Below are 57,671 nucleotides of genomic sequence, written 5' to 3' on the forward strand. Positions count from 1 at the left end.
AAAAGTAAAACGTGCAGCTCCAGGTGGTGAAGGGTATACACTAGACCATTTCTCACCTGATGCAACGAAAGATTATCTTAAAACTTTCGATAAAGCTTTTGGAAACTCAAACTATGGAATCCGTTCTTTTTTTAATGACAGTTATGAGGTTTATAATGCCGACTGGACTCCTGATTTTAAAAATGAATTTAAGAAAAGGAGAGGATATGACCTGAGTCCATACATTAAATATCTTGTCAGTAACGAAGAAAACGAGAGAACAGGTAGAATTAAGTCAGATTACAGAGAAACCCTAAGCGAATTGATTTTGAGCAATTTTACTAAGGATTTTACAAACTGGGTTCATTCCAAAAACTCAAAAAACACCAATCAGGCGCATGGATCACCCGGAAATTTACTTGATTTATATGCCGCAGTCGATATTCCGGAGTCTGAAACTTTCGGAAGTACAGTTTTCGATATTCCGGGGCTGAGAAGAGACAGTGCAGATGTGCAAAAATCTGATAAACCGGATATTAATATGCTGAAATTTGCTTCATCGGCTGCCAATGTTACGGGTAAACAATTAATTTCAAATGAAACTTTTACCTGGCTTACAGAGCATTTTAAAACTTCCTGGTCGCAGGCAAAACCCGAAGTGGAGCAGGTTTTTCTATCGGGAATCAATCACATTTTTTATCACGGTACAACGTATACACCGGCAGATGTTCCTTTTCCGGGATGGTTGTTTTATGCTTCGGTTAATTTTGTTCCGGAAAACAGTTTGTGGCCACACTTAACAGGATTAAATTCTTATATTGCCCGTACTCAAAGTGTTTTGCAGAGCGGGAAATCTGATAATGAACTGTTGATATACTGGCCAATTTATGACCAATGGGCTAATCCGAATGGAAAAGATATCGCATTTAAAGTTCATAACGTGGAAAAATGGCTGCAGCCAACTCCAATGTATAAGAATCTAACGAATTTAAGCAAAATGGGTTATTCTCTTGATATGATTTCTGACAAGATGATTGGCGAATCCCAATCGGAAAGCGGGAAAATTCAGATCACAAAAGAAGGATCTTCCTACCAGGTTTTAATTATTCCTGAATTAACTTATTTGCCGGAAACTACGTTACATCATATTCTCAAATTAGCTCAAAATGGCGCTTCGGTTATTTTTCAAAATGAGCCAAAAGATATTTCCGGAAATTTTGAAGTTGAAAAAAGAAGAGCAGAACTGAAATCATTGTGGGCTCAGATCAAGTTTCAGGATCAGGGAGAAAATATAAAAACTGCAAGCTTCGGAAAAGGAAAAATTGTTTTAAGTTCTGATATTGAAAAAAGCTTGGAATATTTAAAAATACAAAAAGAACAATTAACGGAAACCGGATTGAAGTTTGTGAGGAGACAGTTTGACGGTGGGAAATACTATTTCATTGTTAATCATACTGCAAAGGATATTGATCAGTTGATTCCTTTAAACTATACAGGAAAACAAGCCGTGATCATGAATCCGGAAAACGGAGATTTCGGAGTTGCGGAAATACAAAACAATTCTGTAAGAATTCAACTGAAATCCGGACAATCTTTACTTTTAAAAAATACTGAAACTGTTGATCATTCCATTGCAAAATGGAATTATATTGAAAAAACAGATTCCCCTATTAGTTTAAATCAAGCATGGCAGCTGACTTTCAAAGAAGGCGGTCCCGAACTTCCAAAATCAAGGATTCTAAAAAATCCGGAACCCTGGACGAACTTTTCAGAAGATTCTGCAACACAGAGCTTTTCAGGAACCGGTGTTTATACAACAACATTAGTTTTGAAGAATAAAAAAGCAGACGATTATCTTTTAAAATTCGATAAATTATATGAAAGTGCAAAAGTAATTGTTAACGGTCAGGAAGCTGGGATTGTCTGGAGTATTCCTTTTGAAATCAACATTGGGAAATATATGAAAAAAGGGAAAAATACCATTCAGATTGAAGTCTGCAATTTGATGGCGAATAGAATCCGTTATATGAATCAGAATAAAATTCAATGGCGTAATTATCATGAAATCAATTTTGTAAACATTAATTATAAAGCTTTTGATGCCTCCGAATGGAAAGTTCAGCCTTCCGGATTGGATGGACAAATTCAATTATTTCCATTATATTTTTCAAAATAGAATTCATATAAAGAAAAGTATATCAAAATAAATTGCGCAATCGATTGAATTATATTAATTTAATAGTTCAGAATTATGAATATAAAATATAACTTTATTGTACTGATTATTCTTTTTTCACAGCTCTTTTCAGCACAAAGGCAGATGGAGTATTTAAAAAGAGGAATTGTTGCAGTACCTTCAGAAACAGGAATTTTTGTGAGCTGGCGTTTACTGGGTACAGAACCTCAGAATATTCAGTTTGATCTATATCGTATTGAAAATAATAAAAGCAAAAAGCTGAACAAAAAAGCATTGCTTAACGAAACCAGTTTTTTAGATACAACGGCGGATAAAACAAAGAATTACACTTATTTCGTAAGATCCAATACCAAAGATCAGGAGATTGATCAGGATTCTGCGAAATATGCTGCTAATCAAAAACCCTATTTTTCAATTCCTTTAAAAACGCCGGTCGGATATACGCCCAACGATGCCTCTGTTGCCGATCTGGATGGAGATGGTCAATATGAAATTATCCTTCATCAGACGGGTCAATCCCGAGACAACAGTCAGAAAGGCTTTACGGATGAGCCCATTATTCAGGCGTATAAATTGAACGGAAAATTCTTGTGGGAAATTAACTTAGGAAAAAATATCAGGGAAGGGGCGCATTACACACAGTTTTTAGTATATGATTTAGACCAGGACGGCAAAGCAGAAGTCGTTATGAAGACGGCAGATGGAAGCAGAGATGGTAAGGGGAAATTCATCGGGGATCCTTCCAAAGATTATCGCAATGAGAATGGATTTATCCTTTCAGGTCCTGAATATTTGACTGTTTTTAATGGTGAAACAGGCGAGGAAATTGATACCGTTCATTATATTGTTCCGAGATTTCAAGGCAGCCTGAATCCGACTCCGGAACAACTTACCGAAACCTGGGGCGATGCAAAAGGAAATAGGGTAGACCGGTTTTTAGGTGCAGTTGCTTATCTGGATGGCAAAACACCCAGCATTATTATGTCGAGAGGTTATTATACCCGAACAGCGATCGCTGCCTGGGATTATAAAGATAAAAAACTCAATTTAAGATGGCTTTTTGATACGGAAAGTTCAGAAGAAAATAAAAAATACCGTGGTCAGGGAAACCATAACCTGAGCATTGCCGATGTAGATAATGATGGAAAAGATGAAATTATCTTTGGTGCAATGACAGTTGATGATAACGGGAAAGTCTTGAACAGCACGGGCTTTGGCCATGGTGATGCACTGCACGTGGGTGATCTGGATCCTTCCTCTCCAGGATTGGAAATTTTTGATATTCAGGAAAGATTTGATGATGCGGGTGCTCATTTCAGAGCAGGCGCAACGGGTAAAGTTTTATGGAAATTACCTTCTTTAATTTATAGTAAGCAGGGTAAATTTCAGGGACCTGGAAGAGGACTATCTTTAAATATCGATCCCCGTTATCAAGGTTCAGAATCCTGGGCTTCAGGAGCTGGTGTGAAAGGTATTTACGATACTAAAGGAAGAAAAATAAGTGATAAAAATCCTGCCTGTAATATGGGGATTTATTGGGATGGAGATTTTTTAAGCGAAATTTTAGACGGAACTTCTGTGTCAAAATGGGATTGGAATAAAGAAAAGTCCAATCTCATTTTTGATGCTAAGGATTTTCAGTGCGAATCTAACAATGGCACTAAGAGAAATCCTTCTCTGGTTGCCGATTTATTTGGAGACTGGCGGGAAGAGCTGATTTACAGAACATCAGATAATCAGGAACTTCGGATTTTCAGTTCTACCATTCCTACGAAGCACCGTTTGTATACGATGATGCATAATCCGCAATACCGGTTGAGTATTGTTTGGCAAAATGTAGGCTACAACCAGCCTCCTCATACTGATTACTATTTGGATGAATCTGTTTCAAAAATTCCTTCGCCAAATATTTATACAGTTAAACCTTAAATCAATCTTAACCTTTAATTTTCTAAAATAAAAAATAATATAATTATGAAGCAAGTACTAATGAGAGGCGCTTTTTTTGCGTTGATGTTTGGAGTATTGTCCTCCTGCTCAGTTCAGAAACAAACGGCGATAAAGAACGTTAATCTTCCGGATAAAAAAGAAGTTTTGGACGTTTCACGCGGGGCAAATCAATATTTCATGAACAAATGGCCGGATGCGGGAAAGGAAGTTGTCGGCAAAAAAGTATGGCCAAGCAATTTATGGACACGGGCTGTTTACTATGAAGGACTGATGGCTCTGTATAAAATAGATCCTAAAAAAGAGTATTACGATTACGCCATCGACTGGTCTCAAAAACACAATTGGGACATGATGCGCGGTACCTATACCCGTAATGCAGACAACCAGGCTTGCGGACAAACGTATCTGGATCTTTATGAAATTGATGGCAAAAAAAATCCGGAAAGAATAAAATTTGTAAAAGCTTCTATGGACAGTATGATTGCCTCCAAAAAATCAGATGACTGGTGGTGGATTGATGCGCTCCAAATGGGAATGCCGATTTTTACAAAGCTGGGCAGAATTACAGGTGAACAAAAATATTTTGATAAAAATTATGAGATGTATGCCTTTACGAAATATAAGCATGGAGGAAATGGTTTATATAACCCAAAAGACAAACTTTGGTGGCGGGATAAAAGCTTCGTTCCCCCTTACAAAGAACCCAATGGCGAAGATTGCTACTGGAGCCGCGGAAACGGCTGGGTAGTGGCAGCTCTGGCCCGGACGTTGGAAGATACCCCGGAATCTGATCCGCATTATAAGGAATATTTACAGGATTATAAAGATCTGTTATCAGCTTTGCTACCCATTCAGAGAGAAGATGGCTTTTGGAATGCAAGTCTGCATGATTCTGGCAATTTCGGAGGCAAAGAAATGACGGGAACAGCTCTGTTTGTGTATGGAATGGCGTATGGAATTAATAAAGGACTGATTGATAGAAAAATATATTTACCCGTTGTTGTAAAAGCCTGGTGCGCGATTGTAAAAGATTCTGTTCAGCCGAATGGATTTTTAGGCTGGGTTCAGGGAACAGGAAAAGAACCTAAAGACGGTCAGCCGCTTTCCATTGATAAGCAGCCTGATTTTGAAGATTACGGCTTAGGCTGTCTGTTACTTGCTGCAAGTGAAGTGTATCAATTAAAATAAACCAATATTCAAAATTGTTAATTTTCACTGAGTGAATGTATCGATTTAGAAAGCAGAAACGTTAAGAAACTAATATTACAACATGACACTACAAGATGCGCAATCGATTTCATAGTATTAATTTTCAAATTCAATCCATAAGATAAATTATGAATGCATTATTAGGAGTTTTTTTTCACTTCTTAGGAGGCTTTTCTTCAGGCAGCTTTTATTTACCCTATAAAAAAGTAAAAGGCTGGTCCTGGGAAACTTATTGGTTAATAGGAGGAGTTTTTTCCTGGATCATTGTTCCGCCACTTGCGGCATTTCTTACCATTCCCGGTTTTTGGGATATCATTCGGAATGAAAGCTCTTCCATATTAGGACTGACGTTTTTGTTTGGTGCTTTGTGGGGAATTGGCGGTTTTACTTATGGTTTGGGCGTCAGATATCTGGGCGTAGCACTTGGAAGCAGCATTATTTTGGGGCTTTGTATGGTGTTTGGATCACTCGTTCCTTCTATTTATTATGAATTTTCTCCGCAAACAGGAAAAGACAATATCGGTTTGCTGTTTTCCAGCCAATGGGGACAGTTTGTTTTGCTGGGACTTCTGGTTTGTGTCATCGGAATCATCATCAGTGGAAAAGCAGGAATGATGAAAGAAAAAGAGTTACAAACCGATTCAACAGATCCTCATGGTCTAGAAGTAAAAACGGAATATAAATTCGGGTTGGGATTAATCGTTTCTATCATATCCGGTGTTTTAAGTGCATGCTTCAACTTCGGACTGGAAGCAGGAAAGCCAATGGCAATTGCAGCCAATGAAGCCTGGAAAATAGCTAACCCGGATCAGGGAGAATTCCTTTTTCAAAATAATGTAACCTACATTGTTGTGCTTTGGGGTGGTATGGCAGTCAATCTTATCGGGTGTTTGTACTTAGCTGCTAAAAATAAATCCTATACCGATTATACCAAAAGAAACGTACCGGTGGTGCGTAACCTGATTTTCTGTGCACTTGCCGGAACTATGTGGTTTTTACAGTTCTTCTTTTACGGTATGGGCGAAAGTAAAATGGGAAATGGTGCCAGCTCATGGATTTTACACATGGCCTTTATCATTTTTATTGCCAATTTATGGGGAATTATCATCAAAGAATGGAAAGGAGTTTCCAAAAAAACAATTATAACCATTTCTGTCGGAATGATTGTAATGTTTATCTCTATTTTGATTGTAGGGTACGGAAATTCTTTACGATAAAATTCATTTCACATTCTCCATTCATATAGTTTCAGAGTTAGAATTTTAGCTCTTTTAAAGGCACTGAAAAATCAGTGTCTTTTTATTCACAATAAAGGAATTTTTAATTCACGGTTTAGTTAAGTATTTCGTTAAATAATTAGTGATTTGCAATTGTTTTGTTATTTATTTTAAAATATAACTTAAATATCGTGGTTGATTATGGTGAATCGTTAATATTTAAATACAGGATATTGCAGGATGCCCGGATTTTTGTAACGGTGTATTTTGGTAACATAAAAATTAACATATGTCTTTAATAGTTAAACATAAAAATATAAAGCGAATCGTCTTTCCGGCATTTATGCTTTCAACAAGTTTTGTCTGGGGGCAAAAGACGGTAAATGATTCTGTGAAAAACACAAAAGATATCGAGGAAGTGGTCGTTATCGGTTATGGTAAAGTTAAGAAGTCAGACTTAACAGGATCTGTTTCTTCAGTTTCTGCAAAAGATTTGGCAGCTACACCGGCAATGAATGCTTTACAGGCGCTGCAGGGAAGAGCATCAGGTCTGAATATCGTAACAGCAGGTGGTGCTCCGGGTGCCAATGCCAACGTTACGATCAGAGGTGGTTCTTCCATAACTCAAAGTTCAGATCCGCTGTATATTGTAGACGGTTTCCAATTGGATAATGCTTTGAATGTGATTAATCCTAATGATATTGAAAGTATCGATGTACTGAAAGGTGCTTCTGCCATTGCCATTTACGGAGCCCGTGGTTCCAACGGTATTATTGTTATTAAAACTAAAAGCGGGAAGAAAGGAAAAACGACTATCACCTACAATACTTTCATGTCATTTGATATGCTTTCAAAAAAATTGGATATGCTCTCCAATGCGGAACAATATGTAAAGTATCAGTACGAATTGGGAGTACTTCAGTCCAAACCATCAGCTTGGAGCAATGTTTTTGACAATAATCTAGGGACCGATGCACCGGGGTTTTATTCCGGAGCCAATCAGAGAATTGCCAATCGCTACGGATCTGCTTCCACATTGGACTGGCAGGAAAAAATGCTGGGAGGAACGGGATTAACTCAGAACCACAACGTAAATGTTTCTGTAGGAAATAATAAGACACAGGCATTCATCAGTTATAATTACAATAAACAGGATGGTTTGCTTCAAAACTATAGTGAGACAAGAAATTCATTACGTGCCAATATCAATTCAGAATTGTATAAAGGAGTACGAGTAGATTTCAATACCATGTTTACGAACAATTCTGTAAACGGTGGAGGTGCTTATTCAGGAATGAAAAAAATTCTTCTTCAGCCTATTATAGGAGGTACATTATTTACGCAGGATCGTTTGTTCAACACTCAGACTTTCCCTGATTTTTCAGCGTTGGATTCTGGTTTCGATACAGAAAATCCATACATAGAAACCCAGGCTTCAACTTCAAACAAACGTACCAGAACATTCGTAGCCAATGCAGGTGTCGAATTTGACTTCCTGAAAAACTTCACATGGAGAACTGCCGGACAATATAGCTGGATAAACAGCAAATCGACATCATTTTCGGATCAGAATTCCCGCGCGTTCCTTACAGATCCTGTAAATACAGGGATCAACGGAAATATTGCCAATGCAGAGACATTCCGTTATCAGATCACCAACACTTTAAATTATAATAAAACGTTTGGTGAAAAACATAAAGTAAATGCTTTAATCGGGAACGAAATCTGGTATGAAGAATCCGAAGGAAGCAGCATGAAACTTACAAAATTCCCATATCCTAATTTCGGACTGGATGATATTGCCAATGCAACGGTGGCAGATAAAAATACAGATAGATCAAGCAACAGCTTACTTTCCTATTTTGCCCGTGTAAACTATAATTATGATAATCGTTATTTAATCACAGGAACAATACGTGCGGATGGTTCTTCAAAATTTGCAGAAGGTTCTCGTTGGGGGTATTTTCCATCTGTAGCAGGTGCATGGCGTGTTTCTCAGGAAAATTTCTGGCAGGGTCATAAGATCGATAAAATCATTAATGATTTTAAATTAAGAATTGAATATGGAGTAACAGGTAACAATGGTGTCTCCAATAACTTATGGAGAACCAATGTTCTGCTTACAGATTATCCAATAAACAATACTCAGGGATATCCGGCATACGTTACTAGTACAAATTGGGGAAATCGTGATCTTCAGTGGGAAGAGCTGAGAACTACCAATATTGGTGTAGATCTGGCATTTTTCAATAGCAGAATTAAATTGACTTCCGAATGGTATAATAATAATGTAAGCAAAATGCTTTTCGAAAGTGTACTTCCCGTTTCTTCAGGCTATTCAAGACAGTACCAGAATATCGGCTCTATGAGAAACAGAGGGATGGAATTCACATTAAATACGGTGAATTTAAAATCCGGAAACTTCAGATGGACGACAGATCTTAATATCTCTTTTAACAAATCTAAAGTTCTTTCTCTTGAGAGCGGACAACTGAATAAAACATTCAGTGTAGGAGGCAGCAGAACGGGAATGGTGACCTACTATGCAACGGTAGGAGAAGAACTGGGAGATATGTACGGGTATATTTATCAGGGAGTTTATACTACGGATGACTTTACCCAAAATTCGGATGGATCTTTAACCTTAAAGCCGGGCGTTGTAAAACCTGCAACCGGAACTCCTAAACCGGGCGATATGAAATTTGCTGCTGATAATGAATCAGGAGATCAGTTTACAAGAAAAATGCAGAAGATCGGAAACGGTACCCCGGACTTTATCGGGGGAATCAGTAATAACTTCTCTTACAAAGGTTTTGACTTAGCTGTATTCATGAAATTTAGCGTTGGAAATGATATTTATAATGCCACTAAACAAAGCTTAAGCCCATATGCGATGTTCCAGAATGTTCCTTCAGAATTCGGGAATAATTATTATCACCTGATTGATCCTAATACAGGGCTGGCAACAACCAATTTAGTAAGATTAAAAGAATTGAATCCAAACGAGGACTCAAGCCTTTGGAGCTTAAGCAATACAAACACTTCAAATATTGCCTACCCATCATCATACTATGTAGAAGACGGTTCTTATCTGAGAATTGCCCAGGTAACATTAGGATATTCTTTTCCTAAAGAATTTTTGAATAAAGTAATGTTGTCCAATGCCCGCATCTATTTTACTGTTAACAATTTAGCGACAATTACAGGGTATTCAGGTTATGACCCTGAAGTTTCTGCAGCAAGCGGGGTGACTGTTACACCTGGGTACGACAGTTCTACGTATCCCCGCTCAAGAAGCTATGTTCTTGGTCTTAATTTAACTTTCTAATGATGTAATATTTAAAATCATGAAAAATATATATAATACTCCCGTGTTTTTAAGAAAATTAGTCATTCTTCCCTCAATTTTCGTTGCTGTTTTAGCGATGAACTCATGCAGTGACGATTTTCTGGATCAACCCGCTTACAATTCATTGGATACAGAATCCGTATTTAAAAATATAGATACTGCAGAAATGTTTGTTCTGGGCTGTTACAGAGGTATTGTTCCAACTGAAATGTATTATCAGTTAGGAGCCGGAGATACAGTAACCCACTCTTCAGAAGATGGCTCTACCAATAATTCCAAATATAATATTGCCAACTATCAATATGATGCGTATACTCCTAATACGGTAACGGGGATTTACTCTGCCATGTATGCAGTTATTGAAAGAACAAATATTGCAGTCAGCGGATTAAGCAAAATGGAAGCAAGCCCAAAACGTGATGCTTTATTGGCTGAAGTTAAGGCCATTCGTGCATTTTGTTACTATAATTTAATTCGTGTTTACGGAGACGTTCCTTCAGTTTTTAAACCTTTGGATGAGATGGATCCGAATGATCCGAATACATTATATCCAAAACGTACTTCAAGAGACGAAATTTATGATCATATCATTGCTGATCTTCAGGAATCTGTAGCAAATATTCCAAGTTTTGGACAAAGCGGATATGCAACAACAGAACGTTTAACAAAACATGGAGTCAATGCCCTATTGGCAAGAATTGCTCTGTATGCAGCAGGATACTCTCTTCGTTGGGACCTGAATACAGGAAGCGGAGCCATGATGTCGCGTCGCAATGATAACAGTAGGATTCAACAACTATATCAGATTGCGGATAATGCCTGTGCTGCTGTTATTAACGGAGGCGCCAATTCTCTGGTTCAGGCTCAGGGGGGCAAAAGTGGTTTTGAGGCCTTGTGGTTCAATTTCTGTCAAAGAAAATTTTCAGTGACCAACTCAGAAATTCTTTGGCAGGTTGCGGAATACGGGGCAAATACAAATTCGGCTTTCGGAGTCTATGCCAATGAAGGTTCTCGTGGGGGAACGTACGGATCAAGAAAGGCATTACAATTTATTCTTCCTAGCTATTATTTGTCTTTTAATCAGGGAGATACGCGCAGAGATGTTTCTTGTACTTCTTACAGTGTATATTTCTTAAACAATGGTAATGCAAGTGACACCTGGGTGAATGCCGGAACTACATTTTCCTGCATTCTGTCAGGTAAATTCAGAATGGGATGGTGTGTGGCTCCACAGGCGGCTGATGCACGTAATTTAAATATTCCTGTGTTAAGATATGCAGATGTTTTATTAATGTATGCAGAAACTCAAAACTATCTAAACGGAGGACCTACTGCTGCAGGAATTTCTGCTTTAATGCAGGTAAGAAACCGTGCAGGAATAGGTGCTGTGCCGGCTCCGTCTGGTCAGCAGGCATTTGAAGCCGCTATTGTTCAGGAGCGTAAATGGGAATTTGCAGGAGAGTTTAATCTTCGTACAGATCTGATCCGTATGAATCGTTTGGCAAGTGAAATTGAAGCGACAAAACAGGCGATGAAAAACTTGTCAAACAAAACAGGAGCCTATGCCAATACACCTGTTTACAGACTTTATAAACTAGAAAAAAATGCGCAGATTTATGGTGATCCGTTTTTAGCATTGAAATATATTGATATTACAGACCCTGCAGAAATTGCAGTAATCACTAATGTTCCGACGAGTTCTACAGGTTTCGCGAATTACCAGACAGCATTAAGAGGTATTGCAGTAGCACACGGACAAACCACTACAATAGATGACAAATGGTATCCTGCGAATATGTTCCAGGCTTATAACAGTACATTTAACAGCAATGCAAAAAGGACAGCCGGATTCATAGGAGCTGCTGCAGGCCAGCTTCAGATCGGTAATATCATCTATACCAAACCAACCGGTTCAGCTGAAAACGGAGGAGTATATCCGAACTGGATTGAAGGTGGAGGAGATGGTCTTTTCTACGGATTTGTACCCAATAAAACAGAATTGTTGCCTTTTGCCGCACAGTCGGCAGGTCATCCGTTGGTTGATAATCCAAATCTGTCTCAGCTTCCCGGATACTAATCAGATTAACACTTAAAGTATATTTTAACTATTAACTAAATGAATTTCTGACTGCTGACATTTTATTAATGGTTAAATTTTTAAACCAACATTTTTAATCACAAAATATTAATTATAAATATCCTCAGCCGGATTGTTTTATAAAGATGAATTGACTGGTAAAGATTCAAATGTTAATTTATCTTTAAATACAGTATTTACCAGTATAGTACGGGATGCTGTAAAAAATATTACAGTCTAATTTTGGATAGAAATTCAGAAATATAAGTAAACCAATGGAAAAAGTAAAAACATTCAAATACGTAGACTATTTATGGGACGAAAACAAAGCTGCATCTTTCGGAAATGATCAGGTAGCTTTATTTTTATACCGCTCAAATATATTAGGGGCAGATTTAAGAATTACCAATTACGGAGGTGGTAACACAAGCTGCAAAACCATTGAAAAAGACCCGTTAACTAACGAAGAAGTTGAGGTGATGTGGGTAAAAGGCTCGGGCGGTGACATCGGAACACTAACAAGAAAAGGAATTGCCGGATTATACACAGAAAGATTGAGAAACCTGAAAAATGTGTACCAGGGCTTAGCAGATGAAGACAGAATGGTGGGCTTATTCAATCACTGTATTTTTGACCTGGAAAGCAAAGCTCCTTCTATTGATACACCTTTACATGGTTTACTTCCATTCAAACATATTGATCACCTTCATCCGGATGCTTTAATTGCAGTAGCGGCCGCAAAAGACAGTGAAAAAATCACAAAGGAAATCTGGGGTGATACAATGGGCTGGGTTCCATGGCAGCGCCCGGGTTTCGACTTAGGATTACAATTGGAAAAATGTTTAAATGATAACCCTGGGATCAGAGGAATTGTTTTAGGAAGCCACGGATTATTTACCTGGGGAGATACTTCTTACGAATGCTACATCAACAGTTTGGAAGTTATTGAAAAGGCTTCTGAATATATTGCTGAAAAAATTAGAGAAAAAGAACATGTTTTCGGTGGACAGAAAGTTGAATCTCTTCCTGCTGATGAGCGTAAGAATAAAGCAGCTCAGCTGATGCCGTTATTACGTGGCCTGGCTTCTTCCGAAAGCAGAATGGTGAGTCACTTCACAGACAGCGATGTGGTTTTGGAATACATCAACAGCAACGATTTGGAGCGTTTGGCACCACTAGGAACTTCTTGTCCGGATCACTTCTTAAGAACTAAGATTCAGCCGTTAGTTTTAACTTTAGATAAAAATGAAGATGTAAGCGATGCTAAAGCTGTTTTAGAAAAACTAACTCCTCTTTTCGAACAGTACAGACAGGAGTACACAGAATATTATGAAACCTGTAAACACCCGAACAGCCCTGCAATGCGTGATCCGAATCCGGTGATCATCATTTATCCGGGAGTAGGAATGTTCAGTTTCTCAAAAGATAAGCAGACAACCCGTGTGGCAAGCGAATTTTACGTCAATGCAATCAACGTAATGCGCGGAGCAGAAGCTATTTCAGAATACACTTCATTACCAAGACAGGAAGCTTTTGATATTGAATATTGGTTGCTTGAAGAAGCTAAGCTTCAAAGAATGCCTAAAGAAAAGCCATTGTCAAGAAAAATTGCTGTTGTTACAGGAGCCGGAGGCGGAATCGGACAGGCTATTGCAGACAAAATGGTTCAGGAAGGTGCTGTCGTTGTTTTTACAGACCTGAATCAGGAAACTTTAGATTCTGTTACAGAAAAATACAGCAAAGATCAGGCTGTAGCGGTTACTTGTGATGTGACTAATGAAGAGGCTATTGCTAATGCTTTTAAAGACACAGTTTTAGCGTTCGGTGGAGTAGATATCATTGTTCATTCTGCTGGCTTAGCGATTTCCAAATCATTGGAAGATACCACTACAAAAGACTGGGATTTACTGGAAGATGTTTTGGTAAAAGGTCAGTTTTTGATGGTGAAAAATGGGGTGGAAATCATGAAAAAGCAAGGCTTAGGAGGAGATATTGTTAACATCGCAAGTAAAAACGGATTGGTTGCCGGCCCTAATAACGTGGCATACGGAACTGCAAAAGCCGCTCAACAGCATATGACAAGATTACTGGCAGCAGAATTGGCAACAGATAAAATCCGAGTAAATGTTGTAAATCCTGACGGGGTAATTGTAGGAAGTAAAATCTGGGAAGGAGCCTGGGCAGAAGGCCGTGCAAAAGCCAACGGAATTTCTGTTGAAGAACTGCCGGCATTTTATGCAAAAAGAAATTTATTAAACGAAATTATCCTTCCTGAAGACATTGCAAACGGAGTTTTTGCGTGCGTTGCCATCTTAGATAAAACCACAGGAAACATCATCAATGTAGACGGAGGAATGGCAAATGCTTTCCCAAGATAATAGATTAAAAAAATTCATCACAAAAGGCTTTTTTTGACACTTAAGTTTTTTTGAAAATCTTTGATTTTCTTCTTATGTGGACTTTTTCTTTCCATTGATTTAAACTTTTTAAAGCTTAAGTGTTCTAAAGCGTTTAAAAATAAAAAGCTTTTGTGTCTCTTGTGGTTAAAAATCAATTCAAAAAAATCAAATCATGATTATAGGAAAAGATATCATTGAACAATATAATAAACCAGAAATTGAAAACTTTACGACAGATTTCGATTTTCTACAAAATAAATTAACAAGATCAGGAGCCAATGTTGCTGAGATTGTCAACAAAATCGCTGATTTCCAGGTGGCTATTCCGAGCTGGGCTTTAGGAGCGGGAGGAACCCGTTTTGGAAGATTTTCCTATGGCGGCGAACCTTCTTCTTTAGAGCAAAAATTGGATGATGTAGGTTTAATTCATGCTTTAACGCATTCTGCAGGAGCTGTTTCATTACATATTCCTTGGGATATTCCAACTGATGTGAAAGCCATTAAAGAAATAGCTGCCTCTCATGGACTTGTTTTTGATGCCATGAATTCCAACACATTCCAGGATCAGGCAGGAGCTGAGCACTCTTATAAATTCGGTTCTCTGAATGCTGCGAATGAAGATTCAAGAGCCTATGCCGTGGAACACAACAAAGAAGTGATCAGGATCGGAAAAGAATTAGATTCAAAAAGTTTAACGGTTTGGCTGGCGGACGGAGCAAGTTTTCCGGGACAATTGAATTTTCAGACCGCATTGTCAAACACTGAAAAAAGTTTAAAAGAAATTTACGCAGGAATGCCTGAAGACTGGAAACTTTTCATTGAATATAAACCTTACGAACCGAATTTTTATTCAACCACAATTCAGGATTGGGGAACTTCGTTTATGTTGGCCAATGCTTGTGGTGAAAGAGCTTATACACTGGTAGATTTAGGTCATCATTTACCGAATACTAATATTGAACAGATTGTTGCAACCCTTATGTACAAAGGAAAATTAGGAGGTTTTCATTTCAACGACAGCAAATATGGTGATGATGATTTAACGGTAGGTTCCATTAAACCTTATGCCTTGTTCTTGATTTTCAATGAATTGGTGTACGGTATGGAAAACAATCCTCAAAACCCTTATCCGGCCTGGATGATTGATGCAAGTCATAACATTAAAGATCCGCTGGAAGATTTATTACAGTCTCTGGAAGCTATTTTAATTGCTTACGCACAGGCACTTCTGGTTGATCAGAAAGCATTAAAAACAGCACAGTTAAACAACGATGTCGTTGGTGCGCAGGATATTTTGCAAAATGCCTACAGAACAGATGTTCGTCCTTTATTAAGGGCTGCAAGACTGCAGGCAGGAGCCGCTTTAGATCCGATTGCAGCTTACAGAAGTTTAAAGGTAAGAGAAAATTTAATTGCTGAAAGAGGTTTAGAAACCAAAGCAACGGGATTATAAAACCCTGTTTTAAAACTGATAATTTCAACTTTTGAGTGCAATCGAAAGTTATTATTATATGTATCCTTATATTTTTATCATTAAGGTTGAAAGTGTTTAGATTATTGGGTTTTTAAGTAATATTGCTTAAAGAAATTAGTGGATTTTTTCTGATAATCTTAATATCTGAACACTCCTTAATGGTGTTTAAAACAAATTAGTATACTTTGTTGAGTAAAAAGCCTTTGCAAACTTAAAAACGTTTAGTAGTCAAATAAAACTTTGTGAACTCTGCGTTTAAAAAATAGATTGCTTTGCTGCTTCGCTCCTCGCAATGACAAAAAATAAAAATTCATCCCAGGAATGTCTAAAAAAAAGGTAACCATTGTATTTGATATTGGAAAAACCAATAAAAAGTTCTTTTTATTCGATAAGAATTATAAAGAAGTTGTTCGGGAATATACAGAATTACCGCTCACTATTGATGAGGATGATTATCCTTCGGAAGACCTTGCAGCCTTACAAAATTGGATAAAAGATAATTTTAATGCCATTCTTGATAATGAAGAATATGAAGTAAAAGCCATCAATTTTTCCACCTATGGAGCGAGTTTTGTGCATCTGGATCAGAAAGGAAATGTTCTGACTCCACTATACAATTACACCAAACCAATGGATCAGGAAATTCTTGATTTATTTTATGAAAAACATGGCAGCAAACTGAAAATTGCCCGCGAAACAGCATCACCTCAGGCAGGAATGCTTAATTCAGGCCTGCAGTTATTCTGGTTGAAATATAAGCATCCGGAAATATTCAGAAAAATCCGTTACAGTGTTCATTTACCTCAGTATTTATCATATTTATTTACCGGAATTTGTGTGTCGGAGTTTACTTCGATAGGCTGTCACACCAATTTGTGGGATTATGACAAAGCGGATTATCACGACTGGGTGTATGAAGAAGAAATAGATGCTTTATTACCTCCGATTGTGCCGACTTCTGCGAGTATCAATACTTCTTACAGAAATAAAAAAATCAAAATCGGTGTTGGGATTCACGACAGTTCTTCAGCGTTATTACCTTATATTTTAAGCAAAAAAGAACCATTTTTACTGCTTTCAACAGGAACCTGGAGTATTTCGTTAAATCCTTTTAATGATGAAAGTCTGACTGATGAAGATATAGAAAATAATTGCCTGAATTACATGCGGATTGATGGGAAACGTGTAAAAGCATCCCGTTTTTTCATGGGAAATGAATACAAAATTCAGGTTGAAAAATTATGTGCTTATTACGCAAAAGAATATGGTTTCCACAGAGAAGTACAGTTTGATCAGGATCTTTATTTGCGCTTGATGAAAAATAAAAATATCTATTTTCGCTTTGAAGGAATTATTTTAAAACGAAAAATGATCAGTGAAACAGATTTAAAATCATTTGCTACTTTTGAAGAAGCATATCATCAATTAATGATAGAACTGATGGATTTACAGATTCATACCATCAAAAATGCGATCGGAAATTCGGATATTGAAAATATTTATATCGATGGCGGATTCACTGATAATGATGTATTTATGAAGCTTATGTCTCACCATTTTCAGCATTACAATGTGATGTCTACCCATTCTCCGCTGGGTTCTGCATTGGGAGCTTCCATGGTGATTTCGAACAAAAAAATAGACGAAACTTTTTTACAGCAGCATTATCAGATGAAAGTGCTTCAACCGTTAATTCTTAATTTATAAAACATGGCATTTCCATTTGACACCCGTTACGCTTCGCTTGAACTTTTAATCGAAAAGGCAAAAAAAAGAATGCCCCGTTTCGCTTTCGAATATCTGGATGGCGGTTGTAATGAAAATATAAACCGGGACAGAAATACAAGCGAACTAAGAGAAGTTCTTCTTCGCCCGCGTTACCTGAATAATTACAGTGAAACCAACATGGAGACTGAATTATTCGGAGTAAAATATTCCGCGCCTTTCGGGGTTTCTCCTGTTGGGTTACAGGGATTAATGTGGCCCAATGCACCCGAAATTTTAGCAAAAGCAGCTTTTAAGCATAATATTCCCTTCATATTAAGTACAGTGACAACAAGCAGTCTTGAAAGAATTTCCGAATTAACAGAGGGAAAAGCCTGGTATCAGTTATACCATCCGAGAGAAGAATGGTTGCGCGACGATATTCTCGACCGTTGTGAAGCTTCCGGATACGACGTACTCGTTATTTTAGCTGATGTTCCGACTTTTGGATACAGAGCAAAAGAAATTAGAAATGGCTTATCAATGCCACCTCAAATTAATTTTCGGAATGTTTCGCAAGCTTTGGTCAAGCCACAATGGTGTTTAGAGATGCTGAAACACGGCGTTCCGGGTTTTGCCACGATGAATAAGTATATGGATAAAAACATGAATGTGAAACAGCTGGGCCAGTTCATGAATGCTACATTTTCCGGCAGATTGAATTCAGACCGAATCAAGACGATCCGTGAGAAATGGAAAGGAAAATTGGTGATTAAAGGGGTGGCTTCAGACGAAGATGCGGCAGAAGCAGTTCGTTTAGGTTTTGACGGAATGATTATTTCCAATCATGGAGGAAGGCAGCTTGATGCGGGTGAATCTACGATTGCCGTAGTGAAAGAAATCAGTGAAAAATATAAAGGTCAGATTAAAATCATGATGGACAGCGGTGTAAGAACCGGTCCGGATGTTGCCCGTGCTTTAAGTTGTGGTGCTGAATTTACCTTTATGGGAAGAACTTTCATGTATGCAGTAGGAGCTTTAGGGGACAAAGGCGGCGATCATATTATTGAAATGCTTAAAATGCAGTTCAGACAGGTGATGGAGCAGGTTTGCTGTGAAAAACCGGAAGATTTGCAAAACTTCAGAGTGAAATAAAATCTTTGCGTTAAAAACATAAACAATTTCAAAATAAAAATTCGCAAGACAATCTTGCGAATTTTGTTTATTATAATTTGAAAATTTATTTCTTCTTTTCAGCCTTCACCGCCTGTCTGGCCAATAGCTTCCAGTCATTTTTCACTTTTACCCAAACCAATAAGATATCCAACGTCACATCTCCTGGTGCTTTTCCGGCATCAGCGGTCGTTGCATAAAAATGATGACGGACAATGGCTGTATTTCCTACAATATTTAGAGTTTGATTTGTAATATCAATCGTTACAAAATCAGACTTTTTGCTGACTAATTTTTCTACAAATTCCTTGGCGTCATCAATATGACCTCCTGAATGTCCATAAGTTAATTCCGGCAGGATCAAAGATTCTAAATCAGGTTTTTCTCCGCTTATCATTGCTAATCTGAACTTTTCGGCAACAGCATTTACGGCCTCCTTATCACTTGTTTTCTGCGCTGAAACACTTACTGCCATCATAAAACCAATGGCAAAAATTAATTTTTTAATCATAATTGAATAATATATTTCTTGATAGTATTTAAAAGTGTTTTTGTTCTAAATTCGAAAATATGATTTATGTAATCGATTGCATGATTGTTTATAAAGAATCTCTTTGAATAAATTTAAAGACGTTATTCACAGATTCTTTTTTATTTTTCAGAATCATATAGGCTGCAGATTCTCCCATAGCTTTAAAATCTGTAGTAATTACCGTAATTCCCAGCAGTTCTTTAAGAGGCGTTTCGTTATAGGAAATAATTCCGATGTCTTTGCCCAACTCAAGATTTTTCTGTCTGATTTGCTTAACAAGGTTCACCAGATCCCGTTCCCGGATCGTAATGAAAATATCTTTTTCCTGCAATTCCATATCGGGATAAATTTCATCAAGAATTTCATAATCGAGTTTAAAATCCTTACAGAATTTTTCAAAACCGCGGACAATACGGAAGGGATAGGGATGAATGGATTTGTCGGGATACACCAAAATGATCTTTTCGTATTTTTTTATTTTGTCTAAACCTTCCTCTAAAGCATTGTAAATATCATGTTCAAAATCCTGAAATATAGAGCCATATTCTCCTGAAATATTGGGCTTTGTATTATCTAACAACAATAATTTGTTTTTCGGGATTTGTTCAATCATATCTAAAACCTGCTGTGTTGAGCTGGTATGTTTAGACTGCTCATCACGGAAATGAGGCATGATCACGTAATAATCAAATCCGCCCAGGTTCTTTTTTAGGGAATTAATGAAAAGTGTTTCGTCACAATGGTAAATATACATTTCAACATTGCCTTTGGTACCGATTGCATTGACGAAATAATTATAAATCATCATTTTATAAGTACTCGGTTTGTTGATCAGGAAGAAAATGTTGATCACGTCGTTTTTATTAATCCGTGAGATATAATATCCTTTTCCCTTTACAGATTCGATGATTTGTCTTTTTCGGAGTTCTTTATACGCTTTTTCTACAGTATCTCTTGAAAGAAAGCAAGACTCGCTGAGTTCGTTTATGGAAGGGATTTTTTCACCAATCTTAATCTCTCCGCTATCAATTCCATTAAGAATAGAATCCACAATCTGTTTGTATTTGGGAACTCTGGAATGCTCATTGATTATTATTTCAAATGTTTCTGCCATGATATTGGATAGGAGATGTTTATTTCAGTTTAAAGAATAATTCAAAGGTTAACGAACGGTGCAAGGCAAGTTACAAATATTTATAATATTAATTGTAATTACAATAGTTCTGCTATAAATTATAACGGAAAAATACAATTTTAGTATACAAAGTTAAGCACAAATGCAAAAAGACTTAATAGTATGCCCTAATACAGAATAATATGAAAGGTATAATGAAGCTGTCTGATTATGCTAACCCGAAGTTTATTTCCGGTAAAGCAAAACACAAAAATGGATTTGAGAATTAAATTCCGGTATTTGTAATTTCAAAGACAAAAGATGTGGAAGTTTCGAACTTTCCTACCTGTGTGGCTCCGAACAGGAATTTAGGAGCTTTGCCGTCTTTGTCCATTAAAATCATGGGGCGTTCTAATCTCCCGAACCGTTTTAAATGATCAGGTGCTGCAGGCTCCTTAATATAGCTTTTCATATTAAGATAAGCGATTTTTGGTTTGGACCAGTTAAGGCCGTTCCTGGAAGTCAAATGTAAACCGTATTCATGATTAAAAAATCCCATATCACGGGCTACAATATGGAATTTTCCATTTTGCTTCCAGATAAAAGCATCTTCCAGCTGGGCATTGTCTGGCTGCAATGAAAAATCAATGACAGGATTTTCCTTTATTTTCTCGTAAGGGCCTGAAGGGTGATCAGCCTTGGCCAGTCCATATTTTCGGTTTCCTCTTACCGGACCTTTCTGGTTTTCGTATTCTTCAGTGTTCCAGGATTTATAAAAAAGCCAGAATTTGCCGTCATTTCCTTTTATAAAAGCTGGATTTGTGGTACAATGGTCGTCCCATGAGCCTTTTTCTCCCGGAAGCAGCAGAGGTGTTTCTGGCCTTACCCAATCTCCGTCAAGGCTTTTGGAAGTGGCAAGCCCTATTCTTTTGGTATTTGTTTTTCCGTTGTGGTTGCCCATGTAGAAAAGATAATACTCGTTTTTCACTTTGGTAATTAAAGGATTATGGCAAGTTGTGGCATCCCAGAATTCGCCACCTCTCGGAGCAAGAATAACTTGTTTATGTTTGAATTCAGCATAGGGAGAATCGGCTTCTGCACGGCAGATTTCAGAACCGTTGAGCCAGCCGCCCATTCCTTTTTCTTTTCTCCATCTGGAATAAAAAAGATGAACCTTACCGTCTTCACCCCAAATCGGAGAATTACACCAAATGTAATAGTTCTCCAATGAAAAGGTGCGCCCGATTGGTTTTAAGCTGAAATAAGGTTTGTCGTAAGATAAACCTGTAAAGGAAATCCCCAGAACCCCAGCTGTGATCCCAAGGGCTGAAGTCTGTAAAAATTCTCTGCGTGTAAAATGTCTGGGCTTGTCCATCTCATCTGATTTACGGCTAATTTAGTATAAACATATAAACAGACTGTCCTGTACTTTCGGTGAACTGTTTAATGTGAAATTATCTGCCTTTATTATTGGGTTTTGGATTTGAAAATTTAAAATAAGGACACAAAAAAGCCTGCCCAAAGGCAGACTCTAACTACTACTATATGAAACTGATTTAAGGCATCTTTTTAAAACCTTCCGCTTTTATTTTCCATGAGCCGTCTTTTGGAAAACCCGGAAATTCACCTTTGGAACTATCCCAGCCTTCGAGCATCATGGCAACAGCCGTTAAAACTCCTCCATTTCCGGGAAGGTAAATACGGAGACGTTTATCCTGGAAATTATGGCCGTTTTTAAGATAGGTATTAGTCTGAATATTCATGAAAAGTGCATCCAGAGCTTTATTCGGAAGCCCCAATCTTGCGGCATTCATGGCCGTCATAGGGAAGTCCCAGCCCCAGGTATGTTCCCAGTTCCATCTTTCCCAAACAATATCCAGGGTGTTTTTCATGATTTTTTTATCCAGTTTCGGAGATTCCGGAACCATTCCTAACGCCCCCAGAACAGCAGGATGATCGGTCATCCATTTTGGAAAAGTGAAAGAATCTTTTGCAGATTCGGTTGACAAATAAACGCTGTCCTGAACCGGAAGCGGGGCCAGTTTTGCAATAACCTCATCCCATTTTTTATCTCTCGGCTGTCCTAATCTTTCTTTCCATTGTTGAGCAACTTTCAGCGCCCAATCCCAATAGGCTACTTCATAAGTCGGATTGTACGTGTCTTTTGCAGGAAAAACTTCCTGTGCCGGAATAACGCCTTTCCCGAGATTATAACGGTTTTTATCTTGATCATAATGAGCATAATCTGCCATGAATTCAGCTGTTGCAAAAATCAGGTCTTTATATTTTTCCAAAACTTTTTTGTCCTGTTTGTCGCGGTACAGAAGTTCCGTCATATAGATGATGTGCGGCTGTTCCCAGATCAGGAATGCAGCCACAGAAGAAGGGCTTTCATTTCCATCATTATCAGACATTTTAATCCATCTTACGCCTTTGTAGCCTTGTCTTTCTGCTAATTTTTTCGCTTTTTCAAAAGTCCTGAAATAATACTCCAATTGCTTTTCTAAAATCTCAGGTCTTCCCCATAAAGCGTAGTGAACACCATGCCACCAGTGCATTTCTGTATGTGGTTTTCCGTACCAGCTGTTGAAAGTCAATCCTGTTTCCTGTGGCGGATTGCTTCCTCCGCACTGTACTTTGGTTAAATATTCTGACAGAACAATTCTGCGTTCCAGTTCATGCGCCCTTGGGTCTGTACTTCCTTCAAAATCAACTGCTGCACCGCTTTTCCAGAAAGATTCCCATCCTGAAGCACTTTCTTTTTCGGCATCAGCAAATAGCGTTTTCCCGCTTTTTGGATTTTTAGCTGAAAACTCAACGCTTAATTCTATTTTTTTGTTTTTTGAAGACGGTTCGAACACAAAATAATGTTTTCCCGCTTCCCGTAATTTTCCTTCCGTAAAATAAAACCGGGTGTAATAATCTGCACTCTGCAACTGATGATGAATGATACCCTGTGTTGATTGTGAAGAAACAATTCTTGTGGTATGATCGTTTTCATTGCCATAAAAAGCAGCATCATCCAAAAACTGTCCGGTAGGAGAAGGGTAGCGTGCGAAAACTTTTAACCTGCTTTGAGCAATTAAATCAGATTCAATTTTAATCCCGATTTTATCAGAATTCTGAAAAGAAGCTGTCCAGACTTTTACAGGGATTCCATCCAAAGAAAATTCACTTGTTATAATTCCTGTCCAAAGATCAATTTTCTGATTAATATTGGTCAGGTCTGAAATTTTTGCTTTCTGACTATCTTTTTTAAGCAGTTCAATACCGATATTTCCTAATTGCAGACGGTGTTTATTGACCCTGAAATACTCAACGGCTCCTTTATTTCGTTCGGGTTCTTTGAGTTGCACACTGTACATTGCTTTACGTCCTTCATTGTTGAAATCGTAGGCCTTTAATGTTTCCTCAAATTTATAATTTTTAATATTTGGAAAGCTGTTCCAGCCCCATTCCGACTGGGTTCCCAAGGAAACTCCATTTTTGTAATATTCAGGAAATGACTGCATTCCGGTAATGTCGACCGTGTAAGCAAATTTTCCGTTTCCAACCGTTAAAGTAGATAGGGTATCCGCTTTTGTATTAACCACATTGTGACGCTGGACTACTTTTTTCCGGTCTATTTTCTGAGCAGTTAATGAAGAAAAGCCTATCAGAAAAAATCCAAGATATACTGCTAATTTTTTACTCATATTTTTTTATTTAAGAATAGTGGCACTCATCAGTCCGATAACGACATCGTTGCTCACTGCTGATAATTTTATTGATTTTAATTCTCTGTTCGGGTCAATCGGCAGATCCAGAATGGTTGCGGCACCGCCTTCAACAGCCCGGCTGCTCACTCCTTTAATTTCTGAATATTTCGTTAAACTTCCCCCTTTGTACAATTCTCCGGTTTTCAGCTGAACCCGGTACGGAATTTTATCATCCGGAATTTCAAAAGCAAAATTATCATCAAACAAATCCTGCTCGATAGGCCACCAGTTCACGGGATTTTTTAGTTCTAATTCTGTACCCGAACCATCTGAATATTGAACTGTAATAGTTCCGTTGGTAATTTGTGACTGCATCGGGTTGGTAGAGCCTGCCATCAGAAAATAAATTTTTCTTCCTTTTCCCGTAACAGGAATCTCAACCGATTTCGGAAAATTATCCCACTGACTTGTAAAGACAATATTTTTCTCTTCGTCATCAATTAAAAAAGGAATTCCTAAGAAATCTAGCTTCCCGTTTTTTCGATTTTTCATCAGTCCGCTGTCATCAATTTGAGTAGTGGTCAGAGGATAGCACCAGTTCCCGATTCCTTGCCACGGCAGCTGCAGGGTAGGGACATTAAGTCGTGGGGAAAGATATTTCTGATTAAAAATTCCGGTTACTCTCTCATTATATTCCGAGGCTAATGAAACAGGGGTGAACTCGCCTTTATTTTCGATTTCCCAATCCGTTATTTCTACATTTTGTTTGATTCCATTGTATTCAAGCTGAATAAAATTGGTTCCCTTGCTTAGATCGTTTGTTGAAATTTCAATTGATGTATTTTGATTTTTTTGAATTGAAAAAGCTGTATTTAAATGATTAATACTCAATTTTCCATTGATTGTGCTGGTTGATTTAGACTGAATTTGCAGTTTTTTATTCGCCCATTTTATTTCCAAAGGAAAACGGATATCAACATTTATAGGTTGCCACCAAGTTGTTCCGCTTTGCTTGACTTGCACGAAAAAGGTTCCTTGTCTTTTTTCTTTCACCAGATCAAACTGATTCCCGTTTCGAGTTTTTATCAGTTCCTGCGGGTCATAAACCTGTTGAATCTTCTTTTTGGGATCTAAATTGAGTTGAAGTTTTTCAGAGATATAAGTGATGTAATCTGCCTTTTCCGTTTTTAATTCGTCGCCCGAATACGTAATTTCAATGGCAAATTCTTTTCCTTTTTCTGTTTCTAACTTTACAAAAGGCTGTAAAATAGAATTTGGATATATCGAAAACTTCACTTTTTTACCGTTTACGGTTACCGATCTTATTTTGGTATGACTCACAGGAAGCAAAATATCAAGCGAAACCGCATTTGCATAATTTGATTTAAACCAATAACTCGTTTTTTTGGAAGTTCTGTTAAATTTAATTTCCCAATCCGGAAGTTTCAGTTCTGAAAAATTCCAGTCTTTGGGAAACCCTGGTTTTATGCTGATTTTATTTTCTAATAGTTTAGGATATATTCCGAAAAGCCCTTCCGTTAAAGTTCTTGCAGCCACACCAATCGGGTCGGCAAAATCACGGTACAGCTCCCCACGAAAAGCATCATAGTGAGATAATTGCTCAAAATTCCCCGGACTGATTCCGTAATACATACTTTCGGCCAGATTGCCTTTCCAAAGTCGATAGGCCTCATCATTTCTTCCTGCCTGCCAATAGGCTAAAGCAGTTTGTAAATTCTCTGCCAGCGCCACATTGTTGATCGACCAATCATAAGGCTGCCAGCTGGTGGTGGAAAGTGTGTAATACTCTTTATTAATTTCCCCCTTTACTGTTATGGGAATCTTTGGAATATGATTGTTGATGTACTGCGTATTTTGATAGTCTTCAAATTCATTTAAAATATAAGCATCCGAAACATGATAAACCGACCATATTCCGGGCTTGTCGTGAAGAATCTGATTACCCAGGGCATCTTTATATTCAGCAAAATACCCTTTATTTTTAATCCAGAGCTCGTTTTTCATAGCTTTTAAAATGGATTCAGCTTCTTTTTCGTACGGGATGGAAGCTTCACCAATGATTTTTGCCAGCTTTGCCATTTCACGGTTGGCTCTGTAATGATAGGCAGAAGTGTGAGTCACTTTTCCTCCCGAATACTGTAAAGCATCACTTGCCCAGATTGCAGCATAAGCATCATAAAGGTCGCCCCGTTTGAAATTTCGTTTTTCCCAATCCATGTGACGAACCATTACAGGCCACATTTTCTTTAAAAAGTGCACATCTCCTGTGTAGTTAAAATGAGAAAACATCTGGTCAAAGAAAACCAGATTCATATCGTAATGATGCGGTTTTGAATTGTCATTGGGATTTCTGGAAATATATCCGCTTGAGAATACCGAAGTTACCATTTTTTCTTTGTGTCTTGCCAGATGAAAAAGCGTATCCATTTCAACGGGTGCGGAACCGGGTTCTAAAACCTGAGAATGGGAATAGCTTTCAAAATGTTCTTTTGCACGGTCGTGCCAACTGAGAACATCAGCTGCATAAGCCCCTCTCCAGGCATTTAGCCTCATTCTCCAGGCAACTGCACCATGAAGGAACGTCGGGCTTTCCCAAATACCGTCTGCGGCAATAGCGAGGGTAGCTCCGAAGCTATTTAAATCCGGATCCGGAGTTTTTAACTGAATCCGGTTGGTTAATGATAATCGGGATCGTTCGGCTTCATTGAAAATACCCGCTAGCTGTTCTTCTGAAAAGTTTTGATCTGATTTTCCTTTTTTAATTTGGATATAAACCGGATTTTTTTGGGTTGAATATGTTGCGTAAATTATAGGAGATTTTCCTGCTTTATTTTGTGTAAAATCAGATAGTCTTTCCAGTGTTTTTGCATCGGTTAATTGTAATGAATGGGTGTTTGAAAAACTTCCGCTGATGAATTGATTTTCTTTTTTCTTGTTTAAATAAGTAAGCTCAAATTGGTTTTTATTGATTTGAAACTGATTACTTTCACAATATTCCGGAAGCAAATAAAAACCTGATTCCGGGTCTGCACCGATGTCGCCGTTTCTGCTGAATGTTTTTCCGCTTGCTCCGCCATAAACAGCATAGATCTTTGATAAAGGATCTATGTTTTCTGTTTCCATTTTTAAGATCAGGCCTTCTTCTTCAGATTGTGCTAAAACCGTCAGCTTTAAATTTCCATTTCCAAGGATCTGATCTTTAATGGTATACAACATCATGCCCGGACGATAACGGGTTTCAATGGTATCGGCCTGAATTAATTTTTTAATGGATTTTCCGTTCTGAATAACAAACTGAAGATTGCCGCCCATTCCGGGAAGATACAGCGCAAATTCCGGCAAATCTCCGGCTTCTACTCTTGAGGCGCGGTTGTTGCCATACAAAGCACGGTTGAACCGGTATTTTCCGTTAACCAACAAAAAATCACCTTTGTCTTCTTTGTAGTGCAGCTCTCTTTCATTTTTCTGCCAATGTTTGGATTGAGAAAAAGCATATGAGAATGCAGATAGAACGATAAAGCCCGCTAAAATGGATGTCCTTCGCATTTTATTTTTTTAAATCAGTTAATGGCTGTCCGTTAACAGTCACGTTTTTCAGGGTGACATTTCTTAGGAAATCAACTTTATATGGAATTTCAACACCGTTAATTTTAGCATTGATCATTGTAAAATCTGTTACCGGGGAAGATTCGTAGGCATCAGAAAGAATGGCGTATTTTCCGCCTTTTTCCACGACCATATTTTCTACCCAGACGTTTCTGATCGTAGGGATGAAGTTGCCCGGTTTTTCATAATGCATATTGAAACGTACCGCAGCTTCTTTATAAGCGCCTACTTTTGTGTTGTAGAAGAATACATTTTCGATAATTCCGCCCCGGCTTGAACTGGTTTTAATACGAAGTGCTCTGTCAAGGTTTTTACTGTCCATCACATTTCCTATGGCATAAATATTTTTTGCTCCACCCGCAATTTCGCTTCCGATCACTACGCCGCCGTGTCCGTCTTTCATTTCACAGTTTTCGATGATGTGGTTTTCCGCCGGTTTCCCGATACCTCTTCCGTCTTCATCTCTTCCAGATTTTATGGCAATACAATCGTCTCCCGTATCGAAATATGAATCTTTGATCCACACATTTTTACAGGATTCAGGATCAAAGCCATCATTATTAGGACCGTGGCTGATTACTTTTATTCTTTCAATCAAAACATTTTCACACAATACAGGATTCAGGTTCCACATTGGAGAATTTTTCACCAAAACATCCGCCATATAGAAATTTTTACTCTTATAAGGCTGAACGAAATTAGGTCTCAAATAATATCCGTCACCGAATATTCTTTCTCTCGGATCTTTCTTTTGCGCCATGTATTCATGCAGTTTTGCACGGGCCGGATTTTGTCTTCCCGGACGGGATTCGTTCCAGCCATACTTTTTTGCGCCGCACCAGAACCACCAATGGTCGTTATCAGAGTTTCCGTCCAGTGTTCCTTTTCCTGTTACAGCAATATTTTCTTCTTCATAAGCATAGATCAATGATGAATAATTCATACATTCCATTCCTTCCCATCTTGTGAAAACAATAGGGTAGTCATTACTATCCTGGCTGAACAGGATTGTTGCACCCTCACTGACATGTAAATTCACATTGCTTTTTAAATAAATGGCTCCTGTTAAAAAGACACCTTTTGGAACGATAACTCTTCCTCCGCCTTCTGCACTGCATTTTTCGATAGCTTTTTTAAAAGCTTCCGTATTTTTTGTTTTTCCGTCACCAATAGCACCAAAATCAGTAACGAAATAGTCTTTTTTTCTGAAATCGGGCTTTACAATTTGTTTTTTTAATGTATTGATTTCCCTTAAAGGTTGTTCCGGGGAAGTCCAAGGCTTGTATTGCCCCGAAACGGAAATTGATATGATTAATGCGAAAAGTATTAAAGCGTATTTTTTCATAATGCCAGAAAGATATTAGTTTAAGAAAAGAGTATCAATACTAAGGATCTCTTTCTTTATGGCAATCTAGAACAATTATGATTAAGAATTATCCTGCACTGTCGGCTTAAGCTGGAAATTTGAGAATGACATCTGAAAAATTAATCAAATGGCTGATTGCAGGGATAAAGAAAAATCAATTATACCATCCGCTTGGGGCTTACAAAAGTCATCTATATCCTGCATAGATTTTTTCCTTCCCTGGCTTTCAGAATTCTTAATTCTTCAAAGAACAATATTGCACTTCAATAATATAAGGAACTTAGTAACAATTTTCGATGAGGTATTAAAAAGATTACTAATATGCTAGTGATGCATAATAAAGTTTCCGATTTTAAACTTGATAAATCAATTTCAGCATTTGCTTCACCGTATTCAGGAGCACTAGATTTACAACAGGAGAATCTTTTAAAGGAAAGAAGCCATGGAATCTCTTATAGATTAACAGTGAGTTGCAATCAGAAAAAAACCGGAGAAAAAGTGAATGATCACCTTTCTCCGGTTTTGTACCCAGGACCGAAGAAATATCGAAACATTTAGTGGAAGATTTGGAAAGAATTATAGAATTAAATGATCCTGTCATGTGACCAAGACGAGCGTATCTTCAAACACTTTTATTGATGATTTGGTTCGACTGAGCCAAATTAAACAAGGATTACAAAAATCATAATGTTCCTGATTTATAACTCGGCGACGTTCAAGAGAGATTTTCAAAGTCAATTCGCTAAGCTCTTAATAATGGCTGTTAAAAAAGGCTGGAAGTAATACGGGAATATAACCGAAAGAAGTTTAAAATAGAACAGAAAGTACATTTGTGCTTTTGCCAACGTTGAAAAGCCTTGTTTTATTACACATTGAATATTTGTATGTATCTGTAAAAATCAAAAATATTTCAGTAAAAGTTTAAAGCCTGTAACTCACTTAATTTTTAAATTTGCATTTTACAATTGATAATCATTTGAAGAAAAGGTACAATATAAAAGAGTTTCTTGAATATACCAATATCAGCGGTTTTAAGAACAATCAAATCCATTTGGTTGAATATCATAAGCAAAAGGAGATGCGTAGAAAATCGGCTCCTATTGAGCTTGACTTCTATTTTTTGGCAATCAAGTTAAACTTTGATAAAGACAAGAACTTCGGTCAGACGATATTCGACCAGGCGGATGCCTTTGTCTATCTCGATCAACCCGGAGATTTTTTGCAATGGGATATAGAGCATCAAATTTCAGGGTATCATATTTTGATTGATGCTGGACTATTCAGGAAGATTGCCAAAGAATACAGTTTTACTTATTACGGCAATCACGAAGGACTTTTTATCACGAAAGAAGAAGAGAAAACCATTACCGACCTTTTTCGAAAGGCACTGAAAGAGTTTGAAGGCAATGAGAATTTTTCAAAAGATATTGTAATTTCTTATGCTTCGCTTATTCTTTCCTATATCCAAAAATTTTACAGCAGGCAGTTTGATACACGAGAGGAATTATACAACACTACTGTATCTGATTTTTACAAAAATCTCGAAGCATATTATGACAATGAACAGAATGCCCTGAAAATGCCCTCAGTTTCCTACTTTTCGGATATAGCTAATCTGTCTTCTAACTATTTTGGCGACCTCATTAAGCACTACACAGGTCGCTCGCCACAGGAGCATATACATCAGCTGCTCATACAGATTGCGAAGAACAAATTACGGACAACCTCATTAAGTATCAGCGAGATAGCTTTTAGTTTAGGGTTTGAATATCCTTCCTATTTCGCTACGTTTTTCAAAAAGGAAACAGGCATTTCTCCAAGTGTTTTCCGAAATCAGTAAATAGTTAAAGTCTTCCCGTAATTACTTTAAGGATGGAGCTTCTAAGTCAGAATATCTTTGTACTGTTCAATAACTTATTAAAGATAAATTCTAATGAAAGCAGTAAAATTCAAAAACAGAAATTGGGATGTAGCAGGTATCCTTCAATTCCCTAAAGACTTTGATGAAACTAAAAAATATCCGGCGATTGTTTGTGCGCATCCTATCAGCAGTTGTAAAGAGCAGACAGCCGGAAACATTTATGGAAAAGCATTGGCAGAAGCAGGTTTTATTACGCTGGCTTTTGATGCCTCTAACCAGGGAGAAAGCGGTGGCGAAGTAAGGTTCTTAGAAGACCCCGCTACCCGTGTAGAAGATTTTCGTTGTGCTGCAGACTTTCTGACTACATTGGATTATGTAGATGAAGAAAAAATAGGTGTTTTGGGAGTTTGTGGCGGAGGCGGATATGCTGTTAATGCTGCAATGACGGAAAGACGCTTTAAAGCCGTAGTAACGGTTGTGGGTGCGAACTATGGGCGCTTGCTTCGTGAGGGAGATTTTACAGCTGATGCAGCTATCAGAACCCTGGAGGGAATTGCAAGGCAACGCACCGCTCAGGCAAGAGGAGCTGAACCTGCTATTACAGTCTACAGACCAAATTCACAGGAAGACAGAATAGCCGCAGAAATTAACGATGTTGACATCATTGAAGCTGTAGACTACTATCAGACACCAAGAGGACAGCATCCGAACTCTCCCAATCATTTACGTGTGGATAGTTTGGACAAAGCAATGGCTTTTGATGCTTTCCATTTAGCAGACTTATTGCTTACACAGCCACTTCACATAGTGATTGGCGATAAAGTAGGCGCTTTTGGTTCATACAGGGATGGTTTTGAGCTGTTTAATAAGTCGGCATCAAAGCAAAAGAGCATTCAGGTTGTTCAGGGAGCAAGCCATTATGATTTATATGATGGAGAAGAAGCTACGAAAAGAGCATTGGAAGAGATAGTTCCGTTTTTTAATAAATATCTTGCTTAGTACCCGGCATTTTTCATCGTTCTCAGAAATTTTAGAGGCCGTCTCACAACTCGTGAAAACGGTCTTTTTTATGAAATTTTTCTGTATCTCTATCAGGAAGAGTTTTCGTTTAAACGATTCTTAACCCACATCATCTAGTTGCGATACACTTACTTCTTACTTATTTTTGTATAAATCATACAATTTAAAGGAATAAAAATCTGCTTTCTCTCTAAATTTTGATGTTCGGATCCTGTTAGGTCATCGAATCCTAAATTTTCAAATCTCTATGGTTTGTAATTTTAATTAATTGATTTTCAGTTGTTATATGTTTTATCGTAGAATCATGAGTTCTTTGAAATCAGCACTTTTGTAATGAAAGTCTTAATCTGCTGAAAGCTAACTATTAATTACTGTTGGAATAATAACTGTTTATTTGGCTGTTTCGTTCTTGAACCATAAACGAAGAGATCTCGAAAAATTTGGTGGGAATTTAGAAAGGATAATAGAATTAGATAATCCTCTATTTGATATTGACAAGCTTATTCAGCATCCATATTAATAAAGAAAGAGCTGAAAAAGAAGGCCCGTTCAAATCTACAATTGCTCATGGCTATTTGCTTTTATCGCTGATCCCTTATCTCTGGAAACAAATTGCTGTGGTGAGAAATGTAAAAATGGAAATCAATTATGGGATTGAGAACCTTAAATTTGGCCAGGCTGTTCCTGTAGAGACTGACGTAAAACTACAGGCCACTGTGAAATCGGTGACAGATCTTAGAGGAACTATAAAAGTAGTAGTGGAAGCTAAACTTCTTATAAAGAATCATACGAAACCCACCTATACAGGGGATGTAATTTTTCTATATCATTTTTTATAATAAGAAGCCAGATTAAAAAAATTAAAATGCGGGAAGCCTCCAATATCTTACTTTTTGGATTATGATACTAACATTTGATTAAATAACTTTTTCATATAAAATCATAGTGATCCAGTCTTATCACAAAATAATGTTCAATTGTTTTTTGAGCTTTTTTGCACATTGATAAAAGATCATTTCCTGATGTATTGTCAAAACTAAAGTCATCATGGGTTTTCACGATATATTCAGTTACTATTTCAATATTCATTAAATCAATTTCCATTACATCGGTTTTCAACCTATGCTCTTCTTTGAAGAAAGGAATTTTACGGAAAATAGAATCGTTAAACCGGTAAAGGTGTATTGCTTTCATTATAAAAATATTTAATAAGTAAAAAATTTAGGTTGAGATTCATTAAAAAAGCTTATCTTTCATTTTTCTGCTGATCCCTCTTTTGGATAGGGTACGTTCTGATGGTAATGGGTACAGGCCGCCTGAAAGTATATATAGTAAACTGTTCCAAAAATTATTTTTTCTATAGAATTCATGACTGTAGTTGGTTAATACTTTTAAGTATTCATGTTCATATTCCTTTGCTTCCTGTAGTGTGTAATTTTTTGGGATATTTTTAATAATATCCATAGCAGTTTGGTTGAAGATTTTGGGCGAATATTTTTCTATAAAGTCCAATTCAATCCTGCACATCCCAATAAGTGGAACCAGTAAAGAAAAAATTTCATTGTAAAAGTTATAAATATTTACTTTCCATGATGATCTTTCTTCTTCCGGTAAAATCTGAGTAGTCAACAGAATGAGTTTTTTATGGGTTACTTCCATTTCATCTGTATAGACTTCGTTTTGCTGCCAGAATATAGATGCATTGATTTTATTTTTTTTAGTAATATTTTCCAGTATATATTCAAACTGGATTTTAATATTCTGTATGTTCCCGCTCAGGTCTTCTAAAACAGACTGCCACAGGTTATGCTGGCTTAAACTACAGTATGTGCTAAATACCAATCTTGATCTGTTGATAAGCTGCTGTAATTCTTTTAACATTCTTATAATCTCTTTAGCATCTCTTTCTAAGGTTATGTTTGTATTTCGTAGATAGAACAGCGAGGTAAACTGGGAATAATAGGATCTTCTTGAAATATTTTTTTTATTTCTGAGCCCTAATTTACTCTTTGGATGCTTAGTTAACTTTTTCATCAGAATTTTATTGTAAATCATTTTTCATGACAGCCCTTTTTTCGAAGGCCTTTTGCTGTATTATAAGGGAAATAAGATACTGTCTTAGATCTCTGATTGTTATATTTTTCTCTGCAAAAGAAAAAAATAGTGGTGTTTCGTCTAAAAGCTCATAGAGTTCAGGAAATTCTTTTTGAATTTCAACTGTTTTTTTTAATATCTTTTTCGTTAAAATAGATAGGGTATCCAGATTATTCATAGCCGCTTTTTATTATTGTTACGATCATCTTAAATCGCTTATTTCCTTTTATAGAATGAGATTTATGGGCAGGAACGATAATGCATTCACCCTCTTCCATAAAGTAAGAAGCCCCGTCTATAATGATTTCAGCTTTACCTTCAATGATCTGTGCAACAGTATCGAAAGGAGAAATCTTTTCAGATAACCCTTCTTTGTCATCAAAAGATAAAACACTGATATTGCCGGTCAGTTTTTCCAGTATATTTTTACTGACTACAGAATTTGGAATGTAATCTACAATCTGGCTTGTAATATATACTTTCGATTTTTCAAGTTCTCTATGATTCATCACTGTGGGTTTAAAAATAAAAAGAGCAGATGGTATTGTAAATAAAAGGGACAGAACAGTCTAATATTCCATCCCTTTTTCCAGTGAAAGCGTTTGATAAATATATTTTTTCATGGGCTTTAACTGTCCTTGAAAACAATTTATGAAAGATTGATTTCTTTGATAATATTGAGAACTTCTTCACGGTTTTTTCTTAATCTGTTTCCGATTCTTTCCAGCATTTCCCTTTCTTTACCTTCTTCAAGCTTCAGATCGTGGTCCGTTAATGTTGAAAATTTTTCTTTCAGTTGTTTTGACTGCTCAATCCAGGCTCCAGGAGTTTTGAAAAATTTGTTGCCTTTGTTTTGGTTTGTGTCCATAAGGTGGATTTTAGTGTAACTTCATTGCTACCATACAAAGATGGGTGTTTAATAATCTATTGTATTACAGATTGTTTCTTTTATGTTGCACATATCACACTTTTATAAAATACCGGCTTGTTTTGAGCATCTGAATACGGTTGATCATAAAAACAATGGCTTTGATGACTATTTATGAAGTAATGGAGATTTTTGAGCCTTAGGAGATGCTTACAAACCTAAAATACTGTTATATAATTTCAAATAAGTGATTAATTAATCGTATCTTGCTGAATAACTACATTGAACTGATGATCAGGACTCTAAGTTCCGACCTGTTCACTTTTTCATTATTTGATATTTCCGGTATATCTCATTTCTAGTCTGCTTCAAATCATTTATAGAAACTGTTTTGAAAAAGGAATATAAATCTTGTGATTTCTCCAAAGGACAATTCAATTGTAGAAATATTATTGTTTTTATGAATATAAAAAAATATTTATGGACGTGGACTTTTTTAGTTCCTATCCTGGCGTGGCTTTCTTATGTTGGGAATACTGTTTTTTCTTCAGGGTATTATTCTGTGATTCTTGCTTTATTTTTGATGGGGAGTGTTTTGGCAGCGGTGTATCATTCCGAAGTTATTGCCCATCGCCTGGGAGAGCCATTTGGAACTTTGCTTCTGGCATTTGCCATTACGGTTATAGAAGTAGGACTTATTATTTCTATCATGATGGGAGCAAAAGGTTTAGAAACCATTACCCTTGCCAGAGATACGGTTTTTGCAGCAGTGATGATAATCCTTACCGGAATTATTGGGAGCTGTATTGTCATAGGTTCCTTAAGATACAGAGAACAGAGCTTTACATTGCAGGGGGTAAGTACGGCACTCATTACGCTTACCTCCGTGATTATTTTTGTGCTTATTCTGCCTAATTATACGATAAGTCATCTCGGAGGTGAATATACATCCTTTCAATTGCTTTTTATTGCCTTGATTTCTTTAGGACTTTATCTTGGATTTACTATGATTCAAACGTTTAGACATCGAAGCTTTTTCATTTCTCCAGAGAATAAACTGTCCAAAAATCAGCCTGTACAAGATAATCATGAACTGATTTCCCGAAAACAATTGTATATCAGTTGTATATTGTTACTATTATCCCTGGGAATAGTCGTTTTACTGGCAAAGCTTCTTTCAAAGGATGTTGAGCATATAGTGGTTTCCGCAGGTGCCCCAAAATCTCTTGTAGGGATCATTATTGCAGGTATTGTTCTTCTTCCGGAAGGACTGGCTGCATTCAGAGCTGCAAAAAGTGATCAGATCCAAACCTCATTAAATCTGGCTTTTGGTTCTGCTTTGGCAAGTATCGGACTCAGTATTCCCGCCATAGCCATTATATCTGTAATGACCGGTATAAGAATGACATTAGGGATAGATATCAAATCAACCATACTTTTAGGCCTGTCGCTTTTTATTATTACCGTTTCACTGGCAACGGGCAGAACCAATATTATGCAGGGAATTGTACTGATCGCTATATTTTTAATTTATCTTTTTATCACAATCGTACCATAAACCTATTTAGCTGTGTATTATATAGCTTGATATATACTGAAACAGCCATCTTTAGTTCATATGATGTGATGGTTGATATAGAATATATTTCATCAACTGAATCCATAAAAAAAACTTTTGAAGACTCAGGGAAATAATTTTTCCTTACCAAACAGACCGTTCTTATAATTAACCACTATTGGAAATCAAGCTTGAAAAGAAGTATTCTGAAAATAAGAAAAGATTTTGCAATAAAAATTATTTATTGATATGACTAAAAAATATTACTTCCAAGATAAAAGTCAGAACATTATATCAGAAGATCAGTTAATTGGAAAAAAGATGGATGATATAGAACCTTTTCTTTTTGATTATCAGTTACAAAAATTGCATACAATAGAGCGTGTTTATATCTTGAAAAAAACATTTTTCGGAATATTTAAAACAAGACTATATTTATATCTTAGTGAAGATATAGTATATAATTATGCTATTCAAAAAACATAAAATATTGTTATACTTTTACTATTATTCGCATTATAGTTTAATGTTAAAATTCAATTTCTTGTTTTATTTCGCATTGATAATCTCTGAAAGTTATGATATTATATTTATTGCCGCCGCACTGCAGAGATCCCTTACGTAATTGTTTAATCATATCCTTCATTATGAAAATTTTATATCCCGCACTAAACTTTTTATTAAGAATTCAGCAGGGTCAGAGATCTTTCGAAAATATTCAAAACAACCTATACTTTCTTATTCGATACTTTTATTATTATAATTGGATTGCTTGATAATAATAAATAAATTGGCTGCTTTCTTTTGGCTACCTACGGGTTTGCATAATTATTGCTAATTGTCCACTTCAGTTAGTAATTACGATTTCCTATACAAAAGTCATTAGACCATTATAAATAGAATCGCAAATTTTGTATAATAAAAAAATCCGCTATTATGTGTGTTGTAGAGATATGATCGCAATCATATCCGCGAAAACACCATATAATAAATTTGTGAAAGTTTTATTAGCCTCCCTAATGCCCTATAATGGATTATATAACAAAAACCCTCCTTTTTAGGGGAGAGTCAATTGTACTAATGAGAATGTACAACTATTATGAACAATAAATGTATGTGTTAATCAATTGCATTTATATGCTGCAAGTCATACGATTCTATTTATATTTGTTGTATATGTAGTAGAATTAATACAGTTATTTTAACTCTTCTTAGGAAGGTTTTTATGAATAACTTTTTAATGCGTCATTTTTGTGGTAATATTTAGTTTTCTCTGCAAGAAAGTTATAAATTGCTATGACTTCAAATTCCAGTTTTAAGGAATTTGGAAATATTTGTTGCCTTAATGATTTGTGTTCTTAAGGTGGAAATTTAGTATAACTTAGTTGCTATAGTACAAAGTTGGTGTCTTATAACCTGTTGTATTACAAAATGGTTTTTATTTTACAGCTATCACACACTGTATAGTGTCCGCAATCTTTTTTTACTGACAGATTCATGTTTTATAAAAAGAAAACCATTCTGTGTTTTTCTCATAATCGTATGAATTTAGAGCTGGAAAAAGAAGAATGAAGTCTCAAAGATCATAAACCTTAGGTCTTATTACAGAGATGCGGATAAATGACTGACATCTGTGTTTGATCAGCAGTTTAACTGTTGGTTGGAATTACGAATAAACAAATACTTTACAGACTATTGTCAATAATCTTATACTTACTTTCATTACAATGTATTACAACATTAATTATGTTATTACTTTTTAAAACAGAGCCTTGCCATGAGGTAACTGACTGTTGATTCTGCTCCCTGATTGAGATTAACATTTTTCTCTTCAAGCCCATCATAACATCCGCCTGTTGCAGGGTTATAAATAATCTGATGTAAATGATTCTTTCCTAAAAACCAACTAAAAGCATTTCTCATCATCTGCAAGTATTTTTCATCCTTAAAAACCTTGTAGAATGTAGATAAGGTTAGTATGGTATAAGCAACATCGATAGGCTGTTCACCACCAATTGATTCAGGACTTTTAATCGTTTCTTTCTGCAGCCATCCTTTGTTGGATATTACTTTAATGCCTCCCTTACTAAATGTTTTAGAAAGCAAAAACTTGAATGATTCATTGGCAACCTGTTTATACATTTCGTCCTGGGTCGTAATCCACGCACACAATAAAGCTTCAGGGAGTACGCTGTTTCCGTAGGTCAGGTAGCTTTCAAACCAATGCCAGTCTTTATGTTTCTCATGCTGATACATTTTTACCAGTCTGTTAGCCAGCTTTTTCAATAATGGAATATTGTTTTCAGAGTTTTGATAATGCAATCCCTTTATAATAAAAGCCATTGCACGGGTAGAATGAATTTTATCAATAGACGGAAGACTTTTTTCAATGATAGACTCTGCTTCATCAGAAAACAGTTGTGGTAAGATTGCTTTTATAGAAAGAAGGTACCCCAGTGCCCAGATTGCCCTACCATTGGAATCTTCAAGGTTGGTTTCGTAGTTCTGTTGTGCAAATTCCTTGTCTTGATTTACATAATTGAGAAAACTACCATCTAGTTGTTGACAAAACCTTATTACATTCAGGTAGGTTGAGATTAAGTCAAGATCAGATTCATCTCTGCTTACTTCATAATGTCTGCAGGCTACAATCAAAGCACGGGCATTATCGTCCAAAGTATACCCGGAATTGATATCAGGTTTGTTGATTTTAGAAAATTGGATCATTCCAAAATTCGTTGTCATATTTTTGATATGGCTAAGATTGATGATCGGGAATGTATAGTGTAATGTCATTTTGTCATTGTTGTATTGTTGAAATAATAAGGCGTGTGAAATAGATGAATTCTCCCAAGCTGTGGGAGCCATTTTTTCCAGACTATTTGATCGTAATTTTTCCTGTGCGGTTTCATTTTTCAATAATGTATTCACGGCAGCAGCAAGCTGTTCCGGAGCTTCAAAATCAATAATAATTCCCAGATCTTCATTTAAGACTTCCACAGCATGAGGAATAGGGGTAGAAACAATAGGGCATCCACAGCTGATGGCATAGGAAAAAGTACCGCTTACTGCCTGATTTCTGTCTTTTGTAGTGAAAAGATAGATATTGGTAAGCTGAAGATAATCTAGCAACTCATTCAAAGGCAGATATTGGTTGATAAAGTACGTATGTTTTTCCAGATGAAGCCTCCTAATAGTATCCTGTAAAAAATCACGGTACTTTTCTCCTTCATATTTAATGACTCCGGGATGTGTCTTTCCGATAATCAGAAACATAACATCCGGATTTTGGGAAATGATTGCAGGCAGAGCTTCTAAAGAGGTTTCAATATTTTTCCCAGCACCCAGTAAACCAAATGTTGAAAGTACCTTTTTATCTTTAAGTCCGTATTTTGTTTTCAGTGAAATTTTATCTATAAATGGAAGCAAATGGGTACCGTGGGGTATCACTTTAATTTTATCAGATGAAATATCATAATCATTGGTAAGGATATCCGCAGAAATACCGGTCATGACAATAATGGATTTTACGAAACTGCTGATTTCTTTTACTTTTTCTTTTAATTTGGGATCAGGTTTCGGCAGAACAGTGTGAAAAGTAATGATGAGGTCTTTCTGTAAATTTTGAAGGAAAAGGAGTAATCCGTCTTGGGTTTCGTTGAAAAATCCAAATTCATGCTGGAGCATAACCAGTTGAATCCTGTCATTTTTGTTGATTTTATCAGCCAGCTCCAAGTAAGATATGGCATCGGATGTATTTAAGCGATATGCTGGATCTGCTTCATATTGATAATGCTCATCCTCAGTTTCCATCGGGCAGGTAATGATGCTAAATGATTCTCTGAATTTTAACTTAAGAGATTGTATCAAATCCTGACAATAGGTTGCAATACCGCACACCTTAGGAGGAAAAGTACTTATAAAGATAATTTCAGGTTTATGATAAAATGTGTTTTTATTACTTTGTACAGATCGTCTTTTTGTCTTTTCCTCCACGTCTGATTTTATATTTTTATTCATGATGATATCTGTTTTAAAGTCTGACATCCTGTATTGAATAGTCAGTTATGGTGTGTACCGTAGTAATTCTTTCAGTAATTCTGAAATACTTAAAGAAGCAACAGCAATTCTTTTGTCTGCTGCTCCATAGTAAACATGGAGTGTATCTCCTTCTACGATGGCTCCGGTAGGGAAGCAGACATTGTTTACTTCTCCTTTCTGCTCCCATTCTTCTTCGGGTTTGAAAAGAGGATAAGGAAGTCTTGAAATTTCCTTTTCGGGATTATCAAGATCCAGTAGGGCAGCACATGCGCTGTAAACATATCCTTCAATAGTATCATGTACGCCATGGTATATCAAAAGCCACCCATGCTCGGTTTCTATAGGGGGACATCCTCCGCCAATGTAGCTTACTTCATGCTCATATAGGGGAGATAATATGATATGATCTTTAAAGTGAAGGAAATAATCTTTCCAGAAATCAGGATTCAGATCTTCAATGTTTTTTATACCTACAATTTGAATATCGGGTCTTATGCGATGAAGAAAATAAAGCTTACCGTTAATCCTTCTTGGGAAAAATATCACATTTTTATCCCACAGGAAGACATCTTTATCCTTTGTAAGAGTAGGGGGGAGTTTGTTGAAACGTCTGTACTTTTCTGCTATTTCACCTTGTGACTCCGATAAAAATCTAAACTTGTTGTATGGAATTTTGGGAACAATTATGCCCTTTTTTTGCCATGACGTAAGATCCTCCGATACAGCAAGTGTTCCCAGTGCATTAATCCCGTCATAACTGGTATAGGTAAGATAAAACAAATGATCGATTTTTACGATTCTTGGATCTTCAACACCATGTTTTTCGTATTCAAACTCGGAGATGATAACCGGCTTGCTCAACCGGGTTTCTATGGTCTTATAATCTGATAGTATACAGTATCCGATACTGGAGAAATTATTCTTTGCAAGAGCTCTGTAAAATAAATGTATTTTTCCGTTATCCTTAACAACTGCGGGGTTTAAAACACCTTCACTCTCAAAGTCTAAAGTCGTTTTTCTGAGTATAATTCCGTCTCGTTTTACAGATACCATTCAGTTTACGTTATTTCGGGCTTCTTGTTCCTTTCCTCTTCGTTTACTCATTTTATCCTCTCGTTTCTCTTTTGCGGATTTTGCGGGTGGAGTTTTATCTGATTTCTTTTTTCCGTCTTTTTCTTTTGACATTGTAATTTTTTTTGTTACCTGTAAATTTCAATCATTAAAAAAGGAAAGCTTTGCAATTGTCTTTTAATTTGTTGTATAAATCATAGATATTTCCGATTTAATAGAGTAACTTTGAGTAAATGTCTGTTAATGAAATGATTGGCAGTATAAATAGTAAGGGGGATGAAGTTGTATATAAAATATATGGTAAGTTTGCGCTGCAAAATGGTTGTCCATCAGGAATTGGAAAGGCTGGGCATTAAAAATGCTATTGTAGATTTGGGAACTGTAGAATTATTGGATGATATCAGCGTTGAACTAAGACAAATTCTAAAAGAAAACTTACTTAAAACAGGGCTTGAGATATTAGATGATAAAAAAAGTATCCTGATAGAGAAAATAAAAAATGTAGTCATAGAAATGATTCATTATTCAGATGCACTCCCAAAAGAAAACTTCTCAGATTATATAAGTGAAAAATTAGGATATGATTATACCTACCTTGCGAACACCTTTTCTGAAGTGAAAGGAATGACCCTGCAACATTTTATCATTATTAATAAAGTGGAAAAGGTAAAAGAACTGCTGTTGTATGACGAACTGAATCTTACAGAAATCTCTTATAAACTCAATTACAGCAGTGTGGCTCATCTCTCTAACCAGTTTAAAAAGATCACGGGGCTTTCTCCTTCATTTTATAAGCAGTTGAAACAAAGGCGTCTTGGAAACCTGGAAGACTTATAAAAGTGGGATATATGTAAGATTATTCCAGATATATATAGTGTAGTCTATACTGAAACGGCCATCTTTGTAGTATAATAATCAGGAATTTATCAGATCCATTAAAGTTTATATCACTATAAATAATGCAAATTTTAGACTGGAAAATATAGCGAGCAGTTGAAAGTATACATCGTACATAATGCTTGTCTCTGGTATTAGAAAACATTGTAGTAAAAAAGACTGGGGAAAACGAATATACACCATGATAAAATTAATAGACTTACGGATTCTCAACTTTAATAATGAGCTTATTAAAATCTCTATAAAATAGGTAAATCTGTTTTCAGAAGGTTTTAATTAATTAAGGATAGGAACCTCTGGTTTCTGTCCTTTTTAACCCTATTGATATATAATACATTTCATTAACTGAATCTACAAAAAAATCTGTTTGAACATTCATGAGTAACCACCATGTTTATATATAAAACAGACTTTCTTATTATCACTCTAACGTTAGAAATCATGAAAACAATACATCTTTTTCAATTTAAGAATTCCATTTCCCGAAAACCTCCTTTTTTTAAGGAAGAATGCAGATTAGATAATTTAAATGATTTAATGGCTTATGATCTTATGAACACTGAAAAAGTGACTGAGTTCATTATTGAGGTTCATGATGATTTTATTTTTGAGGATATGACCAGAGAAGATCTTTTATCAATGTGCAACAATGCCAAGGAAATGATTGAGCATTATTTTGTAACAACAATGAATGATTATGACGTTATCTGAACATTGATTTCAGTAGTGTAAAAAGCTTTTTATATTAACATTAAATATCAGATGCCATGAAATTTCAGCAAAATTTACTTGATTATATCAGTACTTCACTTATTACAATGAATGAAACGGTTTCTATAGCAGAAAGTGTAACCTCGGGATTAATACAGCTGGCTTTTTCCCAGATGCCTAATGCAAAACTGTTTTACAAAGGAGGAATAACGACTTTTACGGTACCTGAAAAAGTTAACTTTTTAGATATCAACAGTATTGAAGTTGAGGAAAACGGCTTTGAGACCCAAAAAATGGCTGATACAATGGCTGTAAAGGTCGCTGAATCATTTGGGACAGATTGGGGAATTGCATCTACGGGATATGCTACATCTGTAAGAAATTCAGGTTTTAAAGTGTATTCATTTTGCTCATTCAGCTATAAAGGCGGGATTGTTCTTTCGAAACGTATAGAACTTCATGATAAGACTCATGCATTAGATTCGCAGTTATATTATACTGAATTCATTTTAGGGTGTTATAAAAGTGCGCTTAACCAAATATTAATTTAAAAGTATATTCATTTATTGCCAGTTAAGGAAATATATTTCATTCCTTTATCGTCATCAATTATTGTATAATCTATAGAGCTTTACAGCTTTGTAAAATTCCTTTGTCAAACCTTTATTTGATTTTATAGGCTTGAAGATTTTAAATTTTTAAAACGTCGGGATTTTTTGTTTCGGCAGAGAATTCTATTGACGTTTTACTTCTAATTATTTTAGAGGTGATTGGTTTGATTTTCTTAATTTTGAAAAATGAAAGAAAAGGTAAAAAGAGTTGTTTCGGAGTTTAATACTGAGCTAAAACTAAAAGGTTTCCGTGCATTCCAGATTGAGCAGGACGGAAGTGAAACCCGCGTGTATAGCAGAAAAGAATTTTATAAGATCTGTCTTACGACAGGGAAAAGTAAAATTCATTATTCTGATAAAAGTTTCGAGCAGGAAGGAACTGTGCTTTTTTTCGGAAATCCGCATATTCCTTATTCATGGGAAACGATTTCAACGACTTATAAAGGGTATACTATTCTTTTCTCAGAAGAATTTTTCAAGAATTCTGAACGCTCCGAAAGTTTGCAGCAATCTTCTTTCTTTAAAATCGGCGGAACTCCCGTTCTGAAAATTACCGAAGAACAAAGACAGTTTCTTAACACTATTTTCCAAAAGATGATTGCCGAACAGGAAAGTGATTATGTTTATAAGGATGAATTGATACGTAACTATATAAGTCTTATCATTCACGAATCTCTGAAGCTGGAACCTGCAGAGGATCTCGACAAGAATAAGAATGCGGCATTAAGATTATCATCTGTTTTTCTGGAACTCTTGGAAAGACAATTTCCTATTGAAACTACAGACCAATCTCTGCAATTGAAATCAGCTCAGGATTTTGCGATAAACCTGAATGTTCATGTTAATTATCTCAATCGTGCTGTAAAAGAAATTACCGGAAAATCTACAACAGCTCATATTACAGAACGTATCCTTACAGAAGCAAAAGCATTACTGCAACACACTGACTGGAATATCTCAGAAATTGCTTTCGCACTAGGATTCGATTATCCGACGTATTTTAATAATTTCTTTAAAAAACAAACAGGCACAAATCCAAAAGCATTTCGTTTAACGGAAGTTTGAATTTCTTAATTTTTGGTTTGATTATCATTAACTGTTAGCTCCTCGTTATTTCTAATTTTGTATCAGTAATTTTTAATACAAAATTCAGATATGAAGATAGCAACAACAGTGATGGCTTTGTCCTTTCTTTTCATCGGACAGACATTTGCGCAGAATAAAAAATCAAATCCAAAAACAATGAATGCAACCGAACAAACCGAACATTACACATTTAAACTAAGCGATAAAGTTAACCGAAAAGCCGTTACCTTCAAAAACCGTTACGGAATAACGCTTTCCGGAGATTTATACCTTCCCAAGAATACTGGAAAAGAAAAATTAGCAGCTTTGGCAATCAGCGGACCGTTTGGTGCGGTAAAAGAACAGTCTTCAGGTTTATATGCCAATCAGATGGCGGAAAGAGGTTTTGCCGTTATCGCTTTTGATCCTTCTTATACCGGCGAAAGTGGAGGTGAGCCGAGAGATATTGCTTCCCCCGACATCAATACCGAAGATTTCAGTGCGGCAGTTGATTTCTTAGGACTTCAACACAATGTAGACCGAAATAAGATCGGTATTATCGGAATTTGCGGATTTGGAGGGATGGCTCTGAATGCTACGGCGATAGATAAGCGGATAAAAGCCGTTGCCACCACCAGTATGTATGATATGACAAGAGTAATTTCTAAAGGATATAATGATGTAGTTACACTTGAGCAACGAACAAAAACGCTCGAAGATCTGAACCAACAAAGATGGAAAGATGCGGAAACAGGAGAACAGGCATATACATCTTCTCATCTCCCGGAAAAATTAACTGGTAGCGAGCCTCAATTTATAAAAGATTATTTCAATTATTACAAAACACCAAGAGGTTTTCATGAACGTTCGGTAAATTCAACAAAAGGATGGAGGCTAACAAGCGCACTTTCATTCATGAATATGCCTATTTTAAGCTACATAAAAGAAATTTCACCTAGACCTATGCTTTTAATTGCTGGTGAAAATGCACATTCAAGGTACTTCTCAGAAGACATTTACAAAATGGCTGCAGAACCGAAAGAATTGATGATTATTCCGGATGCGGTTCACGTTGATTTATACGATAAAGTAGATGTGATTCCCTTTGAAAAACTGGAAAATTTCTTCAGAACTCATTTGAAATAATTGAACATGGCAATATTTAAATCCGCTTTAAAATAGTGGATTTAGCCTTTTAATTTCTCTAAATATATAAGAATGAGCTTTAACCAAGATATTTTCGCCCGATTGAGAAATGGTGAAACAATAATGCCCGATGACCCGGAAACGTATAAATTGCTGGAGGCTTCCTGTGAGGTTAAGAAACAATTGATTCAGTTAAATAATTCCACAGAGCCGGATGAGATTTTGAAAAGATTAAGTGAAATAGTCGGTGGAAAGTTGAAGAATGTAGCGGTGTTTACACCCATTTATATCAATTATGGAAAGAATCTTAACATCGGTAAGAATGTATTCATCAACTTCGACTGTACTTTTCTGACTCTGGGTGGAATTACCATTGAAGACGATGTTTTAATCGGTCCGAAAGTAAGCCTCATAACGGAAAATCATCCTTTACAACCTCAACACAGAAAAGGATTAATGGGAAAATCTATTTTAATCAGGAAAAATGCCTGGATTGGAGCCAACGCAACGATTCTTCCCGGAGTTACGATTGGTGAAAATGCAGTGATTGCTGCCGGAGCAGTTGTTTCCAAAGATGTTCCGGACAATGTTGTAGTGGGGGGAATTCCTGCAAAAATCATCAAAACAATTGAATCATAAATTAAGTGTAAAACAATGAAATATTTAATTATTATTCTTTTGGCATTCAGTCCAACTGTAATCGCACAAAATAGAGTAAATTCAAACCAAATAAATTCAAACAAAATGAGTACAGATATTCCTAAAATAAGTGATTTTCCGGCAGGTGAAGAAAACACGGCTTATGCGCAGTATTTTATTGGCAAGTCCTATTTAGCACCGCTTACAAGCAATAAAGATGTAAATGTTCCCCTTTCTAATGTCACATTTGAACCGGGTTGTCGCAATAACTGGCACAGTCACACAGGCGGACAACTTTTGATTGTAGTGGGCGGCGAAGGTTTATATCAGGAAAGAGGAAAACCTGTGCGTCGTTTAAAACCCGGAGATATTGTAGAAATTGCTCCGAATGTTGAGCATTGGCACGGTGCAACTGCTGACAATTGGTTTTCGCATTTAGCAACGAATGGAAATCCGCAAACCAATCAGAATATTTGGCTGGAAGCGGTTTCCGATGAAGAATTTGCTGAAGCCAACAAAAAATAATGGTAAGTAATAAGTAAGTTTTATGTAAAATTACTATTTGGTACGCTAAAGTATGTTATCGCCAAAAGTAATTTCGAATGCTACATCTTTTGTCTTGGCAATCCAATTTCATGTTCCTGGGGATATGGTTTCCTAAAAGTCATACTGACATCCTCATGCAAATTACGCTGGGCTTCCAATGATTTTTCTTTATCCATAGAATATCTTGGATCCGGAATAAAAGGCATTTTTGCCATTTTATGAATAGTAACAGTAGGGAAGTGAAAATCGACCTCCACTGTTCCCAATAAGAGATAGCAGCCACCACCCTGAAAAGGATATTCTTCAAGACAGCTGGGAAAATGAGCCGTATCAAAATATTCTCCTTCTGCATCAATCCAGGTTCCGAAGTACATCGTTCCTTTCTTGGTAGGAACATGCTTTCTTGAAATCAGATACGCCAGCATTTTAACCTGACATTTATGAAACTTCAATAAATCTTTTACCAAAACAGAACCTCTGTATCGAGTTTGTAATAAATCAAAAGGGCTGAATGAAACGGGGAAACCTAATATTTCTATTTCATCAAAAGCATCTTCAAACCGGTTTCTTTCTATAGAAGGAAGCTGATAATCTTTTTGGGGCTCGTCCAATAAAGTCAGATGCCTGAAAGGAACCTTATGAGTTCCCAGAAGAAATCTTGATTCAATCAGCAGTTCATGTTTCTGTTTTCCGGTAAAGCGGAATGCTCCGATAAAGATTAAAATTTGTAGTGTTTCGATGCCAATAGGAATTCTTTTAACAAAATTTTCCAGGGAAGTATACTCTCCATTCTGATTTCTTTCTTCAGGAATAAGTTGCGCTAATTTAAGTTCCAACCTTTCAATATGCATCAATCCCAAATAAACGTCCGAACCATAGACCGTTGTCTGGTATTCACTCAGATTGACACAGGGATTATGGATAGCAGCTCCCGACATCCGGGCTTCATGAATATAAACCTCAGTTCTGTAGAATCCTCCACCGTTATTAATAGCAGAAACCATAAACTCAATAGGGAAGTAGACTTTCAGATATAAACTCTGATAGCTTTCCACGGCATAAGAAGCAGAATGAGCTTTACAGAATGAGTATCCTGCAAAAGATTCAATCTGCCGGTATACTTCCATAGATAACTTTTCGGGGTGTCCTAATCTTTTACAGGATTTAAAGAAGTTATCTTTTACTTTCTGTAATGCAGATAAAGATCTGCCTTTACCACTCATTGCTCTTCTCAGAACATCACCATCAGGTGCAGATAACCCTCCGAAGTGAAGTGCAATTTTAATAACATCCTCCTGATATACCATAATACCGTAGGTTTCTCCCAGTTCTTTTTCAAAAACCTCATGGAAGTACTCAAATTTTGAGGGATTATTGTGCCTGAAGATATATTCCCGCATCATTCCGCTTTGTGCAACTCCGGGGCGGATAATGGAAGAGGCGGCAACCAGTACTTTGTAATTGTCGCACTTCAGTCTTCGAAGTAACCCCCGCATAGCGGGTGACTCAATATAAAAACAGCCGATTGTCTTTCCGGAACTTAAGAATTCATTACATTGGGCTTCATCTTTTGAGAGAGAAGTATCCCGGATATCGATATCAATTCCTCTTTTTTCCTTCACCAGCTTTACCGTATCATTTATGGTACCTAAACCTCTCTGTGAGAGAATATCAAATTTTTCAAGGCCAATATCTTCAGCAGTGTACATATCGAACTGTACAATCGGAAAACCTTTGGGAGGCATTTCGAGTGCAGAATAATTGGTGATAGGTTCTTCTGAGATCAGAATCCCACAGGAATGCATACTTCTCTGGTTAGGAAACTTTTCTAAGAGTTTTCCATAATAGTGGACCTGTCTTGATACCGAATTGCTATCATGTTCCTGAATTGGTTTTGTTGCCAGTGTATCCAGTTCTTCTTTAGGAAGACCGAAAACTTTTCCTACTTCCCGGAAAATAGAACGGTATTTAAATTCAACATTGGTCCCGCAGAAGGCAACATGGTCTTTACCATATTTACCAAAAATATATTCCAGGATGATATCCCTGGTTTGCCAACTCCAGTCAATGTCAAAATCAGGAGGCGTTTTCCGGTTGAGGTTTAAAAATCTCTCAAAGTACAGATCCAGTTCCAAAGGGCATATATCAGTAATACCGATGCAGTAGCTGACCATAGAATTGGCGCCGCTGCCTCTTCCTATGTGCATGAATCCCATGCGGTTGCTGTATTGGATAATATCCCAGGTGATGAGGAAATAAGCACAGAAATTAAGCTGATCAATAACTGCTAATTCTTTATCCACCCTTTCTTTTGCCTGTAGATTGTCTTCGGAGTATCTTTTTGAAAGGCCCTCATACGCTAACTTCTTTAAAAGCTCAAAATCATTTTCCCTGCTATCAGTGAAATGCTTTTTGTTTTTAGGGGTTGAAAAGTCAAAATCAAAATGACAAGTATTGACAATATATTTTGTATTTTCAATAATTTGTGGCTCATGCTGAAACTGAGCCAAAAGCTTTTTTTTATCAGTAAACATTTCATTGTCTTTACAGTAATGAGCTTCTGTTAGCTTACTGATCAAGGTATTGAGATCAATGGCCCTTAGTATTTTATGAAGCTCATATTCTTCAGGAGTTGTAAAGGTAATGGGATGCAGGATGACCATTTTATGGATGAACGGTTTCAATTCAGGTTGAATTAAAAGGTTGAGCTGGTCCTTTCTGATACCTATAAATTCATGATCTGCTAATTGTTCCGGAATATTCTCCAGTGGGTAAATAACAAAAGTATCTGTAAAATCAGGATTTGCTTTAGGAATTTCAATGCCTTCACAATTAAACGCAGTTAAAAGCCTGTTGATCTCTCCGATACTTCTCTGATTTCTGGACAGGCAGATATAATACAGTTCATCCTGAACCCGTATTTCCACTCCGACAATCGGTTTGATATTATACTCCTGGCAAAGTTTATAAAAATCATAGATCCCGGTAATGGTATTGATATCTGTAAGAGCTAAGGTTTTAATATTAAAATGTACAGCCTGCTTAACCAGTTCTTTAATAGAAATGGTTCCATACCGAAGACTATGATAAGAATGACAATTCAGAAACATCTTATACTTATTTTAATAAACCTGAGGCTCTTCCTACACTTGAAGTTCCAAACCTGTTCTTGATTTTATCCATTGTCTGATACAGTGATATCAACTCTTCCGTATCTTCAAAGAGATCCATTTGATGGCATCCGTGAACCAGTCCGGTAAACTTTACTCCAACTAACCTGATTCTCATACGTCTGGTATATACTTTTTTAAAAAGTTCTAAAACATACCTGAGCAGGGTATGGTCAGCTGAGGTGTAAGGAATCCTGCATTGTTTGGTTTCCGTATCAAAATTGGCATACCGGAGTTTTACCACTACTACCGATACCAGCCATTTCTCTGCCCGGAGCTGATAACAGAGTTTTTCAACCATTCCTGAGAGTATACTTTGAATCCCCTGAATATCTATAGTATCCTGGGCAAAAGTATCTTCTGTAGAAATAGATTTTCTTTCCGAATAAGGAACCACAGGATTTTCGTCAATTCCGTGTGCTTTTTTCCAGAGTTCATTTCCATTTTTACCAATCAGCTGCTGAAGAACGTCAACAGGCATTTCTGAAAGGGTCTGTATGGTTCTGATGCCCAGCCTTGACAGTAGCTGAAAAGTAACATCGCCGACCATAGGGATCTTCTTTACCGAAAGTGGGTTCAAGAATGATTGAATGTCAGGCTGTTTCACTTCAAACCTTCCGGTTGGCTTTGATTCTCCGGTTCCGATTTTGGATACGGTCTTATTGGTGGATAGAGCAAAACTTATCGGTAATCCTGTATTTTTCTGTACGCTTTCAGCAATTTCATGGGTCCATTTATAGCATCCGAAAAACTGATCCATTCCAGAAAGATCAAGATAAAACTCATCGATACTTGCCTTTTCCACAACAGGAACTTTTTCCTGGATAATTTCCGTTACCATATGGGACATATTGGAATACATTTCCATATCTCCCTTAATGACTTTTGCTTCGGGACATAGCCGTAAAGCCATTTTAATCGGCATGGCACTTCTGACTCCGAAAAAACGGGTTTCATAAGAGCAGGACGCCACTACACCACGGTCTCCACCTCCTATGATCACGGGTTTTTTCTCCAACTCAGAGTTTTTCAGCCTTTCACAGGAAACAAAGAATGTATCCAGATCCATATGTACAATTGCTCTTTCCATGTTATAAAATTAGTTACGTTTTGAAACAAATTTTGTACTTTTGTTGTCTAAAATTGTAACAATGTCAAAATTCTCTGATAACATCGTGTTTTTGAGAGGAAAGAAAAATATGACTCAGCAAGAACTGGCAGATCTATTAATTCTTACCCGATCCAGATATGTCGCCTATGAATACGGCAGAACAGAACCTCCTATTGAAATATTGCTTAGAATTTCAAAATTCTATAACATCAGCATCGATCTATTGTTGACTGTAGATGTCAGAAAATTTTCCATCGATGAACTCATGGAGCTTCCTGAGAACAGGATCATTCTGCCTATAAAGGTTGATCCAGATGGAAACAATCAGATTGAGATTATCCCCCAAAAAGCTTCTATGGGCTACCTGAATGGCTATGGAGATCCGGAATACATAGAAGGTCTGGAGACCATATCATTACCTTTTTTAAAAGGGGGTAAGTTCAGGGCATTTCCAGCTGACGGAGATTCAATGCCCCCCTATAAAAACGGAACCTATATTGTAGGAAAATATGTTGAAAATCTTTCGGACTTGAAAACGGACAGAACGTATGTTTTTATTACCACCAATGATGGTATCAGTTACAAAAGATTTCAGTTTCATGAAGCAGATGGTATATGGGTAAAGGCTGACAATCAATTTTATGAGCCTTATAAAATTCCATTAGCTGAAATTAAAGAAATCTGGGAATTTGCCTGTAGTATTAACACCAAAGAATATGAGCCTGATGAATTTGCAGAACACCATATTCAAAACTTTATCACGGAAATTAAAACCGATATCAAACAGATCAAAGAAAAAATGGGAGATAAGAATTGAATTTATTTTGAGTACACGGCATAATCAAAAAACTTCCCCGAAGGGAAGCTCAAAAAACACAAATGATGAAAAAAATCCCATAATGTGGGATACTGCTAATATAAATATTTTTAATTTAAAGTTAAATAATCCCGTTAAGTTTACCTTATGCTCAGGAAAGAAGCTGATGTGCTTAAAAATAAAATTTAATAGTCTACTACACTTAAACATGATGTTTAGAAATCATTTTTTTCCATTTTGTAACTGTATTTCGGCTTAATCCAAAATGGTATGCCAATTGGCTGTTACTATATTTGTATTTCTTCTGATAATCAAGAATCTTTTGAATTGAAACGAGATCATAAGAACGAAGTCTCTGATTAAATTTTTCTATTTCTTTATCCTTCTTCTCAAAAATTATATTGTTGAGTTCTATAATATCTATTTGGGATAAATCAGCTTTATTAAGCAGGGAAATACATTTTTCCTTTTTTTCCGGAAACTTAGTCTTGATTATATCAGTATAAATCTGTTTATAATTTGGAGTAGTTTTTTTTGAAATCATAATTTGGATTTTATTTTTCATTACTGGATTTATATTTATTAATCCATTTAAATAAAGTTGTTTTGGGAATTCTATACCTTTCAATTACGTGATTTCTTGTTATTTCTCCAGCCTCTATCTGCTCAATAATAAAATCTATTATTTCTTTGGTATAAATATTTTTCCGGAATTTTGGAAGGGAAGATTTTGTTGTTAATGTTTTTACTTTCCCTTTAGATGAGGGAGAATACAGAATCAAATGCTGGGAGTATATTCTAAAAAAATCATATTCCAAAAGCTTGCTCCACTTCAAAAGGATTTCGCAGTCCAAACTTTGGGCTTCGTACATTTTTTCAATTTCTCCTACCGAAAATTTGAAAAAGTTACAGATACGAGATATATCTATCTCATTTTCTATAACTTTTTCTTTAATCATTTTCCCTATGTATATCTTTTTAAAATTCATTATTTACAGTTATTTATTAACTAATAAAACATGCCTGACATCAACATTTCAATTAATTTTAATTGTGAGCATATCTAAATTTTCCCGTTTCTATCAAATAAATCTATCCTATGCTCTCATTTTACCTTTCATTCTAATTAAAATATGTTTGATTGAAACGATTTCATTAATCCACACTCTATTTCCAGGGCTAATGCAAATAATGAATGAATTTTAGGTCTGTTTACATATTATTTATGATTAATTTGTGTTTTTAAGATTCCAAAGGAAAATTGTAATGATTAAGATTATTTTAAAAATGTTTTCTTACAGTTATACTGGAAACAGTGGCTGTAGACAATGTACTTGAGTTATCTGCTCTCATTCTGTATTGGACCTGAATTTGGTCCCCGGCGGTTAAGTTACCCATCCAATACAATGGCATATCTCCTTGTGCACCTCCTGCCCCTGTTCCATAATATGAAATAGCCAATACTGTAGAGGTTGTACTGTTAAAAATCCGGGCCCCAAATGCCTTAGAGTTACCATTAGTACTTGATAATCGTAAAGAGACATCTCCAAAAAATGAGTACAGGCCCGTTGCTGGCACTGTAAATGTTCCACCACTATGAATATTTCCTATGTCCACACTTTCTGTTGTAAAATTCATTGTAGTCCAGGCTGAATAGTTAGGCATTGTATAGGTTGCAGCGACCACTGCCGGTTTTCCGGCAAATAAAACCTTGGTCAGATTATTATTGTTTATTTCTGTATGAACATCGGCGGTCTCTCCAATGCTTTCCCATTGGGTACCTGTCCAAATATAAAATGTATCCTGGAATACATTATTGGGAGAGGTACCACTGTTCAAAAGATTATATACCAAAGTGCCTTGTTCCGGCGAGTTTGTTGAGGATGTTACAGAAATTGTAGTGATATCATCAGTTCCCAGTAATTGGACTCTTGGAATTAGTAATCCTTTATTGGTACTATATACATCCAGTATTGTACTGGTATCAGGATTGTTTAATCCTATGCCTACCTGAGACTTTATCGATATGCTGCAAGAAATAAACAGCAGGTATAATATATAGATAATTTGTTTTTTCATAATTACTGATATTTATAAATGTTGATTGTTCCGGATTCAATTCTATAGTTATTGGCGGTATAGATATATTTAAAAGTCATAAGATCATTTAAAATTAAGTTCTGGGTGCTGATTATGGTAGTGTACATCCTGTTGTTGATTAAGTTATCCCTTCCAAATGCACTGACAAGTGAAGTAGTCCCTTTTAATATATCATGAGTAGTAGTTCCTCCATTATTTCCTATATTTGACATTTCGGTAATAAACTCAAGCATATATATTCCTGTAGAAGAGATTTTATACTGGCTTGTGCTACTGTTCCATCCGGCATACTTATCGACAAGAATTTCCGAAGGAGTAAGGGTAAGAGTGGTGAAAGCACCTCCTCCAGCTGATCCTATAGGGACAGTGGCTTTTTGACCAACAGCAGCACTGAATATTAACAAAGGAATATTTGCAGCCGCAATAATATCATCAGTTGATGCTGTATTTGCCTGATGGTGATATTTATTATCACTTCCCCAATAGGTTATTCCTTTGATGATATCGCTGGCAGTGTTTGAATTTGTATTATAAAACATTACCCCTGTTGCCGGAGAGGCAATAGGGCTTGCTGCATCAGCATTATCTGTCACGGATAAGCTTGGAACCCTTAGGGCTTTATTATTTGAATCGAGTTTTAAAATGGCTGATTGTGAAACATTGGCTGATCCTATCACCATCTGGGCATTATTCATAATGGCCATTAATCCCAGAAATAAGATGAGAAGTTTTGATTTCATAAGATTGATTTAATTATTTGATATTTTGGAAATGGAAACATTAGGGTTGGTAATCTGATATGCGGCATTAGAAGACTGTACGCTGAATGTTATGAGGTCATTGGCTACCAGTTTTACACTGCAGGTACTTGATACACCTCCGAATTGATATCGTTTATCTGTTCCGTAGCTGCATATATTGACTCCGTTTTTTTGTACATAAACCATTGCCCCTCCATTCGTGTCTCCGGAGACATTTCTTAGATCCACATTAAAGGAAATTACATAGCCACCAGCACTTTGAATTCTGTATCCAGTATAAGCAGGGCCTCCTTGTGCCCCTGCTGGAGAATTCTTGTATAAAGTATTAAAGGTGAGATTTGTGATTGTGCCGGCAGCAATACTACCTGAAGCAGCTATATTACTTGCCGCAAAAACAGGGGTTATAAATGGAATTTTTGCAACTTCAGTTTTTACCTCCTGTTTCGACCACATTTTTTCCCATACCGTTCCATTATAGGCATAAAGACCTTTGGTAACAGAAGTATTCCCTGTTCCGGCTGCAGCTGTGTTGTAAACAATAAATCCTGTTTTAGGATTGGCAACTGTTGTTATGTCTAGAGTAGAAGTGAGTGCAACGAGTGGAAGTTGAATCCCTTTATTGGCAGCAGTTATATCCAGAGCAGCGGATGGGTCCGGGTTTGTAGTCCCAATGCCAACTCCTCCTTGCTGTGCGCTAATACTGAGGCTATTAATAGCCAAGATTAAAATAAGTTTTTTTTTCATAATCCTATTTTTATAAAAGATTGATTTTGTTACATAATGTGCCATTCACATATAAAAATTAAGCCCCTTTCTTTCTCATCACCTGTGTAGTGTAATAGTGGCATATTTGAGGGAAACCAGAAGGGGCTTAAATATTATAATTAAATCACTTTTTTTGGGAAATTTTATAAATTGTATGTTATTAATATGTTTTCATTATTTCTAAAAAATTGGCGGGCAAAAGCTGTAGAGCAACGCGCCCGCCACAGTAAAAACTTATAAATAATATTTATTAAGTGAATGAAGCGTGTTGGTAAGTGTGTATGTATTTAGCTAATACTGTCCCAAATAAGCTTATAGTTTTTTTTCATCCAAATAAGATTTGGAATGGAGACATTCATTTCAGTTTGAGAAGACTCTATCGGGCAGAGTCGGGGATTTAATAATAAAAATTTTTCCATTTTTTTAGGTTGTTGTGTTAATTTCATGTGTGTTTACATAAAGTAGTCCTGTTTAGACTTTTTTTTATGATATATATCTGCATATTAGTTTATTAATAAATGAACAATTGTTGTAATTGAATTATGTTGGTTGTTTGTGATAATGTATAATTTTTAACAAAAAACATTCTTAATCCAGTTAAAATATTAATACGCAAAAAGTTAATTTTGTTTGCCTAGTAAAATATTTATTATATATTTGTAAGTGAAAGGTAGTCTAAACAGGACTACCTTTTGATTTATATTAGCTGGAAATTAACCTAATATTTCTAGTAATGACTTTTAAATTTTTCATTTCTGATCGTGGATTGGCAAAAGAATCTATTCATTTAAAAATTGAAAATCAATCGGGTCAGCCGCTCTTCAATTTCAAAACTCCGCTGAGAATCTGCCAGGAAGATTGGGACAGTAAAAAACAACGTCCCAATAATATTTACCTGAAGTGCTATAAAAAAATTAATACTAAGCTGGATGCTCTGAAAATACGGTTAGCAGAGTGTATTGAAGAAGATCAGTCTAAGGGAAAACTTTCTTCACAAAGATATCTGTTCAAAGAAATAAAAAATCTCTGCAGTAAAGAGAAAGAGGATTATCCAAAAGATTCACTGCTTTGTTTTATCAATATGTATATTTCCTCAAAACAAGAATACATTTGCCAGTCAACTTATAAAAGATATAAAGTATTTTTTAACTTTATTGAGAGGTTTGAAGGTTTTACAGCTAAGAGACTGTACGTAAATAGTATGGATGGAGATTTTATCAGAAGATTTATTTCTTTTGGAAAGGAAGAGGCTTACAGTGAGAACACTATATACAGAACTATTCATTTTATTAAAACAATTCTAAACTTCGCTGAAAGAAAGGGTATAAGAACTGCTGTCAGGGAATTGGATATAAGACGGGAGAGGCAAAACAGAATCGTCATAAATCTTACTGAAAAGGAAGTGATGAAAATAGAAAAGGTTAAAGTCCCAAGGGAGCTGCAGGCTGCCAAAGAGTGGCTTCTTATAAGTTGCTATACCGGTCAGAGAGTCTCAGATTTTATGAAATTTAATTCAGATCAAATGAAGAAAGTGAATGACCGGGTGTGTATTTCTTTCATCCAGCAAAAAACAAAAAAAGAGATCCTGCTGCCCATACATCCAGTTGTTTTAGAAATTATTAAACGGTATAAAAATAATTTCCCCCCAAAACTTTCCGCTACGAAATACAATAACCATATTAAACAAATTGGCCGGATTGCTCAGCTCAATGAGTCTGTAAATGCGGTAAAACGTGTAGGGCACAGGGTAAAAA

At 36.3% G+C, this 57,671-nt stretch carries 45 protein-coding genes (2 of these 45 only partly in view); 24 read left to right on the forward strand and 21 right to left on the reverse strand.

All coding sequences use genetic code 11. The features are described 5' to 3' along the window. The 10 genes from FN817_RS03010 to FN817_RS03055 all read left to right on the forward strand — a co-directional run. Positions 1 to 2,155, forward strand: partial view of a glycosyl hydrolase gene (locus tag FN817_RS03010; protein ID WP_142716655.1) — the 3' portion only. The gene continues 623 nt to the left of window position 1, outside the view; only the last 2,155 of its 2,778 coding nucleotides appear in the window; the start codon falls outside the window, past its left edge; the stop codon is at positions 2,153 to 2,155. A gap of 75 nt (positions 2,156 to 2,230) precedes the next feature. Then, positions 2,231 to 4,105, forward strand: coding sequence for a rhamnogalacturonan lyase (locus FN817_RS03015; RefSeq protein WP_142716656.1), 1,875 nt, complete (start codon positions 2,231 to 2,233; stop codon positions 4,103 to 4,105). A gap of 45 nt (positions 4,106 to 4,150) precedes the next feature. Continuing rightward, positions 4,151 to 5,314 carry a glycoside hydrolase family 88/105 protein gene (locus tag FN817_RS03020; RefSeq protein WP_185149889.1) on the forward strand — a complete coding sequence of 388 codons (1,164 nt, stop codon included), beginning with the start codon at positions 4,151 to 4,153 and terminating at the stop codon, positions 5,312 to 5,314. A 149-nt stretch (positions 5,315 to 5,463) separates the two neighbouring features. Beyond that, positions 5,464 to 6,552: an L-rhamnose/proton symporter RhaT gene (rhaT, locus tag FN817_RS03025; RefSeq protein WP_142716658.1), complete on the forward strand. Its 1,089-nt coding sequence runs from the start codon at positions 5,464 to 5,466 to the stop codon at positions 6,550 to 6,552. Between the two features lie 289 nt (positions 6,553 to 6,841). Then, positions 6,842 to 9,880, forward strand: a complete 3,039-nt coding sequence (locus FN817_RS03030) for a SusC/RagA family TonB-linked outer membrane protein (protein WP_142716659.1) — start codon at positions 6,842 to 6,844, stop codon at positions 9,878 to 9,880. Between the two features lie 19 nt (positions 9,881 to 9,899). After that, complete coding sequence (locus FN817_RS03035) at positions 9,900 to 11,978, forward strand: RagB/SusD family nutrient uptake outer membrane protein (protein WP_185149890.1); 2,079 nt, start codon at positions 9,900 to 9,902, stop codon at positions 11,976 to 11,978. 275 nt (positions 11,979 to 12,253) lie between these two features. Further along, positions 12,254 to 14,356, forward strand: a complete 2,103-nt coding sequence (locus tag FN817_RS03040; protein ID WP_142716661.1) for a bifunctional aldolase/short-chain dehydrogenase — start codon at positions 12,254 to 12,256, stop codon at positions 14,354 to 14,356. Positions 14,357 to 14,549: 193 nt separating this feature from the next. Continuing rightward, positions 14,550 to 15,830 carry a sugar isomerase gene (locus FN817_RS03045; RefSeq protein ID WP_077416301.1) on the forward strand — a complete coding sequence of 427 codons (1,281 nt, stop codon included), beginning with the start codon at positions 14,550 to 14,552 and terminating at the stop codon, positions 15,828 to 15,830. Between the two features lie 342 nt (positions 15,831 to 16,172). Then, complete coding sequence (locus FN817_RS03050; RefSeq protein ID WP_142716662.1) at positions 16,173 to 17,558, forward strand: FGGY-family carbohydrate kinase; 1,386 nt, start codon at positions 16,173 to 16,175, stop codon at positions 17,556 to 17,558. A gap of 3 nt (positions 17,559 to 17,561) precedes the next feature. Beyond that, complete coding sequence (locus tag FN817_RS03055) at positions 17,562 to 18,710, forward strand: alpha-hydroxy acid oxidase (protein WP_142716663.1); 1,149 nt, start codon at positions 17,562 to 17,564, stop codon at positions 18,708 to 18,710. Positions 18,711 to 18,795: 85 nt separating this feature from the next. Here the strand turns inward: FN817_RS03055 and FN817_RS03060 are convergent, their stop codons facing one another. The 6 genes from FN817_RS03060 to FN817_RS03085 all read right to left on the reverse strand — a co-directional run bounded on the left by FN817_RS03060 (position 18,796) and on the right by FN817_RS03085 (position 29,044). Next, the gene (locus FN817_RS03060) at positions 18,796 to 19,239 is read right to left on the reverse strand and encodes a nuclear transport factor 2 family protein (RefSeq protein WP_077416306.1); all 444 of its coding nucleotides are present in this window, start codon (positions 19,237 to 19,239) and stop codon (positions 18,796 to 18,798) included. 88 nt (positions 19,240 to 19,327) lie between these two features. Then, entirely contained in the window at positions 19,328 to 20,374 is a 1,047-nt protein-coding gene (locus FN817_RS03065; RefSeq protein WP_077416308.1) for a GntR family transcriptional regulator, read from the reverse strand. A 286-nt stretch (positions 20,375 to 20,660) separates the two neighbouring features. Next, complete coding sequence (locus FN817_RS03070) at positions 20,661 to 21,749, reverse strand: glycoside hydrolase family protein (protein ID WP_142716664.1); 1,089 nt, start codon at positions 21,747 to 21,749, stop codon at positions 20,661 to 20,663. A 181-nt stretch (positions 21,750 to 21,930) separates the two neighbouring features. After that, positions 21,931 to 24,069 (reverse strand): hypothetical protein, encoded by a 2,139-nt coding sequence (locus tag FN817_RS03075; RefSeq protein WP_142716665.1) that lies wholly within the window; start codon positions 24,067 to 24,069, stop codon positions 21,931 to 21,933. Positions 24,070 to 24,075: 6 nt separating this feature from the next. Further along, complete coding sequence (locus tag FN817_RS03080) at positions 24,076 to 27,639, reverse strand: DUF4450 domain-containing protein (protein ID WP_142716666.1); 3,564 nt, start codon at positions 27,637 to 27,639, stop codon at positions 24,076 to 24,078. Between the two features lies 1 nt (position 27,640). Then, positions 27,641 to 29,044, reverse strand: coding sequence for a glycoside hydrolase family 28 protein (locus FN817_RS03085; RefSeq protein ID WP_142716667.1), 1,404 nt, complete (start codon positions 29,042 to 29,044; stop codon positions 27,641 to 27,643). A gap of 351 nt (positions 29,045 to 29,395) precedes the next feature. On the opposite strand from FN817_RS03085, the gene FN817_RS03090 reads away from it, so the two are divergent. The 4 genes from FN817_RS03090 (at position 29,396) to FN817_RS03105 (ending at position 32,785) form a co-directional block, all read left to right on the forward strand. Then, entirely contained in the window at positions 29,396 to 29,623 is a 228-nt protein-coding gene (locus FN817_RS03090) for a hypothetical protein (RefSeq protein ID WP_142716668.1), read from the forward strand. 418 nt (positions 29,624 to 30,041) lie between these two features. Then, positions 30,042 to 30,905 (forward strand): helix-turn-helix domain-containing protein, encoded by an 864-nt coding sequence (locus FN817_RS03095; RefSeq protein WP_167498802.1) that lies wholly within the window; start codon positions 30,042 to 30,044, stop codon positions 30,903 to 30,905. Positions 30,906 to 30,998: 93 nt separating this feature from the next. Then, positions 30,999 to 31,925, forward strand: coding sequence for an alpha/beta hydrolase (locus FN817_RS03100; RefSeq protein WP_142716670.1), 927 nt, complete (start codon positions 30,999 to 31,001; stop codon positions 31,923 to 31,925). Between the two features lie 512 nt (positions 31,926 to 32,437). Next, entirely contained in the window at positions 32,438 to 32,785 is a 348-nt protein-coding gene (locus tag FN817_RS03105) for a MaoC/PaaZ C-terminal domain-containing protein (protein WP_228451457.1), read from the forward strand. A 91-nt stretch (positions 32,786 to 32,876) separates the two neighbouring features. On the opposite strand, the gene FN817_RS03110 is transcribed toward FN817_RS03105, so the two are convergent. The 5 genes from FN817_RS03110 to FN817_RS03130 form a co-directional block, all read right to left on the reverse strand. Beyond that, the gene (locus tag FN817_RS03110; protein WP_142716671.1) at positions 32,877 to 33,140 is read right to left on the reverse strand and encodes a heme oxygenase; all 264 of its coding nucleotides are present in this window, start codon (positions 33,138 to 33,140) and stop codon (positions 32,877 to 32,879) included. Between the two features lie 42 nt (positions 33,141 to 33,182). Then, complete coding sequence (locus tag FN817_RS03115) at positions 33,183 to 33,980, reverse strand: hypothetical protein (protein WP_142716672.1); 798 nt, start codon at positions 33,978 to 33,980, stop codon at positions 33,183 to 33,185. Positions 33,981 to 33,987: 7 nt separating this feature from the next. After that, positions 33,988 to 34,218, reverse strand: a complete 231-nt coding sequence (locus tag FN817_RS03120) for a hypothetical protein (protein WP_142716673.1) — start codon at positions 34,216 to 34,218, stop codon at positions 33,988 to 33,990. Then, a complete protein-coding gene (locus FN817_RS03125; RefSeq protein ID WP_047420562.1) occupies positions 34,211 to 34,549 on the reverse strand; it encodes a cupin domain-containing protein in 339 nt (112 codons plus the stop codon). The genes FN817_RS03120 and FN817_RS03125 overlap by 8 nt, the downstream gene beginning before the upstream one ends. Before the next feature lie 140 nt (positions 34,550 to 34,689). Then, a complete protein-coding gene (locus FN817_RS03130) occupies positions 34,690 to 34,908 on the reverse strand; it encodes a hypothetical protein (RefSeq protein WP_047420497.1) in 219 nt (72 codons plus the stop codon). 460 nt (positions 34,909 to 35,368) lie between these two features. Between FN817_RS03130 and FN817_RS03135 the strand changes: the two genes are divergently transcribed. Then, positions 35,369 to 36,466, forward strand: coding sequence for a calcium:proton antiporter (locus tag FN817_RS03135; RefSeq protein ID WP_047420499.1), 1,098 nt, complete (start codon positions 35,369 to 35,371; stop codon positions 36,464 to 36,466). A gap of 1,752 nt (positions 36,467 to 38,218) precedes the next feature. On the opposite strand, the gene FN817_RS03140 is transcribed toward FN817_RS03135, so the two are convergent. From FN817_RS03140 to FN817_RS23450, 3 genes are read right to left on the reverse strand one after another with little or no spacing between them, the layout of a single operon-like run. Continuing rightward, positions 38,219 to 40,486, reverse strand: a complete 2,268-nt coding sequence (locus FN817_RS03140; RefSeq protein ID WP_228451458.1) for a glycosyltransferase — start codon at positions 40,484 to 40,486, stop codon at positions 38,219 to 38,221. A 45-nt stretch (positions 40,487 to 40,531) separates the two neighbouring features. Continuing rightward, the gene (locus FN817_RS03145; RefSeq protein ID WP_142716674.1) at positions 40,532 to 41,560 is read right to left on the reverse strand and encodes a glycoside hydrolase family 130 protein; all 1,029 of its coding nucleotides are present in this window, start codon (positions 41,558 to 41,560) and stop codon (positions 40,532 to 40,534) included. Beyond that, the gene (locus FN817_RS23450; RefSeq protein ID WP_255522113.1) at positions 41,561 to 41,692 is read right to left on the reverse strand and encodes a hypothetical protein; all 132 of its coding nucleotides are present in this window, start codon (positions 41,690 to 41,692) and stop codon (positions 41,561 to 41,563) included. Between the two features lie 162 nt (positions 41,693 to 41,854). Between FN817_RS23450 and FN817_RS03150 the strand changes: the two genes are divergently transcribed. From FN817_RS03150 to FN817_RS03180, 7 genes are all read left to right on the forward strand, one after another. Then, positions 41,855 to 42,415 carry a helix-turn-helix domain-containing protein gene (locus FN817_RS03150; RefSeq protein WP_198424141.1) on the forward strand — a complete coding sequence of 187 codons (561 nt, stop codon included), beginning with the start codon at positions 41,855 to 41,857 and terminating at the stop codon, positions 42,413 to 42,415. A 501-nt stretch (positions 42,416 to 42,916) separates the two neighbouring features. Next, positions 42,917 to 43,186: a hypothetical protein gene (locus tag FN817_RS03155; protein ID WP_052186224.1), complete on the forward strand. Its 270-nt coding sequence runs from the start codon at positions 42,917 to 42,919 to the stop codon at positions 43,184 to 43,186. Positions 43,187 to 43,242: 56 nt separating this feature from the next. Next, positions 43,243 to 43,737: a CinA family protein gene (locus tag FN817_RS03160; RefSeq protein ID WP_142716676.1), complete on the forward strand. Its 495-nt coding sequence runs from the start codon at positions 43,243 to 43,245 to the stop codon at positions 43,735 to 43,737. A gap of 246 nt (positions 43,738 to 43,983) precedes the next feature. Next, the gene (locus tag FN817_RS03165; RefSeq protein ID WP_142716677.1) at positions 43,984 to 44,862 is read left to right on the forward strand and encodes a helix-turn-helix domain-containing protein; all 879 of its coding nucleotides are present in this window, start codon (positions 43,984 to 43,986) and stop codon (positions 44,860 to 44,862) included. Between the two features lie 90 nt (positions 44,863 to 44,952). Further along, positions 44,953 to 46,008, forward strand: coding sequence for an alpha/beta hydrolase (locus FN817_RS03170; RefSeq protein WP_142716678.1), 1,056 nt, complete (start codon positions 44,953 to 44,955; stop codon positions 46,006 to 46,008). Between the two features lie 72 nt (positions 46,009 to 46,080). Continuing rightward, on the forward strand, positions 46,081 to 46,647 hold the full coding sequence (locus FN817_RS03175; protein WP_142716679.1) for a sugar O-acetyltransferase: 567 nt from the start codon (positions 46,081 to 46,083) through the stop codon (positions 46,645 to 46,647). A gap of 105 nt (positions 46,648 to 46,752) precedes the next feature. Continuing rightward, positions 46,753 to 47,172, forward strand: coding sequence for a cupin domain-containing protein (locus FN817_RS03180; RefSeq protein WP_228451459.1), 420 nt, complete (start codon positions 46,753 to 46,755; stop codon positions 47,170 to 47,172). A gap of 80 nt (positions 47,173 to 47,252) precedes the next feature. Here the strand turns inward: FN817_RS03180 and FN817_RS03185 are convergent, their stop codons facing one another. After that, positions 47,253 to 50,303: a DNA polymerase III subunit alpha gene (locus tag FN817_RS03185; protein WP_142716681.1), complete on the reverse strand. Its 3,051-nt coding sequence runs from the start codon at positions 50,301 to 50,303 to the stop codon at positions 47,253 to 47,255. Between the two features lie 7 nt (positions 50,304 to 50,310). Continuing rightward, the gene (gene dinB / locus FN817_RS03190) at positions 50,311 to 51,453 is read right to left on the reverse strand and encodes a DNA polymerase IV (protein ID WP_142716682.1); all 1,143 of its coding nucleotides are present in this window, start codon (positions 51,451 to 51,453) and stop codon (positions 50,311 to 50,313) included. A 61-nt stretch (positions 51,454 to 51,514) separates the two neighbouring features. On the opposite strand from dinB, the gene FN817_RS03195 reads away from it, so the two are divergent. Then, positions 51,515 to 52,291 carry an XRE family transcriptional regulator gene (locus tag FN817_RS03195; RefSeq protein WP_142716683.1) on the forward strand — a complete coding sequence of 259 codons (777 nt, stop codon included), beginning with the start codon at positions 51,515 to 51,517 and terminating at the stop codon, positions 52,289 to 52,291. 202 nt (positions 52,292 to 52,493) lie between these two features. Here the strand turns inward: FN817_RS03195 and FN817_RS03200 are convergent, their stop codons facing one another. The 5 genes from FN817_RS03200 to FN817_RS03220 all read right to left on the reverse strand — a co-directional run bounded on the left by FN817_RS03200 (position 52,494) and on the right by FN817_RS03220 (position 55,896). After that, positions 52,494 to 52,856: a helix-turn-helix domain-containing protein gene (locus FN817_RS03200; RefSeq protein WP_228451460.1), complete on the reverse strand. Its 363-nt coding sequence runs from the start codon at positions 52,854 to 52,856 to the stop codon at positions 52,494 to 52,496. Continuing rightward, on the reverse strand, positions 52,846 to 53,280 hold the full coding sequence (locus tag FN817_RS03205) for a transposase (RefSeq protein WP_142716684.1): 435 nt from the start codon (positions 53,278 to 53,280) through the stop codon (positions 52,846 to 52,848). Before FN817_RS03205 ends, FN817_RS03200 begins: the two co-directional genes overlap by 11 nt. 292 nt (positions 53,281 to 53,572) lie before the next feature. Continuing rightward, complete coding sequence (locus FN817_RS03210; protein WP_142716685.1) at positions 53,573 to 54,370, reverse strand: hypothetical protein; 798 nt, start codon at positions 54,368 to 54,370, stop codon at positions 53,573 to 53,575. A gap of 2 nt (positions 54,371 to 54,372) precedes the next feature. After that, positions 54,373 to 55,131 carry a hypothetical protein gene (locus FN817_RS03215; RefSeq protein WP_142716686.1) on the reverse strand — a complete coding sequence of 253 codons (759 nt, stop codon included), beginning with the start codon at positions 55,129 to 55,131 and terminating at the stop codon, positions 54,373 to 54,375. Positions 55,132 to 55,140: 9 nt separating this feature from the next. Beyond that, the gene (locus FN817_RS03220; RefSeq protein WP_142716687.1) at positions 55,141 to 55,896 is read right to left on the reverse strand and encodes a hypothetical protein; all 756 of its coding nucleotides are present in this window, start codon (positions 55,894 to 55,896) and stop codon (positions 55,141 to 55,143) included. Positions 55,897 to 56,650: 754 nt separating this feature from the next. Between FN817_RS03220 and FN817_RS03225 the strand changes: the two genes are divergently transcribed. Then, positions 56,651 to 57,671 carry the 5' portion of a tyrosine-type recombinase/integrase gene (locus FN817_RS03225; RefSeq protein WP_142716688.1) on the forward strand. The gene runs 236 nt beyond the window's last position, so only the first 1,021 of its 1,257 coding nucleotides appear in the window; its start codon is at positions 56,651 to 56,653; its stop codon lies beyond the right edge, outside the window.

The sequence above is a fragment of the Chryseobacterium rhizoplanae genome (assembly GCF_900182655.1).
GTDB lineage: Bacteria > Bacteroidota > Bacteroidia > Flavobacteriales > Weeksellaceae > Chryseobacterium > Chryseobacterium rhizoplanae.

Coding starts and splice junctions, on each gene's coding strand:
- FN817_RS03015 (WP_142716656.1), top strand. CDS start 2,231: ATGAATATAAAATATAACTTTATTGTACTGATTATTCTTTTTTCACAG.
- FN817_RS03020 (WP_185149889.1), top strand. CDS start 4,151: ATGAAGCAAGTACTAATGAGAGGCGCTTTTTTTGCGTTGATGTTTGGA.
- rhaT (WP_142716658.1), top strand. CDS start 5,464: ATGAATGCATTATTAGGAGTTTTTTTTCACTTCTTAGGAGGCTTTTCT.
- FN817_RS03030 (WP_142716659.1), top strand. CDS start 6,842: ATGTCTTTAATAGTTAAACATAAAAATATAAAGCGAATCGTCTTTCCG.
- FN817_RS03035 (WP_185149890.1), top strand. CDS start 9,900: ATGAAAAATATATATAATACTCCCGTGTTTTTAAGAAAATTAGTCATT.
- FN817_RS03040 (WP_142716661.1), top strand. CDS start 12,254: ATGGAAAAAGTAAAAACATTCAAATACGTAGACTATTTATGGGACGAA.
- FN817_RS03045 (WP_077416301.1), top strand. CDS start 14,550: ATGATTATAGGAAAAGATATCATTGAACAATATAATAAACCAGAAATT.
- FN817_RS03050 (WP_142716662.1), top strand. CDS start 16,173: ATGTCTAAAAAAAAGGTAACCATTGTATTTGATATTGGAAAAACCAAT.
- FN817_RS03055 (WP_142716663.1), top strand. CDS start 17,562: ATGGCATTTCCATTTGACACCCGTTACGCTTCGCTTGAACTTTTAATC.
- FN817_RS03060 (WP_077416306.1), bottom strand. CDS start 19,239: ATGATTAAAAAATTAATTTTTGCCATTGGTTTTATGATGGCAGTAAGT.
- FN817_RS03065 (WP_077416308.1), bottom strand. CDS start 20,374: ATGGCAGAAACATTTGAAATAATAATCAATGAGCATTCCAGAGTTCCC.
- FN817_RS03070 (WP_142716664.1), bottom strand. CDS start 21,749: ATGGACAAGCCCAGACATTTTACACGCAGAGAATTTTTACAGACTTCA.
- FN817_RS03075 (WP_142716665.1), bottom strand. CDS start 24,069: ATGAGTAAAAAATTAGCAGTATATCTTGGATTTTTTCTGATAGGCTTT.
- FN817_RS03080 (WP_142716666.1), bottom strand. CDS start 27,639: ATGCGAAGGACATCCATTTTAGCGGGCTTTATCGTTCTATCTGCATTC.
- FN817_RS03085 (WP_142716667.1), bottom strand. CDS start 29,044: ATGAAAAAATACGCTTTAATACTTTTCGCATTAATCATATCAATTTCC.
- FN817_RS03090 (WP_142716668.1), top strand. CDS start 29,396: ATGCATAATAAAGTTTCCGATTTTAAACTTGATAAATCAATTTCAGCA.
- FN817_RS03100 (WP_142716670.1), top strand. CDS start 30,999: ATGAAAGCAGTAAAATTCAAAAACAGAAATTGGGATGTAGCAGGTATC.
- FN817_RS03110 (WP_142716671.1), bottom strand. CDS start 33,140: ATGAAAGCAATACACCTTTACCGGTTTAACGATTCTATTTTCCGTAAA.
- FN817_RS03115 (WP_142716672.1), bottom strand. CDS start 33,980: ATGAAAAAGTTAACTAAGCATCCAAAGAGTAAATTAGGGCTCAGAAAT.
- FN817_RS03120 (WP_142716673.1), bottom strand. CDS start 34,218: ATGAATAATCTGGATACCCTATCTATTTTAACGAAAAAGATATTAAAA.
- FN817_RS03125 (WP_047420562.1), bottom strand. CDS start 34,549: ATGAATCATAGAGAACTTGAAAAATCGAAAGTATATATTACAAGCCAG.
- FN817_RS03130 (WP_047420497.1), bottom strand. CDS start 34,908: ATGGACACAAACCAAAACAAAGGCAACAAATTTTTCAAAACTCCTGGA.
- FN817_RS03135 (WP_047420499.1), top strand. CDS start 35,369: ATGAATATAAAAAAATATTTATGGACGTGGACTTTTTTAGTTCCTATC.
- FN817_RS03140 (WP_228451458.1), bottom strand. CDS start 40,486: ATGAATAAAAATATAAAATCAGACGTGGAGGAAAAGACAAAAAGACGA.
- FN817_RS03145 (WP_142716674.1), bottom strand. CDS start 41,560: ATGGTATCTGTAAAACGAGACGGAATTATACTCAGAAAAACGACTTTA.
- FN817_RS23450 (WP_255522113.1), bottom strand. CDS start 41,692: ATGTCAAAAGAAAAAGACGGAAAAAAGAAATCAGATAAAACTCCACCC.
- FN817_RS03150 (WP_198424141.1), top strand. CDS start 41,855: ATGAAGTTGTATATAAAATATATGGTAAGTTTGCGCTGCAAAATGGTT.
- FN817_RS03155 (WP_052186224.1), top strand. CDS start 42,917: ATGAAAACAATACATCTTTTTCAATTTAAGAATTCCATTTCCCGAAAA.
- FN817_RS03160 (WP_142716676.1), top strand. CDS start 43,243: ATGAAATTTCAGCAAAATTTACTTGATTATATCAGTACTTCACTTATT.
- FN817_RS03165 (WP_142716677.1), top strand. CDS start 43,984: ATGAAAGAAAAGGTAAAAAGAGTTGTTTCGGAGTTTAATACTGAGCTA.
- FN817_RS03170 (WP_142716678.1), top strand. CDS start 44,953: ATGAAGATAGCAACAACAGTGATGGCTTTGTCCTTTCTTTTCATCGGA.
- FN817_RS03175 (WP_142716679.1), top strand. CDS start 46,081: ATGAGCTTTAACCAAGATATTTTCGCCCGATTGAGAAATGGTGAAACA.
- FN817_RS03180 (WP_228451459.1), top strand. CDS start 46,753: ATGAGTACAGATATTCCTAAAATAAGTGATTTTCCGGCAGGTGAAGAA.
- FN817_RS03185 (WP_142716681.1), bottom strand. CDS start 50,303: ATGTTTCTGAATTGTCATTCTTATCATAGTCTTCGGTATGGAACCATT.
- dinB (WP_142716682.1), bottom strand. CDS start 51,453: ATGGAAAGAGCAATTGTACATATGGATCTGGATACATTCTTTGTTTCC.
- FN817_RS03195 (WP_142716683.1), top strand. CDS start 51,515: ATGTCAAAATTCTCTGATAACATCGTGTTTTTGAGAGGAAAGAAAAAT.
- FN817_RS03200 (WP_228451460.1), bottom strand. CDS start 52,856: ATGAAAAATAAAATCCAAATTATGATTTCAAAAAAAACTACTCCAAAT.
- FN817_RS03205 (WP_142716684.1), bottom strand. CDS start 53,280: ATGAATTTTAAAAAGATATACATAGGGAAAATGATTAAAGAAAAAGTT.
- FN817_RS03210 (WP_142716685.1), bottom strand. CDS start 54,370: ATGAAAAAACAAATTATCTATATATTATACCTGCTGTTTATTTCTTGC.
- FN817_RS03215 (WP_142716686.1), bottom strand. CDS start 55,131: ATGAAATCAAAACTTCTCATCTTATTTCTGGGATTAATGGCCATTATG.
- FN817_RS03220 (WP_142716687.1), bottom strand. CDS start 55,896: ATGAAAAAAAAACTTATTTTAATCTTGGCTATTAATAGCCTCAGTATT.